Here is a 57,233-nt window from a genome sequence, read left to right on the forward strand (position 1 = left end):
GCGTGGTGCTTGGAGTGGTGCAGCTCCATGATCTTCCCCGAGATCGAGGGATCCAGCGCGCCGTAGTCGTAATCGAGATCGGGAAGCGTGTACTCCGTCATGATCAGTCCTTCCTTTCGTCGAACCCCGCCGGTCCGCCCGACGAGCAACAGCTCGACCATAGAACCTCAGGTCCGCTTGAAGGCAAACCCATGCGTCTTGCTCCGCCACCAGCGGACGCAGAGCGCCGCGCTCACGCCTCGTCGTCGTCCTCGATGACGTCCTCGAGCCGGCGGGGCCCGGCGCCGGTCGCGGCGAGCGCGTCGTCGGGGTTCAGCAGCGCGCAGGCCTTCAGCGAGAGGCAGCCGCAGCCGATGCAGCCGGTGAGCTCGTGCTCGAGCCGCTCGATCGCGCGTCGACGCTCCTCGAGGGTGCGGCGCCAGCGGCGGGAGGCCCGCTGCCATTCGGCGTGGGAGGGCGTGCGGTCCATGGGGACGTCGCCGAAGGCGGCGCCGACGTCGGCCAGCGGGATCCCGAGTCGCTTGGCGACCGAGACCAGGGAGACGCGGCGCAGCATGTGCCGGGCGTAGCGGCGCTGGTTCCCGGCGGTGCGCACGGAGGCGATGAGCCCCAGGTCCTCGTAGTAGCGCAGGGCGCTCGCGGCGACGCCGGTGCGTCGGCCCATCTCGCCGATGGTCATGAGCTCCTCGGGCTCGTGGGGCGCGTTCATGCGCATAATCTCCCTCCGCCTTGACCTCAAGTGCACTTGAGATCCTACGGTGCTGGCAGCACTGCGGGAAGAGCCCGCACCGCCCCACCGCTCCTGGGAGGACCGCATCCGATGACCTACGTGATCGCCCTGCCCTGCGTCGACGTGAAGGACCGCGCCTGCGTCGACGAGTGCCCCGTCGACTGCATCTACGAGGGCAGCCGGATGCTCTACATCCAACCTGACGAGTGCGTGGACTGCGGCGCCTGCGAACCGGTCTGCCCGGTCGAGGCGATCTTCTACGAGGACGACACCCCCGACGAGTGGGCGGAGTACTACAACGCCAACGTCGAGTTCTTCGACGAGCTCGGAGCGCCCGGCGGCGCGGCGAAAATGGGCGTCATCGAGAAGGACCACCCGCTGGTCGCGGCGCTGCCGCCGCAGGAGAACCCGCTGGAGTGAGGTCAGCGTGCCCGGCGTGGTGCCGCGGAGCGGGCCCGGCGGGGCGCTCGTCGCGCGCTCAGTGTTCGTCCTGTCGGGCCCTCGTCCTCTTGAGGTGTCGTGTGAGCTCGGCGTCGGTCGCGGCGCTCCCCGGCAGGTCCCGGAACCCGGCCTGGGCGAAGGCCCCGCCGCCATCCGCCTCGGGACGCCACCAGACCCCTGACTCCTCGAGGCGCAGCAGGGCGACCGTCCGCCTCCCGATCACGCGGCAGGTGAGGCCGCGGTCCAGGTCCGCCGTGGCCATGGTGACCGCGGCATCGCCCCCGCCGTAGTCATAGCCCTCCGGGCACCCCACCGTCCAGGGGCCGATGTCGACCTCGATCTCGTCCTCCTCGTCGACGGGCTCCTCGGCGTGTCGGACGACGACCGGAAGCTCCGCCGCGGCGTCCGAGGTGAGCGTGACGTCACCGCCCTCTCCGGCATGGCGGGCCACCTCGGCGGAGCACCGCGAGAGGATCGCTGCCGCGACGAACTCGCGGCTCGTCTCCGCATCGGGCCGTCCAACGAGGACGACCCCGGTGTCGGGCAGGCGCACACGGGGCTCTCTCCTCACCGTGGCCAGGATCTCCTGCACGACCCAGGCGACGGCAACACCTGCAACGACGAGGATCAGCATGACGAGCAGAAGAGGTGCGAGCACGATGAAGAGCACGGCGTTGTCGAGCCCGGCGAGCAGCCGCCTCACGCCAGCTCACCTGCCGCCCGCCCAGGCCGCGCACGGAACATCCACGCAGGGCGCTCCCGCACGCCGAAGGGCCAGCCCGGGCGCTCCCGGATGAGCTCGAACCCCAGCCCGCGGATCTCCTGGCGGAACCCGCGGTACTCGGCCTCCAGCTGCTTCGCGAGCTCCGGCGCGACGGGTGGAGGCTTCTCGGAGAAGTACTCGCCGTACGCACCCTCCATCTCCTCGCCCCACGCGTGGATTCGCGCGACGAGATCGGCGGGGAGCAGCTCCTCGACATCCGGCAGGTCGTCGCCCTCCGTGTCGGCCGACCAGTCCAGCAGCACTGAGTAGTCCCACACGAAGCGGAGGCGACGCGGCGCGTCCCCTTCTGCCCGTCGGAGTGCGTTCATCCCGGCTCCTGGTCGTCATCGACTCGTCCCGAGCTCGGCGCACCATGGCGCCCCGGCTCGTCCCAGCGGAGCGTACTGCCTTCGCCGCGGGCCGTGAGCACGTTGCGCGCCTGCGCGGGCACCGCCTGACGCACCTCCTCGGGTCCGAGCACCTTCGCCGTGCCCGGCAGCACTGCGCGCAGGTGCGCCACCCGGAGCAGATCGCACACTCCCCTCTACGATGCGTGCATGGACGATGCCCGTCCGCCCCGACGCGGGCGGCGCTCCCCCGGGGACCTCTCCCTCGCCCTCGGCCTGATCGCGCTGCTCTGCGCCCTGATCCCGATCATCGGCGACGTGCTCGCCATGCCGCCCGGTCTCGCCGCCGTCGTCCTGGGATACGCCGGGGTCAGCCGTCACGACCGCGGTCTCGAGCACCGCGCGCTGCCCGCCTATGCCGGCGCGGCACTCGGCGCGATCGCGCTGCTCCTCGTGGCGGTCTCGCTCATCGCCACGCACGACACCGCCTGAGGCCGACGGGACGGCTCCGACCTGCACCCGCCCCGCGAGGCGCCGGGGCGGGGGTGGGAGCGCTCGCGCGGACGGGCTCGGGGTGCTCGCGCAGCGTTCACGACCGCTTCGCATGTCCGTGCGATTCATTCTCGACGACGACTCGTCCATTCCGCGGACTGCATCTTCGTCGATACTTGCAATGCAACCGGCGGACGTGCCTCTCGAATTCTTTCCGAGCCCCCGATGACGACCGCTCCTGCCCCGTGAACAGGGCGGTCTCTCCGAGCCCCATTCCCCTCCGCCTCTCGCGGACAGCCTCCCACGCAGTTCCGACAGTCGACATCCGTCCAGGCAAACGGACCGGGAAGCCCGGACCGTCGCCCGTCGGAGCAAGCTCGCCGTCCGCGCTCTCCTGACGCACCTCCCGCCGCTGCCGCCGCGTCCGGACGGGACCACCCTCCCCACCGTTCCTCCACGCACCATGCTCTTCCACATTCTGTGCACATCTGTGGAGGGGTCTCCACAGATCTCTTCCCTCTATCCGACAGAGATGCGATACTGGTCACATGACAGAGGATCCGCAGCGACGCGACGCCACCGGGGAGGCCGACGACGGCCACCACCAGGTGCACGACGCCCCGCCCGCGGACGTACCCGTGCGTGTGGAAGAGAGAGCGGTCCTCGTCGGAGAGGTCGATGTCGCGGCGGCCCGGGCAGCCCTCATGACGCTCGGCGTGCAGGGCTCCCCGTCGCTCGACCGTCTGTCCGTGGCCGAGACCAAGGCGCTGCTGTCGAGCATCGTCGGGATCGAAGCTGCTCTGGATGCGGTGCGAGCTCGTGCGCTGGTGCGCCTCGAGGCCGCGGTGAAGGAGGACTGCCTGCAGCGCGAGGAGAGCCCGCGCCAGGCGATGCAGGTCGCCCGCTCCGAGGCGTCGCGGATGCTCAAGGAGTCGCGGTCCGTGGCCGGTCGGAGCCTGGCGACCTGCCGGCGACTGGTCCAGAGCATGCCGGGCATGCTCACCGCCCTGGCCGAGGGCACGCTGAACCCCCGCTCGGTGCACACCGTCGGCACGGCGATGGGGCCGGTGCCGCCGCATGTGCGGGAACTGGTCGACACGATGCTCACCGCGCAGCTCCCCGACCTGCAGGACTGCGGCACCCGGGAGATCTCCGACCACGTCGCGCGGATGCTCCATGCGCTGGATCCGGAGGGGGCGGCGGAGCGCCACCGTCGGGCGATGAAGGACCGGCACGTCACGATCACGCGCGAGGACCACGGCATGGCCTCCGTGCGGGCGCTGATCCCGGCGATCGACGCCGCCCGGATCCGGAAGGGGCTGTCCGTCGCGGCGGAGGGAGCCCGCGCCGCCGGCGACCGGCGCGGCCACCAGCAGATCATGGCGGACATGTTCGCCGACGCCCTGGTCGGCCGGGGCGACGGCATCGATCCGACCACCCTGGACATCGGGATCATCATCACCGACCGGTCCCTGCTCGCCCCGGCGCACGCCGATGCGGCGACGATCGAGGGATTCGGGCCGGTCCCCTACGACCACGTCCGCGAGGCGATGCTGCGGGCCGTGGACTCCGGGAACGAGGACACCGACCTCGCGCTGACGATCCGGAACCTCTACGCCGACCTCGACGTCGGCCAGCTCGTCGGTGTCGAGGCGAGGTCCAGAGCCTTCCCCGCCTCCCTGAGGCGCTTCCTCACGCTCGCCCATCAGACCTGCCGGGCACCGTTCTGCAATGCCCCGATCCGCCAGATGGACCACATCGTGCCCTGGTCGCAGGGCGGTGCGACCAGCCTCGACAACGGGAACGGCACCTGCGGCGGGGACAACCAGAAGGAGGAGTCCGGGGAGAGCGTCCGCGTCATCCACGACGAGGACGGGACGCGGCGCACGGTCGAGTGGACCACCCGCTACGGCCAGAAGTCGCGGCGGGGCGGCATCAACTTCGACCCGGTCGGCACCTACCGACGGCAGCGCCGGCGTCAGCTGGCGGAGTCCGGGAGCGCGGGCCTGCCCGCGCCTCGCGCCGCAGACTCTTCCACCTCTGCCCGCCCTGCTCTCCCCGCAGCCACCGCCGTCGACGGCGTCCCGCTGTCCGCTGCCGAGACTCCTCCCGTCGTCGAGGGCTCCCTCGTGACGGCGACCCCGCCCGTCGCATCGCCCCACGGCACCGGAGCGACCGGAGAGGAACCAGCGTTGGACGAGGGCTCGTCGGCGAAGGGATGGTCGACGATCTACCGCGCCTTCGACCGCCTGCAGCTGCGGATCACGGACCTGCCGATCATCCGGCCCCGCCCTGTCAGCGACGGCGTTCTCGTCCTGCTGGACGACATGGCGGGGGGCAGTGCTCCAAGACCGTCGCAGCCACCTGGACCGACGGACGCTCCCGAGCCCCCAGCGCACTGATCCGGAGACCGCACAGATCAGGCGAGGACGAGCTCGATCCGGGGATGGTCCGCGAACACCTCGAGCACCGTGTCGAAGTACGTCGGCCCGCCCTCCGCCTCCAGCCGATCCAGCTTCCGACGCGCGATCGCCTGATCGAAGCGTGGATCCTCGAGCTTCGCCAGCAGCTGTGCACGCGTGACCTCCACGCCGAGCGCCTCCGCGGACGCGGCGTGCTCCGCCCAGATCACCCGCGCCTCCTCCGCGTCATGCAGTGCGCCGTAGCCGCCGCGCAGCATGTCGTCCAGCGCATCGAGGCTCGGCCCGAGCCGCCAGTCCTCCCCGGCCATGAACACCCTGTTGATCTCGTCGTAGAACGAGGGGATGTCGCAGATGCGGAGGCCATCGAGGCGCAGGGTCAGCATGGGGACAGTCTCTCCCGACGGCGTCGATGCACCATGCAGCGGAGCGGGGCGTCACATCCATGTCATTTATCGCGACACGCCTCTGAACTGCACGATCTGATGCCGACTCGGACATACTGTGGCGCCATGACCGCTGTTGACACCCGTGTGAAGCCTGCTGCGAGCACCGGTGCTCCCGCACGCTTCGGCATCGGCGAGCTGTCCGCGCGCACCGGCGTGAGCGCCCGCTCGCTGCGCTACTACGAGGAGCAGGGCCTGCTGACCCCGGCCCGCACCGCCGCCGGCCACCGACGCTTCGACGCCGAGGCGATGGACCGGGTGCTGCTCGTGCAGCGGCTCTTCGCCGCCGGCCTCACGAGCACCGAGATCGCGCCGCTGCTGCCGCCGCTGCTCGGAAGGCACGACGGCGGGGCCGACGGGATCGACTCGCTGCGCACCCACCGCCGGGAGCTCGAAGGACGGATCGCCCGCCTCCGCGACACGGCGGAGATCCTCGACGAGGTGCTCGAGGAGTTCCCCGGCGCTCGCTGAGCGCGCCCGCCCCCGCCGTCACCCCCGCCGGGCGAGGCCGTACTCCCGGCTGAACCCGCTGTCCAGGTCCGTGATCCGCAGCGTCACCGCGCCTGAGGGGTGCAGCTCGTAGAGCTCCTCGATGCGGGGCCCGCCCTCGCGGCGCGTCACCTCCACCTCGGCGAGCGCCGCCTCGTCGAGCGAGCGCAGCGCCGGATCGAAGGGGAAGAGCACGTCCGCGAACGGGACCAGGTCCCCGCGCGGCTCCCCGCTCGCATCCAGCGCCGCATGCTCCACGAAGCGGAACCAGCCCAGGTCATGCGCGGCGGTGTAGCTCCGGGTCACGGTGGTGGCGCTGGTGGTCGGCAGCGGCGCGTCGGGGGTGAGGACCTGGTCGAAGGTGACCCCCTCCCCCGCTCTGACCTCGCGGAACACGCCGATGCCGCGGGAGAGCCGGTCGGCGAGGGTGACGCCGAAGTCCGGGTCCGCGGCGATCGCGAGGCCGATCGCGGTGGAGGCCGCCGGGTACGGGGAGCGGTGCACGCGGCGGCCGAAGCGCTCGCGCAGCATCCGTCCCACCAGCGGCAGACCGGACCCGCCGCCGACGAGATAGATCCCGGCGATGCCGGACTCCGTATCGAGCTCGCCCACCAGCGGGGCCATGACCTCGAGGGTCCGCTCGATCAGCGGCGCGGCCGCGGCGTAGAAGTCCTCGACCGGGAGGATCACGGGGTCGTGCTCCTCGCCGAGGTCGATCATCATCCGACGCGTCTGCGGCAGCAGACGCTCCTTCGCCGCGCGGCACTCCTCGCGCAGCGCGTCCACGGCAGGCGCCCCGAGCTCCTCCACGGTCAGCCCTGCCCGCTCCAGCACCAGCTCGAGCAGCACCTGGTCGACGTCGTCGCCGCCGAGACGGCTGACGCCGTGGCTGCCGAGCACGGCGTGCCCGCCGCCGTCGGCCTCCACCAGCGAGCTGTCGAAGGTGCCGCCGCCGAGGTCGTAGACCGCGATGCGGGTGCGTCGGGCGGTGAGGCTGCGGGACTGGTGGTGGGTGTACTCGAAGCCGGCCGCGGAGGGCTCGTTGAGCAGGGCGACCACGTCGGTGCCGGCGCGCCGGAAGGCCTCGAGCGTCATGATCCGCTGGGCGGAGTGGGCGTGGGCGGGGACCGAGGCGGCGACCTGGCCGACCGGGACCGGCAGCGCCTCCCGCACCGCGGTGAGATAGGCGGTCATGAGGTCCAGCAGCAGGTGCTCGCGCCCGCCGAGCCGGATCGTCGTGCCGGGATGGGTGCCCGCATCGCCGAGCAGGCGCTTGAAGGAGCGCAGCTGAGGGGCGCCGGCGCGGGCGGCGCGCTCCGCCTCGAAGCCGTGGACGAGCTGCCCGTCGACCTCGGCGATCACGGAGGGGAAGTGGCCGTGCTCGTCCCCGTCGGGGTCGGTGAACGGGAGGACGGGATAGTTGCCGCGGTCCACGCCCGCCGCGATGGTGCGGGTGGTGCCCATGTCGATGCCGATGCGCATGGCCTGAACATAGCCGGGTCGGCGCACGGGTGTCCGATCTGTCCGGAACGCTCGACCGAGCACCCTCCGGACCTCACCCGTGCGCCGACCCGGCGCACCGTCACCTCCTGTCCATCACCCCAGGTGGCGCTCGTACGCGCCGTTGGTGAGGAAGGCGGGGAACTCCTCGCCGAGGACCGCCTCCTTGAGCAGCTCGGCCGCCTCGGGGAGGCGGCTGCCCTGCTCGGTGTCGAGCTCGAGCACGGCCCGGTCGATGAAGTACTCGACCCTCTCCCGCGTCACCGGCATCCCCTCGTCGGTGAGCATCCCCTGGGTGATCCACTGCCACAGCTGCGAGCGGGAGATCTCCACGGTCGCGGCGTCCTCCATCAGGTGGTCGATCGCGACCGCGCCCGAGCCGCGCAGCCAGGCGTCCAGATACCGCAGGGAGACGCGGATGTTCTGCCGGATCCCCTGGGCCGTGATGGCCCCGCCCTCGACCTCGAGGTCGAGCAGGTCCTCGGCGGTCACATGCACGTCCTCGCGCAGCCGGTCCACCTGGTGCGGACGCTCGCCCAGGACCGCGTCGAACTCGGCCTGCGCGGCGGGCACCAGGTCCGGATGCGCCACCCAGGTGCCGTCGAAGCCGTCGCTCGCCTCGCGCTGCTTGTCCTCGGCGACCATGACCAGCGCCTGCCGCGTCACCTCCAGGTCCCGGCGGTCGGGGATGAAGGCGCTCATCCCGCCGATCGCGTGCGCGCCGCGGCGGTGGCAGGTCGCGACCAGCAGCTCGGTGTACGCCCGCATGAACGGCACGGTCATCGTCAGCTGCGAGCGGTCCGGGAGCACGCGGCGTCGGCCCCGGTCGCGGAACATCTTGATGATCGAGAAGAGATAGTCCCAGCGCCCCGCGTTCAGCCCCGCGCAGTGATCGCGCAGCTCGTAGAGGATCTCCTCCATCTCGAAGGCCGCGGGCAGGGTCTCGATGAGCACGGTCGCGCGGATCGTGCCGTGCTCGATCCCGAGCCGGCGCTCGGCGGTGGCGAACACCTCGTCCCACAGCCGCGCCTCGAGATGGGACTCGAGCTTGGGCAGGTAGAGGTAGGGGCCGGAGCCGCGCTCGATCAGCTCGCGCGCGTTGTGGAAGAGGTACAGCCCCGCGTCGACCAGCGAGGCGGAGGCCCGCATCGAGCGGCCGTCGGCCCGCACCCAGCGCAGATGCTGCTCGGGCAGGTGCCAGCCGCGGGGCCGGAACACGATCGTCGCCGTCTCCTCGGCCAGGCGGTACTCCTTGCCGTTCTCGCCGGTGAAGTCGATCTGCCGACGGATCGCGTCGTGCAGGTTCAGCTGCCCGTCAATGACGGCGTCCCAGGTGGGGCTCAGCGCGTCCTCGTGGTCGGCGAGCCACACCCTCGCCCCCGAGTTCAGGGCGTTGATCGTCATCTTCCGATCGGTGGGGCCGGTGATCTCGACGCGTCGGTCCTCGAGGCCGGGCCCGGGGCCGGCGACGCGCCAGCTACGGTCCTCGCGGATCGCACGGGTGGCGGGGAGGAAGTCGAACATGGCCCCGCCCGCGATGGACTCCCGGCGCAGGGTGCGGGCGGTGAGCAGCTCGGTGCGTCGGCTCGCGAAGCGGTCGTGCAGCAGGGCGAGGAAGTCGAGCGCCTCGGGGGTGAGGATCTCCTCGAAGCGGGGCCCCAGAGGGCCGACGACCTCGAGGCGTCCGCGCGGGGTGCTGCGGTCGGGGGCCGACGGGTCGGTCGAGGTGCCGGCGGCGGGGCGCTGCTCGGAGAGGGGGCGGCGGTAGTCGATGAGGGTCATGGCGAGGTCCTTCCGGGACACGTGGCTGGTCAGGATGGTCGTTGGGGTCCGGCGCGGGGTGGCGGGCCGAGGGGACGGGTCAGGTGGACGCTGGTTCTTCGCCCGGGGGCGGCGGGGTCTCCGCTCGCGGCCCCGGGGACGGGGCCGACGGCGCTCAGTGGAACTGGGCCGTCTCGGTGGAGCCCGCGAGGGCGAGCGTGGAGGAGGTGGGGTTCAGGGCGGTGGCGACCCGGTCGAAGTAGCCGGTGCCCACCTCGGCCTGGTGGCGATGGGCGGTGAAGCCGTGCTCGGCGGAGGCGAACTCGGCCTCCTGCAGCTCGACGAAGGCGCTCATCTGCCGGTCGCGGTAGCCGCTGGCCAGCTCGAACATGGCGTGGTTCAGGGAGTGGAAGCCGGCCAGGGTGATGAACTGGAATGCGTAGCCCATCGCGGCGAGCTCGCGCTGGAAGCGGGCGATCTGCGCATCGTCCAGGTGCCGCTTCCAGTTGAAGCTCGGCGAGCAGTTGTAGGCGAGCTTCTGGTCCGGGAACCGCGCATGGATCGCCTCGGCGAAACGGCGGGCGAGCTCGAGGTCCGGTGTCGAGGACTCGACCCACAGCAGGTCCGCGTACTCGGCGTAGGCGAGGCCCCGCGCGATGACGGGCTCGATCCCGGGGGTGACCTCGTAGAAGCCCTCCGCGGTGCGCTCCCCGGTGAGGAAGGGCCGGTCGCGCTCGTCGACGTCGCTGGTCAGCAGGGTCGCGGCGAGCGCATCGGTGCGCGCGATGATCACCGTCGGGGTGCCGGCGACGTCCGCGGCGAGACGAGCGGCATTCAGGGTGCGCACGTGCTGGGAGGTCGGGACGAGCACCTTCCCGCCCAGGTGGCCGCACTTCTTCTCGCTCGCCAGCTGGTCCTCCCAGTGCACGCCCGCGGCGCCCGCCTCGATCATCGAGCGCATCAGCTCATAGGCGTTCAGGGCGCCGCCGAAGCCGGCCTCGGCGTCGGCGACGATCGGCGCCTGCCAGTCGCGGCTGGTGGTGCCGGTCTCGGCGAACTCGATCTGTCCGGCGCGCAGCAGCGCGTTGTTGATCCGGCGCACGACGGAGGGGACGGAGTTGGCGGGGTAGAGCGACTGGTCGGGGTAGGTCTGGCCGGAGAGGTTGGCGTCGGCGGCGACCTGCCAGCCGGAGAGGTAGATGGCCTTCAGCCCGGCGCGGACCTGCTGGACGGCCTGGTTGCCGGTGAGCGCGCCGAGGGCGGAGATCCAGGAGCCGGGGTTCTCGTCGTTCTCGCGGATCATCTCCCAGAGGCGCTCGGCGCCGCGGCGGGCGAGGGTGTGCTCCTCGCGGACGGGGCCGGTGAGGGAGAGGACGTCCTCAGCGCTGTGGTCGCGGCGGACCCCCGACCAGCGCGGGTCGATCTCCCAGTCGCGGGCGAGCTCCTCGGCGGTCATGGTGGGGTCCCCGGGGCGGGTGGTGCTGCGCGGGGCGGAGGGGGTCGGGGTGGTCATCGTCGGCTCCTCGGGCTGCTCCGGCGGCCGGTGGGGCTGCCGTCCTCGACGAACTTCGTCGAGTGGTCACACTCTTGCCGCCCCGCAACGCCCTCAGAAGACCCGATCCGAAAGAACTTCCGCCATATTTCTGTTCTTCAGAAGTTATCTGTGTCACTCTGGTCCGCATGACCGCTCAGCCCCGCACCTCCGGCCGACGCCCCGACGACGCCGCGCGACGGCTCGCTGCCGGCGCCCCCGGCTCCGGCACGGGCGACCGCCGGCCCGTCGGCCGCCCCTCCCCCGCGGCCGGCGGGCCCGCGCCCGGCGCACCAGCACCCGGCGCGCTCGCGCCCGATCCCGACGACGACGTTGACCCGCTGCTCATCGGCCGACGGATCCGTGCCGCGCGCACCGCGAGAGGCCTCTCCCTCGCCGAGCTCGCCGCGGCCCTGGACCGCGCCCCTTCGCAGCTGTCCGTGATCGAGAACGGCAAGCGCGAGCTGCGCCTCGGGGAGCTGCGCCGCATCGCGCGCGTGCTCGAGGTGGGGGTCGAGGACCTGCTGGACCCGGAGCCCCCGTCGCGTCGGGCGGCGCTCGAGATCGCGCTCGAGAAGGCGCGGGCCGGAGCCCTGTACCAGGGGCTCGGCCTGCCGGACCTGCCCGTGCGCAAGTCCCTCTCCGACGCGGCGATCGAGACGATCCTGACCCTGCACGAGGAGCTGCGGCGCCTGCACGAACAGCGGGCGGCGACCCCCGAGGAGGCCCGGCGCGTCAACGGGCAGCTGCGCCAGGAGCAGTCCGAGGCGGGCAACTACTACCCCGCCCTCGAGGAGACGGCGAGGGACCTGCTGGCCCGGATCGGGCACAGCGGCGGCCCGCTCTCGCACCGCAAGGTCTCGCTGCTGGCCGAGGAGCTCGGCTTCTCCCTCCACTCGGTGCCGGACCTCCCTCACTCGGCCCGCTCGATCACCGATGCGTCGTCGATGCGGATCTACCTGCCGCTCGGGCGCGACGCGGCCGATCCCCGCACCACGGTGCTGCAGGCCCTGGCCGCGCACGTGCTGGGGATGGACGAGCCCGCGGACTACGGCGAGCTGCTGCGCCAGCGGGTGGAGGTGAACTACCTGGCTGCGGCGATGCTGGTGCCGGAAGCGGGGGCGAGCGAGCTCCTGCAGCGGGCGAAGGCGCAGCGGGAGCTGTCGGTCGAGGATCTGCGCGACGAGTTCGCCGTGACCTACGAGCTGGCCGCGCACCGCTTCACGAACCTCGCCACCCATCACCTCGACATCCCGGTGCACTTCCTGAAGGTGCACTCCTCGGGCGCGATCGTGAAGGCGTACCAGAACGACCACGTCCGCTTCCCGACCGATGCGCTCGGCGCGGTGGAGGGGCAGCTGGTGTGCCGCTGGTGGAGCGCGCGGCGGGTGTTCCGCTCAGAGGACCGGATGCGGCAGTACAGCCAGTACACCGACAAGCCCGGCGGCACCTACTGGTGCACCTCCCGCATCGAGTCCGGCTCCGGTGGGGAGTTCTCCATCTCGGTGGGCACCGACTTCGCGCACACGAAGTGGTTCCGGGGCCGGGAGACGAGCGTGCGTCACTCCTCGAGCTGCCCCGACCCGGACTGCTGCCGGCGCCCCGCGCCCGAGCTGGTCGAGCGCTGGCACGGCTCGGTCTGGCCGGTCGCGCGCCTGCACGCCTCGCTGCTCGCCGCGATGCCGACGGGCACCTTCACCGGGGTGGACCGGGTGGCGATGCTCGAGTTCCTCGAGCGGCACGCGCCCTCGACCGAGGGGAAGACCAGTGGGGAGCCGAAGGGCGGGGCCGGCCCCGCGTCATCGGTGCCGCCGCGAGGGTGAGGATCTCCGGGCTCGTCGGGCCGTCGCCCTGCGCCCCAGCTCCAGCCCCAGGCACCTCACCTCGGCGTCGATGAGCACGTCGCCGGCGACGCTCGCCCGGTCAGCGGGAGCATCGATGCCCGCCGCGACGAGCAGCACCGGCCCCCGCATAGGCGTTCGGCGCAGCGCACCGCGCTGCGGGGACGTGCTCGGGCCGCACCCCGCGGGGCAGGTCGCCGCTGTGACCGTCCGCGGATCACGCGGGCTTGCGCGCCATCGGACGCCTGCTCACCAGGACAGCTCGCGGCGGGGCCGGACGTGGATGTCCGTGAGCTGCACGTCCTCGCTCGCGGTGATGGCCATGACCACCGCCCTCGCGACGGAGGAGGGACGGATCAGCTCACCCCGGTCGACGTCCCCGCCGAACATCGGGGTGTCCGTGGGGCCGGGGTACACGGTCGAGACCCGCACCCCGTTCCCCTCCTCCTCGGCGCGCAGGCCGTTCGCGAGCGCCCGGAGCGCGTGCTTGCTCGCGGCGTACGGGGCGTTGCGGGGACGGGCGGCGGTGCCGGCGCCCGAGTTCACGAGCACCACGGTGCCGCGCGCGTCGCGCAGGGCGGGCAGGGCGTGCCGGACGAGCGCCGCACCGGCGGTGACGTTGAGGGCGAAGACCCGCTCCCAGTCCGCATCGGCCGTGTCCTCGACCCGGGTCGACGGGGAGATCCCGGCGGCGTGGACCAGGGCGTCCACACGGTCGGGCACGAGCGCGGCGAGGTCGCCCGTGAGCAGGTCCGCGGCGCGCGGGGTGATCAGCGCGGAGGCGTCCTCGAGCTGCGCGAGGGCCTCCCGGTCGCGGCCGACGGCGATCACCCTCGAGCCGAGCTCGGCGAGCTGCAGGGCGACTTCGCGGCCGATCCCGCTGGTCGCGCCGGTGACGAGAGCCGTGCGAGGGGTGGTGCTGTGCTGGTCGGCGGTTGTCATGCGTCCAGTCTGCTGCCGACCGGCGGCGCGGGTCTAGCCGTGCACGACCCCCATCACCAGCAGCACCGCGAGCGCGCCGTAGACGGTGCCGGCCGCGCCGTCGAGCAGGTAGCGCACGCGCGGGCGGCTGAGCACCGCGTCGCGGAAGAGCCCCGCGGCGCTGCCGATCGCGAGGTCGGTGAGCAGGCCGGTCAGCTGCAGCAGCAGGCCCAGCATGAGGATCTGCGCGAAGGGGTTCTCCCCGGAGCCGCCCGTCGTGCCCAGGAACTGGGGCAGGAAGGCGACGAAGAACAGCGCGATCTTCGGGTTGGTGATGTTGACGACGAAGCCGCGGCGGAAGACGTTCGGCACGACCGAGGCCTCCGCGAGCGGGGCGCCGGCGCGGCGCCAGGTGGTGATCGCGAGGAAGGCCAGATAGCCGGCGCCGGCCAGCCGGATCGCGTCCAGCGCGGCCGGCAGCTGGGTCAGCGCGACGCCGAGCCCCGTCGCCGCGACGAGCACCCAGATCGTCATCGCCGAGGTGACCCCGAAGGCGCCCTGGACGGCAGCGCGCCTGCCCTGGTTGATGCCGGTGGCGACCATGAACGCCATGTCCGGGCCGGGAGTCACGAGGATGACCGTGACGGCCAGCAGGAAAGCGGGCAGGACGGACACGTCGAGCACTTCTCACCACCTTGATCTCACTGCGGGAGGAGCTCCCGGAATCACGCCCTCACCTGGGCCGACAGTGACTCTAGGAGGCGGCGATGCGGCGTCGCAATGATCGAGATGCCGGGCAGAACGGCGGGAGGTCGAGCAGTCTGCTGGGCGGTATTAGGCTGTCTGCGTGCTCGACGATCTCGACTACCGCCTCATCGCCCTCCTCCGCGCGAACAGCCGCACCCCGGTGGCCGTCCTCGCCCGGGAGCTCGGGGTCAACCGCTCCACCGTCACCTCGCGGATCGACCGCCTCGTGGACAACGGCGTGATCGAGGGGTTCACGATCCGGGTCAGCGGCGACATCGAGCACGACTCGGTCCAGGGCGTGATGCTGGTCGCGACCGAGAACAGCCGCAGCCCCGAGATCGTGCGAGAGCTGCGCGGCTATCCGGAGCTCGAGCAGTTCCACTCCACCACCGGCACCTGGGACCTGGTGCTGCAGATCCGGGCACGGAACCTCGCCGAGTTCGACCTCGTGCTGGAGCGGGTCCGGGCGATCCCGGGCGTGCGCACCACGCAGACGAACCTGCTGTTCAGCTCGCTGCGGACGGTGTAGAGAGGGGATCGTGCAGGGCGGCCCTCAGGTCCCCTGCGACACTTCCGCCGCCTCGACCGTCTCCCGCTCCCGGAAGAGCGCGGCGAAGAACAGCGCGACGCCGACGGCGAGCGCCGCCGGGATGAGCCAGATGGTGCGCCAGTCGTGGGCGCCGTCGGCCGCGAGGAAGGCGTCGACGATCGGGCCGGAGATCAGGGAGCCGATCAGCAGGCCCACGCCGTAGGTCGCCAGCGAGATCAGGCCCTGGGCGGCGCTGCGCACGTGCTTGGGGGCGAAGCGGTCGGTGTAGATCTGCCCTGCGACGAAGAAGAAGTCGTAGCAGACCCCGTGCAGCACGAGGCCGATGATCACCAGCCACAGCAGGGAGCCGGCGTCCCCGAAGGCGAACAGGGCATAGCGCAGCGCCCAGGCGAGCATGCCGATCAGCAGCGTCCGCTTCACGCCGAGCTTCCTCAGCATCAGCGGCATGACCAGCAGGAACAGCGCCTCGGAGACCTGGCCGAGGGACTGCACGGCCGCGGCCGACTGCACCCCGATCTCGTTGAGGTAGAGGTTGGTGAAGTTGTAGTAGAACGCCAGCGGGATGCAGATCAGGATCGAGGCGAGGAAGAAGACCAGGTAGGAGCGGGACTTCAGCAGCGCGAGGGCGTCCAGGCCCAGCACGTCGCGGACGGTGACGCGGCCCTGGCCGGGTTCGGGCGGGGTGTGCGGGAGTGTGAAGGCGTAGACGCCCAGCAGCGCCGAGCCGATCGCGGCCATGACGAAGGTGTTCTCGAGCGCTCCCCCGGCCTCCCAGCCGAGCCAGCCGATGAGCAGCCCTGCGACGATCCAGCCGATGGTGCCGAACACGCGGATCGCCGGGAACTGCCGCTCCGGGCTGGTCAGGCGGCGGAAGGAGATCGAGTTCGCGAGCGCGAGCGTCGGCATGAACGAGATCATCGCCAGCAGCGCGAACACGAAGAACGCCCCGAACTCGCCCTGTCTGCCGGCGAGGAAGAGCATCACGGCGCTGAACAGGTGCAGGACACCGAGGATGCGCTGCGCGGCGAACCAGCGGTCCGCGATCAGGCCCACGATGAAGGGGGCGAGGATCGCGCCGAGGGACTGGGTGAGGAAGGCCAGGGCGATCTGGCTGCCGCTCGCACCGAGATCCGCGGCGAGGTACGTGCCGAGCGTGACGAACCAGGCGCCCCACACGAAGAACTCCAGGAACATCATCGTCGAGAGTCGGAGGCGGATGACGGGGTCGAGTGTCATGCCTGGAGAATCTAGCCGACCGTCCTCCGGAACGGGAGGGGGCGCGGACAGGGACTCCGCGCGACCGGGTCGCGGTCCGGCGGCGTCTCCGCGGGGCAGCCGACGGGCTGGACCCGCCGGTCGGTACACTCCCCCCTCGCGCGTCGCGGCCGTACCCTGGCCCGTATGCGCATCCCCCGCACCCTCGCGATCGTGCTCGCCGGCGGACAGGGCTCCCGGATGGGAGCGCTCACCGACGAGCAGGCCAAGCCCGCCCTCCGCGTGGGCGGCTCCTACCGGCTGATCGACATCGCCCTGTCCAATCTCGCCAACAGCCACCTCTCGGCGGTGTGGGTGGTCGAGCAGTATCTCCCGCACTCGCTGAACGAGCACCTGTCGGCCGGTCGGCCCTGGGACCTCGACCGCACCCACGACGGGCTGCGCACCCTCACCCCCTTCGAGGGCGCCGAGGGCGAGGGCTTCGCCACCGGCAACAGCGACACCCTGTGGCGGCAGAAGGAGCTCATCGCCGAGTTCGCCCCGGAGATCGTGCTGGTGCTCAGCGCCGATCACCTCTACACGATCGATCTGCTGGACGTGCTGGACACGCACGCGGCCGCCGACGCCGAGCTCACCATGGTCACCACCCGCCTCCCGCATGACGCCTCCCGCCACGGCGTGGTGCGCACCGGGGAGGGCGGCATCGTCGAGGAGTTCTGGTACAAGCCGGAGGACCCGCCCACCGATCTCGTCGCCACCGAGATCTTCTGCTTCAACGCCCCCGCGCTGCTCGAGGCCCTGAAGACTCTGCCGGAGCGGGTCGGCGAGCTGCAGGACTGGGGCGACGACCTCATCCCCCACTTCGTCGAGCGGCACCGGACCGTCGAGCACCGCCTCGAGGGGTACTGGAGGGACATCGGCACCCTCGCCTCGTACTGGGCGGCGCACATGCACCTGCTCGACGGCGACGGCGTGACCCTCGACGATCCCGACTGGCCGATCTTCTCCGCCCAGCCTCAGCTGCTGCCCGCCCGCATCCGGGACGGCGCCGCGGTGAGCACCTCCCTGCTCGCCCAGGGCAGCGACGTGGCCGGCAGCGTGACCCGCAGCGTGATCAGTCCCGGCGCGGTCGTCGAGGCCGGTGCCGAGCTGGTGGAGTGCGTCGTCCTCGACGGTGCGCACGTGGGCGCCGGAGCCCGTCTGCGCGGCTGTCTCGTGCAGGACGACGCGCAGGTCCCGCCCGAGGCCCGTCTCGGCGCCGACGACGTCGTCACGCTCGTCGGCGTCGACGGTACGGTCGCGGAGACGACGGCGCGGGAGTAGGCCGGCCCGAGTCGACGGCGGTGCGGACACGGCCGGACACGCAGAAGGCCCCTCCCGGGGGAGGGGCCTTCGTCTGTCCTGCCTGGTGGAGACTAGGGGGGTCGAACCCCTGACCTGAAGCTTGCAAAGCTACCGCTCTACCAACTGAGCTAAGTCCCCGTGGGTGGTGCCGATCGTACTCGCTGCGGCACCGGTGCGGATCAGGAGTGCTGCGTCTGCTTCCGCGCCGCCATGTCCTGCTCGACGGAGACGCGCTCCGCCTCGTTCCACAGATCGTTGCGGATCCGGTCGGACTCGACCTTCCGCCAGGTGAGGATCCCCGCGACGGCCGTGGTGAGCACGACAGCGGTGGTCGCGATGAACTTCTTCATGAGTTCCTCCGATCCTCGAAGTGGGCCTAGCTGGACTTGAACCAGCGACCTCTGTCTTATCAGGACAGCGCTCTAACCGACTGAGCTATAGGCCCGTGCTGGGTGATCTCCGAAAAGTTCCCGGGGATCTCCGCCGACGCACAACGTTACCCCGAGCCTGGTCGCCTCGTCCAACCGACCGGGGCGGTTGTTCGCGAGGTCACAGTATCGTGGCCGGCTCCACGCTTCCTGATCGTCGGGGCGCCGAGGGGCGGTCCGCCGAAGCTCAGGGCCGCGGCAGCCCGTCGCCGGCAACGAGGCCGTGCTCGCGGGCGAGGCCCCGCACCACCTCGGGGTCCGCAGCGAGACGGGCGCAGATCTCCGCCGCCGCGCCGATGAGCCGCTCGTCGCCGGTGAGGGCGTGGAGCTCGTCGAACAGCTCCTGCTGCCGGTGCCGCAGCGGGATCGGCACCCCGTCGCGGGCCAGCACGCCCCACCGTGAGGCGTAGACGTCCACGTGCGCCGGCCGCTCGCCCGTCGCGAGCGCGAGCGGGACGTCCGCGGCCTCCAGCCGCAGACGGTCGTAGTTCGGCTCAGTCCGGTCGACGACGGCCAGCTGCTCCTCGTCGAACCAGGTCGCGACCAGCTCCATCCGCTCCCCGTCGGCGCGGTACGGAGCGGCGGGCAGGTATCCGGGCGCGGCGCTGCTCGGGACATGGCCGACGGCGAGGCCGTGCACGGTGCAGCGCACGAAGGGCGTGGTCACGTCGATGTCGCGCCCCGAACGGCGGTACTTCCGGGCGATGGTCCAGGGGGTCTGGTTGGAGCCGACGGCGAGGACGAGGGTCCGCTCGGCCAGCGGCGCGGCGCCTGCGGCGGCGAGTACCTGCTCGATCGCGGCGCGGTCCACGAGCGGGGTGACCTGGTCCTCCGCCGGCTGCGCGGGGACAGCGGAGTCCTGGTGCGAGCCGGCGTCGTCGGCGCCCCCGTCCGCGCCGGGCTCGAGGTCCACCACCCCGTCGGCCAGCAGCAGCGCCGAGGTCGCCGACGGCCCGAGCCACGGGTACTCCTCGGGGGCGACGGTGCTCGGCAGGGAATCGGGAGGCGCGAGGGACATCCCTCGACCGTAGCGCGGCGCCCGCGAGCCCCCCCAGGTCTGCGCGACCGCGCTCACGTCCGCCGCCGGCACCCGACCGCGCGCCGACGACCCCGCCCGCCCTCGTGGCCGTCAGGACACCGCCCTCGGGCCCGACGGGACACGGCCCTCGGCAGCGACGGGACACGGACCACGCCACCGGCGCGCGACGTCCGGATCCACAATGACAGACATGACGCGCCCCTCCCCGCTCCCCGACGGCTACGAGTTCTCCGCCGACACCGCACGGATCGACACCGGCCGCGTGCACCGTCTGCTGGCAGAGCACACTCCCTGGGCCGAGGGTCGGACCCTCGAGGCGCAGCGGGCGATCGTCGCCGGTTCCCGGAACTACGGCCTCTACGCACGATCCCGTGAGGAGAGCGGCCGCGGTGAGCAGGTCGCCTACGCCCGGGTCGTCACCGACGGCGTCACCTTCGCCTGGCTCGCCGACGTGATCGTGGATCCCGCGCACCGGGGACGACGACTGGGCGCCGCCCTGGTCGACCGCATCCTCGAGGACCTGGACACGATGGGGCTGAAGCGGATCGTGCTGAAGGCGTCCGAGGCGGGCAGACCGCTGTACGAGCGGGCGGGCTGGACGCCGCTCGAGGGCCCCGACGACTGGATGGAGCTGCGCTCCCGGTGACTGCGCTCCCGGTGACTGCGCGCCCGGGGTCGGGGCCTACGCTGGCTCCATGAGCGAGCAGCGTGCGACCGATGCCCTGGCGGCCCTGGGTCTGCCCCACGAAATCACTCGACACGGGAGGGTCGGCTCCCTCGCGGAGGCCGCCGCGGCCCGCGGCGTCGAGCCCCGCGACATCGTCAAGACCCTCGTGGTGCGACGCGGCGAGGGCGACTACCTCTTCGTGCTGGTGCCCGGCGACCGGGAGATCTCCTGGCCGAAGCTGCGCGCGCTGCTGGGCGTGAACCGCCTGTCGATGCCGGACAAGGAGGTCGCGAAGGAGGTCACCGGCTACGAGCGCGGCACGATCACGCCCTTCGGCGCGACCACGGCCTGGCCGGTGGTGGCCGACGCGTCCCTGGCCGGGGATCCCGAGCGACGCATCTCGATGGGCGCCGGCGCGCACGGCGTCGCCGCGACCGTCCCCGCCGAGGAGACCCTCGCCCGCCTCGACGCCCAGGTCGCCGACGTCACCGAGCTCCAGCAGCCCTGACCCCGGGCTGACGGAGAGGTTCTGCGCCCCTGACGACTCATGTCGGCCCCGCTTCGGTCCTGGGGCCGCAGAAGTTGCTCGCAAGGGGCCGCGCCGACCCGAGACGTGGCTTTGTGTCGGAATGAGGGCCCATTCCGCCACAAAGCCACGTCTCGCCGGCCGGCGAGACGGGACACGGGGAGGGACGACGACGTGGGCCCGCCGAGGGTGTGCGGCGGAGCCGGGGCGGGTCCAGGCGCACGCCGACGCCACGTCGCCGGCGGAATCGTCCCGGACACGACGACGCCGCCGGCCTCGGGGAGGCGCGGCGGCGTCGGTGGGGTCATCGGTCCCCGGCGGGCGGACGGGTCCGTGCCCGGCGCGCGGGCAGCACGTGAGCCGTCCCCGCCCGCCCCGGGTTTCACTCGTCGGTGAAGGTCATCTTCAGCCCGCCCAGCAGCGCGGCGACGAGGTTGTAGAGGAAGGCGCCCAGGGTGCCGAGCGCGGTGATGATCACGACGTTCACCACCGCGACGATGGTGCCGTAGCTGGTCATCTTCGAGAAGCTGAAGAACTCCATGAAGGGCAGCGGGTTGCCGCCGTTCAGGTCGCGCCCCAGCTGGTCGACCTTGCCCCACAGGCCGATCGCCTCGACGAGGTTCCACAGCAGCACGACCGCGATCACGGTCGCGATGCCGACGGCGATCGCGACGAGGAAGGACAGCTTCATCACCGAGAACGGGTCCAGGCGGGCCAGGGTCAGGCGCACCCGGCGCGGGCCGCGGCGCTCCTTCTCCGCCCCGCCGGCCGGTGCCGACTTCTTCGGGCTGCGGCTCGCGCCGCGGGCCGCGGAGCCCTTGCCGGAGCCGAGTCCCTGCTCCGACGGCGAGGAGGCGCTGTCGAAGGCCGGGAGCTTCGAGGTGGACTCGGCGGCGTCGGTCTTCCCGGTGCCGGTCCTGGAGTCACTGGTGCTCACGGGTCACTCCTCGTTCTGGTCTGCATCGTCGGGCGAGGTCTCGGACTCGTCAGAGCCTAGAGCATCGCCCGGCCCGCCCTCGGTCGCGGAGGCGGCGGTGTCGGAGATCTCCACATCCTCCTCGCCTCCGGCCTCGTCGGGCGAGGCGGGGCTCACCGCGCTGTCCGCGGACTCCGCACCGCCGTCGCCGGCGTCCTCGAGGACCGGCTTCTCGGCCTCGTCCTCGTCGAGCTCGCTCTCCGGCCCGGTGGTGACCAGCAGGATCCGGTCGCCCTTGTCGGGCTTGGCGAAGGTGACGCCCATGGTGGTGCGGCCCTTCGGCGGCACCTCGGAGACCTTCGAGCGGACCACGCGGCCACGCTCCATCACGACCAGCAGCTCGTCGGTCTCCTCGACGACGGCGGCGCCGGCGAGGTGGCCGCGGTCGTCGGGCAGCTTCGCGACCCGGATGCCCAGGCCGCCGCGGCCCTGGAGGCGGTACTCGTCGACGCTGGTGCGCTTGGCGAAGCCGCCGTCGGTCACGGTGACCACGAAGGTGCCGGGGCGCACCACGTCCATCGCCAGCAGCTGGTCGTCATGGCGGAACTTCATGCCGGTGACGCCGCTGGTGGCGCGGCCGGTCGGGCGCAGCACGTCGTCCGCGGCGGGCATGCGCACGCTCTGGCCGTTGCGGGAGACGAGCAGCAGCTCGTCGTCGCCGTTCACCGCGCGGGCGGCGATCACGCGGTCGGGGCGTGTGCCGTCGATGCCGTCGATGTCGCGCAGGTTGATCGCGATGATGCCGCCGGTGCGGTTGGAGTCGAAGGCGGTCATCGCCGTCTTCTTGACCAGGCCCGACTCGGTGGCGAGCACGAGGTACTCGGCGTCCTCGTAGGAGTCGATCGCGAGGACGGAGGCGATGTGCTCGTCGGGCTGGAAGGCCATCAGGTTCGCGACGTGCTGGCCCTTCGCGTCCCGCGGCGCCTCGGGCAGCTCGTAGCCCTTGGCGCGGTAGACCCGGCCCTGGTTGGTGAAGAACAGCAGCCAGCGGTGGGTGGTCGTGGTGAAGAAGTGCTCGACCACGTCGTCCTCGCGCAGGGACGCGCCGCGCACGCCCTTGCCGCCGCGCTTCTGGGCCCGGTACTGGTCCTCGCGGGTGCGCTTGACGTAGCCGCCGCGGGTGATCGTGACGACCACGTCCTCCTCGGGGATGAGGTCCTCCATCGACATGTCGCCGTGGAAGGGGAGGATCTGGGTCCGACGGTCGTCGCCGTACTTGTCGACCAGCTCGCCGAGCTCCTCGGAGACGATCTGCCGCTGGCGGGCGGGATCGGCGAGGATCGCGGTGTACTCCTCGATGAGGGCCTGGAGCCGGTCGTGCTCCTCGATGATCTTCTGGCGCTCCAGGGCGGCCAGGCGCCGCAGCTGCATCGCGAGGATGGCGTTGGCCTGGATCTCGTCGATCTCGAGGAGGTCGATCAGGCCCGTGCGGGCCTGGTCGACGTCCGGGGAGCGGCGGATCAGCGCGATGACCTCGTCCAGCGCGTCCAGCGCCTTGAGGTAGCCGCGGTAGATGTGGATCTGCTCCTCGGCCTTCCTCAGGCGGAACTTCGTGCGGCGCACGATGACGTCGATCTGGTGCTTCGTCCACTCGCGCACGAAGGAGTCGATCGAGAGGGTGCGGGGCACGCCGCCGGAGAGGGCGAGCATGTTCGCGGAGAAGTTCTCCTGCAGCTGGGTGTGCTTGTAGAGGTTGTTCAGCACCACCTTCGCCACGGCGTCGCGCTTGAGGGTGATGACCAGGCGCTGGCCGGTGCGGCCGGAGGTCTCGTCGGTGATGTCGGCGATGCCCTGGATCTTGCCGAGCTTGACCATCTCCGCGATCTTGCGGGCGAGGTTGTCGGGGTTGACCTGGTAGGGCAGCTCGGTGACGACGAGCGCCATGCGGCCGTTGATCTCCTCGGTGGAGACCACGGCGCGCTGGGTGATGGAGCCGCGGCCGGTGCGATAGGCGTCCTCGATCCCGTCGGTGCCGACGATCGTGGCGCCGGAGGGGAAGTCGGGGCCCTTGATGAACCTCATGCACGCTTCGAGCAGCTCGGGCTTGGTCGCCTCGTGGTTCGTCAGGAGCCACTGGACGGCGTCGGCCACCTCGCGCAGGTTGTGCGGCGGGATGTTCGTGGCCATGCCGACGGCGATGCCGGCGGAGCCGTTGACCAGCAGGTTCGGGAAGCGGGCGGGGAGGACGGAGGGCTCGTCGACGGTGTTGTCGTAGTTGCCCTGCATGTCCACGGTGTCCTGCTCGATGTCGCGGACCAGCTCGAGGGCCAGCGGCGCCATCTTGCACTCGGTGTACCGGGGGGCGGCCGCGCCGTCGTCGCCGGCGGAGCCGAAGTTGCCCTGGCCCAGGATCAGCGGGTAGCGCATGTTCCAGGGCTGGACCAGGCGGACCATCGCGTCGTAGATCGCGGAGTCGCCGTGGGGGTGGTAGTTGCCCATGACCTCGCCGACGACCTTCGCGCACTTGGAGAAGGAGCGGTCGGGGCGGTAGCCGCCGTCGTACATGGCGTAGACGATGCGGCGGTGGACGGGCTTGAGGCCGTCGCGCACGTCCGGGAGGGCGCGCGAGACGATGACGCTCATCGCGTAGTCGAGATAGGAGCGCTGCATCTCCTGGTTGAGGTCGACCTGGGTGATGCGGTCGACCTCGTCCTCGTCGAGGGGGTCGACGAGCGTGACGGTGCGCGAGGCGGCCTCGTCGGCCGAGAGCTCGCTGGAGCCGTCGGGCATCTCCTGACCGCCGATCCCGGCGCTCTCGGCGGGGGTCGGGGTCTCGGCCGACGGCTGGTCGTCCTCGGGGCCGGTGGGGTCGTTCGGGGTGTCGCTCATGGCGGGGAGGGCCTTTCGGGTGGGGCCGGTGGGTCGTGGGGGTCCCGGGGGCGCGCGAGAGGGGTCGGCGCCGCCCCGGGGCCCCGCTCAGATGTCGAGGAAGCGGACGTCCTTGGCGTTCTCCTGGATGAAGCGACGCCGGGACTCGACGTCGTCGCCCATCAGGACGGAGAAGATGGTGTCGGCGTCGGCGGCCTCGTCGACCGTGACCTGCTTGAGGGTCCGGGTGGCGGTGTCCATGGTGGTGGACTGCAGCTCCTTCCAGTCCATCTCGCCCAGACCCTTGTAGCGCTGGATGCCGTTGTCCTTGGGCATGCGGCGCCCGGCGGACTGGCCGGCGGTGAGGCGCTCGTCGCGCTCCTCGTCGCTGAAGACGTACTCGTGCGGAGCGTTGGACCACTTCAGGCGGTACAGCGGCGGCATCGCGATGAACACGTGGCCCAGCTCGATCAGCGGGCGCATGTAGCGGAACAGCAGCGTCAGCAGCAGGGTGCAGATGTGCTGGCCGTCGACGTCCGCGTCGGCCATCAGGATGATCTTGTGGTACCGCAGCTTGGTCGCGTCGAAGTCCTCGCCGATGCCGGTGCCGAAGGCGGTGATCAGCGAGCGGACCTCCTGGTTGTCCAGCGCCCGGTCCAGCCGCGCCTTCTCCACGTTCAGGATCTTTCCGCGGATGGGGAGGATCGCCTGGGTGCGCGGGTCGCGGCCCTGCACGGCGGAGCCGCCGGCGGAGTCGCCCTCGACGATGAAGATCTCGGACTCGGCGGGGTTGCGGGAGGAGCAGTCGCGCAGCTTGCCGGGCATGCCGCCGGTCTCCAGCGGGGACTTCCGACGGGTCGCGTCGCGGGCCTTGCGGGCCGCCTCGCGGGCCATCGCCGCGGCCTGGCCCTTCATGACGATCGCCTTGGCCTCGTTCGGGTGGGACTCGAACCAGTCGGTGAGCTGGTCGGTCATCACCTTGACCATGAAGGTGCGGGCGATGGTGTTGCCGAGCTTGGTCTTGGTCTGGCCCTCGAACTGCGGCTCGCCGAGCTTCACGGAGATCACCGCGGTGAGGCCCTCGCGGATGTCCTCGCCGGTGAGGTTGGCGTCCTTCTCCTTCAGCAGGCCCTGGGCGCGGCCGTAGCGGTTCACGATCGAGGTGAGCGAGGAGCGGAAGCCCTCCTCGTGGGTGCCGCCCTCGTGGGTGTTGATCGTGTTGGCGTAGGTGTGGACGGAGTCGGTGTAGGCGCCGGTCCACTGCATCGCGACCTCGACGGAGATCTTCGCGTCGGTGTCCTCGGACTCGAAGGAGATGATGTCGGGGTGGATCACCTCGGCGCGCTTGGCCGAGTTGATGAACTCGACGAAGTCCTGCAGGCCGCGCTCGTAGAGGTAGGAGACCGTGCGGGGGCCGCCGGAGGTCTCGCCCTGCTCGGCCTTCTCGGCCTCGAGCTCGACGTCGACCTCCTCGTCCTCCGGGGCCTCGTCGGCGCGCTCGTCGGTCAGCGTGATGCGCAGGCCCTTGTTGAGGAAGGCCATCTGCTGGAACCGCTTGCGCAGCGTCTCGAAGTCGTACTCGGTCGAGTCGAAGATCTCGCCGTCGGCCCAGAAGGTGATGGTGGTGCCGGTCTCGTCGGTCTCCTCGCCCTTCTCCAGCGGGGCCTCGGGGACGCCGCGGGAGTAGGCCTGCCGCCAGACGTGGCCCTGGCGGCGGATCTCGACCTCCATGCGGATGGAGAGGGCGTTGACCACGGAGGAGCCGACGCCGTGCAGGCCGCCGGAGACGGCGTAGCCGCCGCCGCCGAACTTGCCGCCGGCGTGCAGCACGGTGAGCACCAGCTCGACGGCGGGCTTGTTCTCGGTGGGGTGCATGTCCACGGGGATGCCGCGGGCGTGGTCGACGACGCGCACGCCGCCGTCGGCGAGGAGGGTGACCTCGATGGTGTCGCCGTGGCCGGCCATCGCCTCGTCCACGGAGTTGTCGACGATCTCCTGGACCATGTGGTGCAGGCCGCGCTCACCGGTGGAGCCGATGTACATGCCGGGGCGCTTGCGGACCGCCTCGAGGCCCTCGAGGACGGTGATGTCCGAGGCCTCGTAGTGCTCGGGCGCGCGGGCCGCCTTCTCCCCCGCGGTGGTCGGCGCCGGGGCCGACGTCGCCTCGGGGGCCGGTGCTGCGCCGTCCGCTCCCGGTGACGGGTCCGAGGTGCCCTCGGGCAGGTCCTGGTCGGGCATGGGGCGGTCGCTGTCGCTCACCTGATGTGGCTCCTCGCAGTCCGGTCGTCCCTCGGTCGGACGGACCGAGGGTGGTCCGGCGGCACCGTGCGGCGGTGTCCCTGCGGCCCGACGCGTGCGGGATCCGCAGGAGCTCCTCGCGCACGCGCGCGAGCGGCACCCGCAGGCCTCGGCGATCGGGCCGACGGCATCGAGGTGACCGGGCTGCTTCGACCCCGGTCGACGTCGGCCGAACCGCCGTCATCCTATCGGAGAACGGGTGCTGGGCCTATTCGACGCCCCGTTCCTGTGGACGACGCGACGCTGGATGCGTCCCAGACGCTCCGTGACGGCCTCTTCAACGCGCTCCGGGAGCCTCGGATGGGGGCGGGTACGCCCGAGGGGGTCCGGAGGCGGCACAGGCGCGCCTGGGATGTCCGCTCTCGGGCGTACCGCACGGGGCTCAGCGGGCGACGTCCGGGAGCCCCGCGAGCACCTCGGCGGTGGCGAGCGCCGCCGCGGCCGCCTCGTGCCCCTTGTCCTCCACGGAGCCGGGAAGGCCGGCCCGATCCCGTGCCTGCTCGTCGGTGTCGCAGGTCAGGAGCCCGAAGCCGACGGGGACGCCGTGGTCGAGGGATACCCGGCTGAGCCCGTCGGTCGCCGCGGAGCAGACGTAGTCGAAGTGCGGGGTGCCGCCGCGGATCACGACGCCGAGGGCGATCACGGCCTCGTGGCTGCGGGCGAGGCGGTCCGCGACCACGGGCAGCTCGAAGGAGCCGGGCACGCGCACCAGGGTGGGATGGTCGATGCCGGCATCGGCGCAGGCGCGCAGGGCGCCGGCGACCAGGCCGTCCATCACCTCCTCGTGCCAGGACGCGGCGACGATCGCGACGCGGGCGTCGGGGCGGGCGGTGATCTGGGGGGTGGGGGCGCCGTGGCCGCTCATGAGGTTCCTCCGGGGGTCGTGACAGGGGTGGTGGTGGGATCGAGCGCGGGAAGCCCGGTCAGGTGGTGGCCCAGCCGGTCCCGCTTGGTGGTGAGATACGCGAGGTTCTCGGGGGTGGGGTGGGCCTCGAGGTCGAGGACCCGGTGCACGCGCGTGCCGCCGGCGCGCAGGGCGTCGGCCTTCTCGGGGTTGTGGGTGAGCAGGTCGATCGCGGTGACGCCGAGGTGCTCGAGGATCCGCGGGACCGCGGCGAAGCTGCGCTCGTCCACGGGCAGCCCGAGGTCGAGGTTCGCCTCGACGGTGTCGCGGCCCGCGTCCTGCAGGGCGTAGGCCCGCAGCTTCTGGACCAGGCCGATGCCGCGGCCCTCGTGCCCGCGCAGCAGCACCAGCACGCCGCGGCCGGCGGCGGAGATCCGGGCGAGGGACTCGTGCAGCTGGGGTCCGCAGTCGCAGCGCAGCGAGCCGATCACGTCGCCGGTCACGCACTCGGAGTGGACCCGCGTGAGCACGGGCTCCTCCCCGGTGACGTCCCCGGCCACGAGCACCAGGTGCTCCGCCGTGCCCTCCCGCACGGCGAGGGCGCGGAAGGCGCCGTGGGCCGAGGGCAGCGGCACCGCCTCGGTGAACTCGAGCAGGGCGGGGACCGGCCCGGCCGACGCGGCCGACGCCGGGGCGGCCGGTGCGGACGACGGCACTGCCGACGCGAGCGGCGCCGCCTCCCCGATCTCCCGCCGGTGCGCGGCGAGGTCCTCGATGGAGATCATCGCCAGGCCGTGCTCGTCGGCGAAGGCGCGCAGCGCAGGCCCGCGCTGCATGGTGCCGTCGTCGTGGACGAGCTCGACGATCATCCCGACCGCGGGCAGACCTGCCATCCGTGTGAGGTCCACAGCGGCCTCGGTGTGGCCGCGCCGCTCGAGCACCCCGCCGGCCTTCGCCCGCAGCGGCAGCACGTGCCCGGGCCGGATCAGGTCGGTCGGGACGGAGCCGGGATCGGCGAGGACGGTGAGGGTGCGGGCCCGGTCCGCTGCGGAGATGCCGGTGGTGACCCCCTCCGCCGCATCGACCGTGATCGTGTACGCGGTGCGGAAGGGGTCCGCGTTGGCGGCGACCATCAGCGGCAGCTCGAGGGCGTCGGCCCGCTCGGCGCTCATCGGCGCGCACAGCAGCCCGCTCGAGTGCCGGACCGCGAAGGCGACCTGCTCGGGGGTGGCGGTCGCGGCGGCGAGGATCAGGTCGCCCTCGTTCTCGCGGTCCTCGTCGTCCACCACCACGACGGGCCGGCCGGCGGCGATCTCCGCGATCGCGGCGGGCACGGGATCCAGGCGCAGGCCGGTCATCGTCCCTGCTCCGACCCGGTCACGGCCTCCGGGGCGCCCGCGGGCAGCAGACCGGCGGTGAGCTTCTCGACGTACTTCGCGAGCACGTCGACCTCGAGGTCCACGCCCTCGCCGACGGCGCGGGTGCCCAGCGTGGTGCGCTCGAGGGTCTCGGGGATCAGGCCGATGGTGACCTCGTCGCCATCGATCGCGGCGACGGTGAGGCTGACCCCGTCCACGGCGAGGGAGCCCTTGGGCACCACGTAGCGGGAGAGGCCGCCCGGCAGGCGCAGGCGCAGGAGGGTGGTGCCGGCCTGCTCGTCGCGGGAGAGGATCTCGCCGACGCCGTCGACGTGGCCCTGCACGATGTGCCCGTCCAGGCGGCCGTCGGCCCGCACGCAGCGCTCGAAGTTCACGCGGTCGCCGGGGCGGAGCGTGCCGAGCGTGGTCGCGGCGAGGGTGGTGGCGATGACGTCGGCGCTCCACGTCTCGCCGACGACGGCGGTGACGGTGAGGCAGCAGCCGTTCACGGCGATCGAGTCGCCGAGCGCGATGCCCTCGAGCACGCGCGGGGAGCGGATCCGCAGGGCGGCGGGGTCGGCGCCGAGGTCGAGCGCCTCGACGGTGCCGAGCTCCTCGATGATTCCGGTGAACATGGTGGTGTCCTTCCTGGTCAGGCCGGGGCGGGGGTAGTGCGGGGGTGGAGGGTGAGGCGGAGGTCCCTCGCGCCGCCCGGCGTGGGCAGCGGGGCGACGTCCGTGAGCTCGAGGTCGAGCCGCTGGGCGAGGGTGGTGATCCCGAGGTCGGCGACGCCGGGGCGGCCGGCGCCGAGCAGGGTGGGGGCGAGGTGCACGATCAGCTCGTCGACGAGCCCGGCGCGGAGGAAGGCGGCGGCGAGGGTGGGCCCGCCCTCGAGCAGCACGTGCCGGATCCCGCGGTCGAAGAGCGTCGCGAGCGCGGCCGACGGGTCGCGGGTGGGCAGGTGCAGCGCCTCCCCGGCGCCGTCGACGGCGGGCAGGTCCGGCGCCTCGGAGGTGCCCATCACGACGCGCAGCGGCTGGCGGGGGTGGAGGGTCCCGTCCGGCCGTCGGGCCGTGAGCGTGGGGCGGTCGCTGCGGGCGGTGCCGGTGCCGACGAGGACGGCGTCGCAGGTGGTGCGCAGCCGGTGCACCTCCTCGCGGGCGGCGGGGCCGGTGATCCACTGGCTGGTGCCGTCGGCCGCGGCGGCGCGTCCGTCGAGGGTGAGCGCGGTCTTCACCGTGACCAGGGGCCGGGCATGGGCGAGGCCGTGCTCCCAGCCTCGGTTCAGGGCCGCGGCGGTGGCGGCGAGCTCGGCGGGGACGTCGCCGACGACCTCGACCCCGGCCGCGCGCAGGCGGTCGATGCCGCCTGCGGCCTGCGGGTTCGGGTCGCGCCGGGCGACGACGGCACGGGCGATCCCGGCCTCGAGCAGCGCCTGGGTGCAGGGGCCGGTGCGACCGGTGTGGTCGCAGGGCTCGAGGGTGACCACGGCCGTCGCGCCGCGCAGGGCCGCGGGGGCTCCCGGCAGCTCCCGGGCACGGGCGAGGGCGTCGGCCTCGGCGTGGGCGGTGCCGGCCCCGCGGTGATGGCCCTCGGCGAGGATCGTCCCGTCGGCGGCGAGGAGCACGCAGCCGACGCGGGGGTTCGGGCCGAGCGGCACGGCGGGGTCCGCGGCGATCTCGAGCGCGCGGCGCAGCGCGGCGTTCTCCGCAGGGGTGATCCTCGCAGCGTCCTGCGTGGTGCCGGGGTCCATGGCCTCTCCTCCGTCCGCTGCTCGCGGTCCCGGAGGGAGAGGAAGTAAGGGGACGACGTCACCGGGGGCGCCGGCCGGGCCCGGAGGGGCGGCAGGGACGCCAGGCGACGTCGACCGCGTGCGCTTCCCATCCGGACTCTCACCGTCGGTCCAGGAGTTCCACCTGGTCAGCCTCGGGCCATGGGCCCTCGGGTCGCGGACTGTCACCGCCGGCTCGGAATTTCACCGACCCCAGTGCACGCGAGCATCATCAGCTCGTCGAGAGCACACCGTAGCAGGGTCGGCCGGGAGGATGACGGCGGATGAACGCCGGATCACTCGCCGGCAGGTCGATCAGGCTCCACCCACCCGCTGATCTCCTACCACTCGTCCCTCGCAGCACGTCGATCAGGCTCCACCCACCCGCTGATCTCCTACCACTCGTCCCTCGCAGCACGTCGATCAGCCATACGTATCCCGGGGTCCGCGCCAGGTCACCGTCCGTCGGCCCTTCTTCCAGCTGCGCTCGGCGGCGGCGGGGCCGGTGACCTTCAGCTCCGAGACGACGTGGGAGCCGACGTGCTCCTCGATGGTGGTGATCAGCTGCGGGGTGAGCATCCGCAGCTGCGCAGCCCACGCCGAGGAGGAGGCGCTGACCACCAGCACCCCGTCCTCGAAGGAGACCGGGCGGCAGTGCGTCGCGAGCCGCTCGCCGACGATCTCGTCCCACTCGTCCAGCACCCGTCCGGTGCTCATCCCGGCGTTCCAGCCGAGGTTCCCCAGCACCTTCTTCAGCACCAGCTCGATGCCCTGCGGGTCCCGCGGGTCCGGGCGCGAGCCGGAGTAGCCCGGCGCCCGGCCGGACCGGTCGCGCACGTCCCTGGCCTGCGTCTTCGCGGAGATCGGGAAGAGGCCACGGTCGCGGGCGGCGGCACGGGAGCGGTTGACGGTGCGGCGGGCGAGCTCGAAGGGATCCGCCGGCGCCGGCAGGTCCGGCGGATCGTAGAGCACCTGCTCCTCGCGGTCGGGATCCCCGGGGCCGACGGGCGTCGGTGCGCCGGAGCGGGACGCGACGGAGCCACGAGCCTCCTCGCCGCCCGGCCGCGCTCCGCCGCGGGCACGCTCGGCACCGTCCCCGTTCCGGGCACCGCCCCGCACGGGCACGGCAGCCGGAGCCGTCGGCGAGGTCGACTGCTCCTCGGACCCCGCCGCTGCCCCGCTCCAGGTGCCGAGCCCGTACGGGTTCGCGATCCTCGGGCGCGGAGCACCGCCGTTCATCGCAGCCCGCCCCCGCTGCGCGGGACCGCCTCGCCGAGCGTCACGTCGACCACGTGGATCTCGCCGTCGAGGGAGGCGGGGATGTCGGTGTCGTTCGCGGTCGTGATCAGCACCTGCGAGGCGTCGGTGACGATCCGGCCGAGCCGCTCGCGGCGATGGACGTCCAGCTCGCTGAAGACGTCGTCGAGGATCAGGATCGGCTCGCCGTCGCCGAGGTCGCCCTCCTCGAGGCGCAGCAGGTCGTAGCTGGCCAGGCGCAGGGCGAGCGCGAGGGACCAGGACTCGCCGTGGCTCGCGTAGCCCTTCGCGGGGAAGTCGTGCAGGCGGATCTCGAGGTCGTCGCGGTGCGGGCCGGTGAGGTTCGTGCCGCGGTCGATCTCCTCGTCGTGCCGTGCGGAGACCAGGGCGAGCAGGGCGTCGTGGATCTCGCGGGTGCCGGGAAGCTCCCCGGGCGCGGCGCCGAGCTCGTCGAGCACGTCGGAGCGGTAGCGGACGTCCGCCGGGGAGGCGACCTCGCCGCGCTGGTCAGGGGGCAGGTCGAGCGCCTGCTCGGCCCCCTCGTCGGTCGAGACCCGCAGGTAGGAGTAGCCCAGGTGGGGGCTCAGACGGTTCACGAGGTGGAGCCGGGCGCGCAGCAGCTCGGCGCCGTGACGGGCGAGCTGCTGGTCCCAGACCTCGAGCGTGGAGGCCGCCGACTCGGCCGGGTCCAGCCCGCCGACGCTGCGTCCCGAGCCGCCGCGCCGCATCGAGCGCATCTGCTTGAGCAGGTTGCCGCGCTGCTTGAGGACCCGGTCGTAGTCGGCCTTGATCGAGGCGAAGCGGGGCGCGATCTCGAACAGGAGCTCGTCGAGGAAGCGGCGCCTGCCCTCGGGATCGGCCTTGACCAGTCCCAGGTCCTCCGGGGCGAAGAGCACCGCCCGCACCTCGCCGAGCAGGTCGCGCAGCCGGGAGACGTTCTGCCCCTGGAGCCGAGCGCGGTTCGCCTTGCCGGGGGTGATCTCGAGGTCGATCTGCAGCGGCCGGCCGGCGCGTTCGAAGCTCGCGCGGACGATCGCGGTGGACTCGCCGCGGTGCACGAGCGCGGCGTCGTGGGGGACGCGATGGCTCGAGAGCGTCGCGAGGTACCACAGCGCCTCGACGATATTGGTCTTGCCCTGCCCGTTCGGGCCCACCATGACGGTGATGCCGGGACGGACGGGCAGGCTCAGCTGCCGGTAGGAGCGGAAGTCGGTGAGTTCGAGCGCGGTCAGGTGCACGGAGGGAGCTCGCCCTCCCTCAGATCCGCATCGGCATGATGAGGTACCGGTAGGAGTTGTCGGGCTCGCCCTCGAGCGAGTCCTGCCCGGTCATCACCGAAGGCTTGATCGAGTCGGTGAAGGTCAGGCGGGCGAACTCGCTGCCGAGCGCGCCGAGGCCGTCGAGCAGGAAGCCCGAGTTGAAGCCGACGACGAGGTCCTCGCCCTCGAGCTGCGCCTCGAGCACCTCGCTGGCCTGGGCGTCGTCGCCGGCGCCGGCCTCGAGCGCCACCTGGCCCTCGGAGAAGGACAGGCGCACGGGAGTGTTCCGCTCGGCGACCAGGGAGACGCGCTTGACCGCGTCGATCAGCGCGCCGGTGGAGACGACGGCGGTGATCGCGGTGGTCTCGGGGAACAGGCGTCGCACCGGCGGGTAGTCGCCGTCGACGAGGGTGGAGGTGGTGCGGCGGCCGCCGGCCTCGAAGCCGATCAGGTTCGCGGAGTCCTCGTCGGACAGCGCGATCTCGACGCCGCCGCCGGTCGCGAGCGAGCGGGCGACCTCGTGGAGGGTGCGGCCGCGGACCAGGGCGGTGAGCTCGGCGCCGGGCGACGAGGGGTTCCAGGTCAGCTCGCGCAGCGCCAGGCGGTAGCGGTCGGTGGCCATCAGGGTCATGGTCTCGCCGCTGATCTCGACCTTCACGCCGGTCAGCAGCGGGAGGGTGTCGTCCTTCGAGGCCGCGACGGTGACCTGGGAGATCGCCTCGGAGAACACGTCGGCCGCGACGGTGCCGGCGACCGGGGGCATGGTCGGCAGCTGCGGGTACTCCTCGACCGGGAGGGTCGCGAGCGCGAAACGGGCGCTGCCGCAGCGGACCTGGAGCTTCGTGCCCTCGAGGGCGACGCTGACGTCCTTGTTCGGCAGGGCGCGGACGATGTCCGAGAGCATCCGCCCCTGGACCAGCACCTCGCCCGGCTGCTCGATCTCCGCCTCGAGACGGATCTGGGCGCTGACCTCGTAGTCGAAGGTCGAGAGCTGCAGCTCGCCGCCCGCATCGGCGACGATGCGCACGCCCTGCAGGATCGGCATCGCCGGACGGACAGGGAGGGTGCGGGTGGCCCAGGAGACGGCGTCACCGAGGACGCCGCGGTCGAGGTGGAACTTCACCGTTGCCACTCCTTCGCAGTGGTCGAAAGCCGGATCGTGATCGAACGGTGGACAGCGTATCGGTTCCCGGAGCCCTTCGACGACACACCGCCGCAGATCCTTGACTTCCGCCCCTGCTCCTCCGCGCTCCTCGGCCGCTGCTGCCGACCCCCGCCCTCCACATCCACGACGAGCAACAAACTACAGACCTCATCATCACGGCTGTGGATCTCGTGGATAAACGACATGTCTGCAGGCCACAGCCGACACTGTGGACGTGGACGACTCGTCGACAATCACAGGAAGCTCGTGCACGGTCTGTGCACGGATCCCTGCCCTCGTCAGATTCCTGTCATTCCTCCGTGCACATCGGCTCCTGCGCAGATGCTCGTCGTTCCACACTGTCCACAGAGTTATCCACAATTGGGGAGAACGTCGGTCTGACCTGGGATGACATTCTCCGGCGACCTCAGGCGGTCGGCTGAGTCACTCCCGCGTCACTGCCGGGCCGAGGAGCTCGAGCTCTTGATCCTCGCCGTGAGCTCCGTGACCTGGTTGAAGATCGCCCGACGCTCCTTCATCAGCTCGCTGATCTTCTTGTTCGCGTGCATGACGGTGGTGTGGTCGCGGCCGCCGAACTCCTCGCCGATGCGGATCAGCGGCATGTCCGTCAGCTCCCGGCACAGGTACATGCCGATCTGCCGCGCGGAGACCAGGCGCCGGCTGCGGCCGGTGCCCACGATCTCCTCCACCGACAGCCCGAAGTAGGTCGCGGTCTGGGCGATGATCGTCGAGGCGGTGATCTGCGCGCCGTCGTCGTGGGAGAGCAGATCCTTCAGCACGGACTCGGCGAGGGTGACGTCCATCGGCTGGCGGGAGAGGGAGTGCAGCGCCTGCACGCGGATCAGCGCGCCCTCGAGCTCGCGGATGTTCGTGGCGATGTGGCTGGCGATGTACTCCAGCACCTCGTGCGGCACCTCGCCGGTGTTCTCCTGGGCGACCTTCTTGCGCAGGATCGCGATGCGGGTCTCGAGGTCCGGCGGCTGCACGTCCGTCATCAGCCCCATCTCGAAGCGGGAGCGCATCCGGTCCTCGAAGCCGCCGAGCTCCTTCGGCGGCAGGTCCGAGGTGATCACGATCTGCTTGTCCGAGTTGTAGAGCGTGTTGAAGGTGTGGAAGAACGCCTCCATCGTCTCCGGCGCCCGCTGCAGGAACTGGATGTCGTCGATCAGCAGGATGTCGATGTCCCGATAGCGGCGCTGGAACTCCTGCGCCTTGCCGAACTGGCCGGACTGCACCGAGTTGATGAACTCGTTGGTGAACTCCTCGGAGTTCACGTAGCGCACCACCACGTCGGGGTAGAGGCTCTGTGCGTAGTGGCCCACCGCGTGCAGCAGGTGGGTCTTGCCCAGACCGGATCCGCCGTAGATGAACAGCGGGTTGTACGCCTTCGCGGGCGTCTCCGCCACAGCCGACGCGGCCGCCTGCGCGAAGCGGTTCGAGGAGCCGATCACGAAGGTGTCGAAGGTGTACTTGCTGTTCAGGCGCGAGTCCTCGCCGAGGGTCGAGGCGCCGCCGGCGGGGGCGGGGCGGCGCGGCGCCGGACCCGGGGAGGGGGCGGAGGCGCCGCTGAGGGCGGACATCCCCGCATAGGCGCTGGGATCGTCGGCCGCGGAGCCGTGGAACTCGTCCTCCCCGCGGCCGAAGCGCGAAGCGGCGGAGGCGACCGAGTCCGGGGTGCTGCTCGAGGGCAGCGCGGGCCGGCCGGAGGCGGGCTCGGAGGGGAGCACGGAGCCCCGTCCACGACGGAAGGGCGGGGTGTGGACATCCCCCGTGGAACTGTCCACATCGTTGTCCACAGGATGTGCACTGCGGGCGGTGGAGGAGGAGGTCAGCGGCGGTGCAGGGGCCTCGTCCTCGTCGTCCCCCTCCAGCAGCAGCGACTCGTCGACCGTCACGGCGAAGCGGAGGTCCTTGCCGGTGGCCTCGCTGAGGGCGGCCTTCAGGGAACCCGCGATCCGGTTCTCGATCAGCTCCTTCGCCGAGGTGGAGGGCACGGCGAGCAGGGCGGTGTCCGCGACCACGGCCATCAGGCGGGAGAGGGTGAGCAGGGCCATCACACGCTGGGAGACGGTGTCGTCGCGGCGCAGGATGCTCAGCGTGCTGTCCCAGATCGCGTCGGCGTTCGCCTCCGGCATCAGGTGTCCCCCTCAGGTCTCGGGCGCGGGTCGCCACAGTTTTCCACATTATCCTCACCGCTGTGGATCGCCGATGTGGACAACAGGTCGGGGAGCCGCCTCCGACGTGACCGGGACGACCGTGACGATGTGAGCGGCGCCGCCCCGTCGGGCGTCGCTGGGTCGGAGGGACAGGACCCGAAGGGCACGACGGGCCCTCGGGGCCGTCACGACACGCCCCCGGAAGTGAGAATCGGGCCACAACCGGCCCTCAGCGGGGCTCCTCCGTTGACCCCGTGCACCCCCGCGCCTAAAATCGTGCAGTCAGCGCTGCGCGCCGCCCGACGGCACCGTCCCGATGTGGGACACGGCAGCCGCCCCGCCCCGGCGGGTGCGCCCGGACATCCGTTCGCGCAGCAGACCACACGCCACCGCGAGGGGCACGCCCGTGCCCACGATCGAGGAGAACCATGAGCAAGCGCACGTTCCAGCCGAACAACCGCCGCCGCGCCAAGAAGCACGGCTTCCGCGCCCGCATGCGCACCCGCGCCGGCCGCAGCATCCTGAACGCCCGTCGCGCCAAGGGCCGCGCCGAGCTCTCCGCCTGAGACGACGGTGACCAGGGCCGAGGCGTCACGTCGTCGTGTACTGGTCTAGTCGCCGGCTCCACAGCGGCGACGAGTTCCGTGCGGTCACCCGCGGTGGCGCGCGCAGCGCTCGATCCCACGTGGTCGTGCACCTGACCCTGCTCACGCAGGAGGAGGAGGCACCCCGCGTGGGATTCGTCGTGTCCAAGAAGATCGGCAACGCCGTGGTGCGCAACCGCGTCACCCGGCGCCTGCGCGAGATCGTGCGCCCGCATCTCGAGACCCTCCCCGCCGGCAGCGCGATCGTGCTGCGGGCGCTGCCGGGCATCGAGGCTCAGCCCTTCGCCGAGCTCCGCGAGGACGTGGACTCGGCGCTCGCCTCCGCCTCCCGCAAGCTCGCCCGCCGCGAGGAGCGGTCGCGGTGAGCGGCGTCCCGCCGGAGCGCGCGCGAGGTCGCGAGGGCGCGCTGCGGCGCCTGGGCCGCCTGCCGCGCCGGCTGCTGATGCTGCCGGTGCGCGGCTACCAGGTGGGCATCTCGCCGTACACCCCGCCCGCCTGCCGGTACGACCCCGTCTGCTCGCAGTACGGCATGGACGCCCTGCGCACGCACGGGGCCGTCAAGGGGATCCTGCTCACCACCTGGCGGATCCTCCGCTGCAACCCCCTGACCCGCGGGGGGCTCGATCCGGTCCCGGCGCCGGGCATGTGGAGCAATCCACGCCGACTGCGGCGCCCGGCCCCCTAGGGCCTACCCTTGTCCGAGACTCCCGACCACAGCCGGCACCTCGCATGAACGACATGCGCATCCGTGCGGCAGGAAGACCAGGCCGATGAATCCCCTGTATCCGATCGAGTGGGCCGTCGCATGGCTCATGGTGAAGTTCCATGCGGTGCTGTCGCTGTTCATGGATCCGAACTCGGGCATCACCTGGGTGCTGTCCATCGTCGGGCTCACCGCCGTGGTCCGCACCCTGATCATCCCGCTGTTCGTGCGCCAGATCCGCGCCTCGCGCGCGATGCAGATGGTCTCGCCCGAGCTGCAGGCGGTGCAGAAGAAGTACAAGGGCAAGACCGACCAGGAGTCCCGGCAGAAGATGGCCGAGGAGACCATGGCGGTCTACAAGGAGGCCGGCGCCAGCCCGTTCTCTTCCTGCCTGCCGGTGCTGCTCCAGATGCCGATCTTCTTCGGCCTGTTCCGGGTGCTGTTCAACAAGCTGCCCGAGGCCGCCGGCGGTGAGGCCTTCGGCCCGCTGACCACGCCGCTGGCCCAGAGCGCCAGCAACTCGACCATCCTCGGCAACGTCACCATCGCCGACAGCTTCCTGAACTCCGGCGACGGCGGGGCCACCACCAAGATCGTCGCCGGCATCATCATCGCGGCGATGTGCGCGGTCACCTTCTTCACCCAGAAGTCGCTGACCATGAAGAACATGCCCAAGGCCGCCCTCGAGGGCCCCATGGCCAGCACCCAGAAGATGATGCTGTACATGCTCCCGTTCATCTACGTGATCACGGGGCCGGGCATGCCGATCGGTGTGCTCATCTACTGGCTGACCACCAACGTGTGGACCTTCGTCCAGCAGTACATCGTCATCCGCGCGACCCCCACCCCCGGCTCCGACGCGGAGAAGGAGCGCCACGAGCGCATCAACGCCAAGCGCGAGAAGAAGGGTCTGGAGCCGCTGGACTTCACCCCGCCGAAGAAGGTCGCCGAGCCCGATCCGGAGCCCGAGCGGAACATCCGCGTACAGCCCACCTCCAAGAACAAGGGCGGCAAGAAGCTCTCCGACGAGGAGAAGCTGCAGCGCGCCCGCGAGGCCCGCGCCAAGGCCGCCGAGGAGCGGCGCAGGGCGCAGGAGGAGTCCGGTGACTTCCCGGTGCCCCCGCCGAAGAGCTCCCCCCTGGACAAGGGCAAGAAGAAGCGGAAGAAGTGACCTCACGGCCCGGGAGCACGGTCGCTCCCGGGTCGTCCATCCCTGCATTCCCGGAGGACCCTGAATGAACGAGACCATCACCGATCCGTCGTCGGCCGACGAGACCGCCGCCCGGCAGGCGCACGAGGGCACGGATGCCCCGGCCGCCGAGGCCGCGGAGACCGCCGCCCCCGCGGACTCCGCCGGCTCCGCCGAGGCCGCCGAGACGCAGGACGCGGTCGAGAGCGAGTCCGATGACGAGTCCGACGGCGAGTCCGACGAGGAGCGCCTGCGCCGCCTCGAGGAGGAGGGCGACATCGCCGCCGACTACCTCGAGGAGCTGCTGGACATCGCGGACCTCGACGGCGACATCGACATCGACGTGGACGGCGACCGCGCCTCCGTGGAGATCCGCGGCGCGGACCGTCTCGCGGAGCTGAACCGCCCCAAGGGCGAGCTGCTGGACGCGCTGCAGGAGCTCGCGCGCCTCGCGGTCCAGACCCGCACCGGCGCCCGGTCGCGCCTGATGCTGGACATCGGCGGCTTCCGCGCCGAGCACAAGGGCGGACTCGAGGAGCTTGCCGCCTCCGCGATCGCCGAGGCGAAGGAGTCCGGGCAGCCGGTCCCGATGCGGCCGATGAACCCCTTCGAGCGCAAGGTCGTCCATGACGTCGCCAAGCGCGAGGGGCTGCGCTCCGAGTCCGACGGCGACGGCAAGGGCCGTCACGTCGTGATCTACCCGACGTCCTGAGGCCTGCCGTGACGACGCTCCCCGCATCGCTCCGACCCCTGGCCGAGCGCCTCTTCGGCGACCGGCTCGAGCTCGCCGAGCGCTTCGCCGCCCTGCTCGCCGAGCAGGGTCCCGAGCGCGGTCTGATCGGACCGCGCGAGGTGGAGCGGCTCTGGGAGCGCCACCTGCTCAACTGCGCGCTGATGGCCGACGCCATCGACCCGTCGGTCAGGACCCTGGCCGACGTCGGCTCCGGGGCCGGGCTGCCCGGCGTCGTGATCGCGATCGCCCGCCCTGAGCTGCAGGTGACGCTGATCGAGACGATGCAGCGTCGCACCACCTGGCTGGAGGAGGTCGATGCCGAGCTCGGCCTCGGCCTCGAGGTCGTCCGCGCCCGTGCCGAGGAGCTGCACGGCGAGCGGGAGTTCGAGGTGGTCACCGCCCGGGCCGTCGCGGCGCTGGACAAGCTGGCCCGCTGGACCCTCCCGCTGGTGGAGGAGGAGGGGCTGCTGCTGGCGATGAAGGGCTCCTCGGCCGCCGACGAGATCGAGAGGGCCCAGAAGGTGCTCACGAAGCTCGGCGGGATCGACCCCACCATCACCCGGTACGGGATGGGCGAGGTCGAGGTTCCCACTACAGTGGTCCAAGTGCGTCGCCGGCCGAAGGCGAGCAGGAAGGGAGATGCGCGTGGCTGAGAAGCGCGAGGGCTCCTCCCAGGGGGCGGGGTCGATGGACGACACCCCGCTGATGCGCGAGCTCACCCGGGACCACGCCCGCCGCCGGCAGCTGGAGGAGGTCGAGTTCACCTCCCCCGAGCAGACCAGGATCGTGACCATCGCGAACCAGAAGGGCGGGGTGGGGAAGACCTCCACCACCGTGAACCTCGCGGCCGCGCTGACCATGGGCGGCCTGCACGTGCTCGTGATCGACGCCGACCCGCAGGGCAACACCTCCACGGCGCTGAACATCGAGCACCATGCCGAGGTGCCCAGCATGTACGAGGTGCTGGTCGAGTCCGCGCCGCTGTCCGAGGTGGTCCAGGACGTCCCGGACATGGAGCGCCTGCAGTGCGCCCCCGCGACGATCAATCTCTCCGGCGCCGAGATCGAGCTGGTCTCCCTCGTCGCCCGCGAGAACCGGCTGCGCAACGCCATCCGCGAGCACCTCGAGGAGCGGGAGGCCCAGGGCCTGCCCCGCCTGGACTACGTGCTCGTCGACTGCCCGCCCTCCCTCGGCCTGCTCACGGTCAACGCGCTGGTCGCGGCCCGTGAGGTGATGATCCCGATCCAGGCCGAGTACTACGCGCTCGAGGGCCTGACGCTGCTGCTGAACAACATCGACCTGATCCGGCAGCACCTGAACCCGGATCTCGTGGTCTCCACGATCCTGCTGACCATGTACGACGCGCGCACGCGCCTCGCCGCACAGGTCGCCCAGGACGTGCGGGACCACTTCCCCGACCAGACCCTCGAGACCACGATCCCGCGATCGGTGAGGATCTCCGAGGCGCCGAGCTACGGCCAGACCGTGCTCACCTACGATCCCGGCTCCAGCGGGGCGCTCGCCTACCGGGCGGCGGCCTTCGAGCTGAACTCCCGGCCCGCTCCCTGACCTCGACCTCCCCTCACCGCGCGATGTCGCGCCCGGCACGGAGGTCACCCCCACGGTGACGACATTTCTCGGAAGGACAACGGCCATGACGCAGAAGCGAGGACTCGGCAGAGGTCTCGGCGCCCTGATCCCGGGGGCAGGCTCCTCGCCCGCTCCTGAGCAGGAGCTGCGCACGCGCACCCGTCCGCAGGAGGAGGGCAGCTCCGCCGCGTCGAGCACGCGCCCGGTGGACATGTTCTTCTCCGGCGAGAAGGTCTCCTCCGAGGACGCCCCCCAGCGGGGCGGCGCCCGTGACCTGGCGACCGGCATGGCGCGCGCCGCCGCCGAGCGACGCGGCCGCGCCGCGGGCCGCTCCGGCAGCTCGTCGACCGCGAAGCGCTCCGGAGCCGGGAACTCCTCCGGTGGCGCGGACGCGAGCGGTTCCGGCGCCGGGACGGCCGCCGAAGCCTCGACGACCTCCAAGGGCACGGCGGCACAGCGCGGCACGTCGAGCTCGGCGGGCACCGGCTCCCGCTCGACCTCGTCCAAGGGCACCGCGTCCAAGGACTCCGGCACCGCCTCGAAGGGCACCACGTCGAAGAGCACCGCCTCGAAGGGCACGACGACGAAGAGCACTGCGTCGAAGAGCACTGCGTCGAAGGGCACCGCCTCGAAGAGCACCTCGGCGACGTCCGCGCCGTCGACGACCGCGAAGAGCTCGGGAGCCGCGAAGAGCACCGGGACTGTCAAGAGCACCTCCTCGTCCAGGACCTCCTCGCCCGCGAGGAGCACCTCCAGCTCGAAGGGCGCCTCCTCCCCGGCGAAGCGATCCACCGGCGCGAAGAGCGCGGCCGTGCCCACGGCTGCCGCCGACTCGACCGGCACCGCGGAGGGCACCGCCGCCTCGAAGGACGCGAGCGCGACCGCTCGGCCCACCTCGGCGCCGACCACTCCCACCCCCGCCCCCGCGACGGGCGGAGCAGTCGACGAGACCGCTCCGGTCAGGACCGACGAGGTCCCGACCGTCGCCTCCTCGTCGGCCGAGCAGGAGCAGGCTTCTTCGCAGGCCGCTCCTGCCGCCGCAGAGAACGAGGCGACGGCCCCGGCGTCGAGCGCGCAGGATGCGCAGTCCGAGACCGATGACGCGCCGGAGGAGGCCCCGCAGGCCGGCTCCGCGGAGTCGGAGGCCCCCCTGCGCGGCGAGGACAGCCCGATCGTCGACGTCGAGGCGGTCGAGTACACCCGAGTGCGCGACACCGCCCCGTCGGAGGACGCCGAGCCGGCAGCGCCTGCCGAGCCCTCCACGACCGAGCTGCCTGCTGCCGCCCCTCAGGAAGCCCCTGCTGCTCAGAACAGCTCCGCGCCGGCCGACGAGCACCCTGCGACCGACGAGCCCGCTGAGACGGACTCCGAGCACGCAGCTGCGGTCGGTCCCGATGGGGATGCGCGCGATGACGCCGGGGAAGCGCATTCCGGCGCTGCCGGACAGTCCGATGCCGGCTCGGAGCGAGCTCCTCTCGAGAGCCAGGGCCTCGTCAGCGTCCCTGGCGCGGAGTTCGCGGAGATCCCGATCCACGAGGTCCGGGAGAACCCCCGCAACCCGCGCACCATGTTCGACGAGGAGGAGCTCGACGAGCTCGCGTACTCGCTGCGCGAGGTCGGCGTGCTGCAGCCCGTCGTGGTGCGCCCGATCCCGGTCACCGAGGACGGGGAGTCCTTCGAGCTCGTCATGGGCGAGCGCCGGTGGCGCGCCGCCCGCCGTGCCGGTCTCACCGCCATCCCCGCGATCATCCGCGAGACTAGCGACGACGACCTCCTGCGCGACGCGCTCCTCGAGAACCTGCACCGCACCCAGCTGAACCCGCTGGAGGAGGCGAACGCCTACCAGCAGCTGCTCGACGATTTCGGGTGCACGCAGGACGAGCTGGGAGAGCGCATCGGGCGCTCTCGCCCCCAGATCACGAACACGCTCCGCCTGCTGCGGCTCCCCGCCCTCGTGCAGCGCCGTCTCGCCAGCGGAGCGATCAGCGCCGGCCACGCCCGTGCGCTGCTGTCCCTGGACGATCCGACCCTCATGGAGGAGCTCGCCCAGCGGATCGTGAGCGAGGGGCTCTCCGTGCGCGCCGTAGAGCGCCTGGTGGCACGCGGCGGGCAGCAGCAGGCTCCCCGCACCGTTCGCCGCAGCACCTACGATCCGCACGTCGTGGACCTGACGAGCCGGCTGTCGAACCGCCTCGAGGCGCCCGTGCGCATCGACGTGGGCAAGCGCAAGGGCAAGATCACCCTCGAGTTCACGAACCTCGAGGATCTCGAGCGCCTCATGGAGAACATGGGCCTGGAGCTCCCGGCCCCGGAGTGACTCGGGGAGTGCGGGGTCCGTTCCGCACCCGCTCGCTGCAGCGCTGACGTGCTGCGGCGTGGAACGTGCGCCATGCCGTCGTCCCGATGACGAGCGCGCTCCTCTTCTGACCGACGAGAGCGTGCTCGTCCCGTCCCCCTCCCGCCGGCCGAACTCCGCGTTCGCCCGCGAGGAGCACCAGCACCCCGAGGGGGCCCTTCAGTGAAAGGGTCCTTCCTCTAGTGTGAGTGGTGTCACAGTACACACGGATCTGCCATGGACGGTATGTGTGTCAGCTCCGCCCGGTGCACGCGGTGTGGACGCACCTGTCTTCGTCTTCCCTCCGCAGCCTCCTCCGCAGCCCCGCGTCGCCCTCGTACCGGGGGATGATCCCGTGCCATCGATGCAGGCCAGAGTGCAGAACGGAGCTTGTCCACCGTTGTGTACAACTCTGTGGACTGCACTTCTCCAACGGAGAGTGGTTGTCCACGGATGTGTGCACCCTTGTGGAAGCGGAGTCCGTACGTGCCTCGGTCCCTCGTGGTTTCTCGGGAAACATGTGGCTCGCCGCTGCAGATTGCGAGGGCCGCAGGTGTCGGCACTGAGATGCTCCGGTCTCCTGAGGATGCCTGCGCGAGCATCTGATGCCATTCATGCAACGCCGGCCTCGGCTGACTCGCTCCCCTGGGGAGTTCCACGGGAAACCGAGTCGCCTGGTCCTGGGACGTGCGTTCCAGGGCTCGCGGTGCACGATCCTCGAAGGAGGAGAGTCCGCGGCATCCGGGGGACGAGCTGCCCCGCCTCTGCCGGGCCGGTGGTACCCACGTGGAAGATGTCCGTCGCGGGGAACAGTGCCGTATCCGTCGCAGTGATCCCGTCATGTCAACTTGCCCAGTGCACTGTTTCACGCGAAACGCTGGCCAAAGTCCGCCGACCAGGGCTTTCGGACCGCTCTTATGATTATGTTGCTTCGCGCGACGCCTGGTGAGTCATAGGCAGAGTTCCGGTGTCGGGAGTGTCGTCAAAGCCGTGGCGCGGAGTGGTTTTCACGTGAGCCGTCACAGGGTCGCCCCTCCCCGGAGTGTCAACGGCGTTCACTCCATGAACTTCGATCGACGTATGCGCAGCGAGGGAAAGCCCGTCCCTGAGGAGCACACAACTCTCGGGCCACCGATGTTTCCCGTGAATCGCACGTGTCCGGACACGAGCGGTGCCGTCGTCGCGGATGACCGAGTCGGCGGTGTGGAGATCGTGAGTTCGGGGATCCACGTGAAACGAGCCGACGCGCCCGCTCCTCCCGTGCGCGCAGCAGCATCTAGACCGGGCCGAGTAGGACGCGATCACTCTCCCGCTCACCGTGAGTGTCTGGCGTGACACGCATCAGAAATGGACGGGTAATGTCCCTGATCCTTGTTTCGCGTGAAACATCGGCTTGGCAGGCGCAGCCGATCGCGACGACTGTGTGGCGAGTCTGTCCGCCTGCATCCGAGCAACTGCCGGGTGCGCCGGTGGACCCCGGCCCTTGAGGTTTCGAGTGGAACTGCTGTTCGTGACGGTGATGCTGTATAGCTCCGCTTCCGTCTGCATCAAGCCCCAATGAAGCGCCGTGTCTTGGGCTGGAGGCTTCGCGTGCTCATCCCATGTTGCCGGTTGCATTCTTGGGATGGCGAGCTCTCAACCGCCACTCCTACGACAGCGTTTGCCGTGAAACATGGTGCTGGAACCTCCCAGCGGCGACTGTGAGGGCCCTTCTCGGTGGATGCACGTCGGATCGCGCGAATCCAAGGACGAGCTGACGATCTCGTGCCGCGACTCGCCTCCAGTGGGGAGTGGAAGCGTTCCCCGTGAAACGCCGATGAGTGCAGAACTCCGCATTGCGAGCCCCTGTCCAGAGCTGTGCGTTCCGCTGCCCCCCGGGACTGAGCCTGCTTCACGTCAAACCCGCACTACGGCAGGGCATCGAGGCGTCCCCCTGCACTCGTAGCAGGCCCATCGGTTTCCCGTGAAACGGCAGGTGGGCACTGCTGGTCGTCAGTTGCGCTGCTCTGCTTCACCTTCCCCATACCGTGCTGTCGACCGTGGGGCTCCGTCTCATCAGAAGGGCTCTTCCCTGACGTGGCGGGAGAGGCGTCACGCCGTACATGCTCAGCACGCTGCGCGCTCTCGGCCCCGTTCGTTGCACGTGGAACCGCTGTATGGATCATCCAGCCGAGTGGAGGGACCGCCGGGGCGGTGGCATCTCCGGTACCTCATGACCAACGACTAACGCGTTGCCCACGTGGCGTGGAGGCTTCCTCCGTCGGCCCTGAGCGCATGCGTATTCCGTCCAAGGGAGCGTGTCTCCGGCGAGACGCCGTTTGTCGTGAAACCCCTCTACCAGTGCACGGGCGCGCCCGGGGAATCGCTGAGGGGACAACCCCGCGGGCGGCGGAGGCCTACCTCAACAGATCAGGAGAGTTTCACAGCGAACATGGCGCTGTAATGGTCGACGGGCCAGTGGAGCCTGTCCGAGCGAGCCGCACGTGACCTGCTCACACTCCTCCCACCGCCGACCCCTGTGCTGTTCGAGCCGGCGCGGCTCCTGTGGATCGGGCACAGAGCGTCGCTTCTGGTGTACGGGGAGAGACATCGGCCTCCCGCGCGGAGCGAGTGCGGCACGGAGGCCGGAGGTGCTGTTCGGAGTCTCGATGTCTGCACGAAGGAGGCGGACGCCCACGTGGGCGGCGCGGTACGGCGCGCCCGCTCCCGCCGCTCGCCTTGTGATTCACGTGCACCTTCTATGGTCATGCACAGTGTGCAGAACCCTGTGGACAACCTCTTCGGGCCAACTGTCCAGAATGTGACCTGCGATACAACAGCTTCCCGTAGCACATCCCCGGGCCGACGTCAGCAGGACTCGGAGATCATCTGAAGCCGCAGGTCAGGGGCACTTCTGTGACGAAGGTCGTGGTCAGAGAGGTTCCACCGTCATCCACAGCCAGTTGTGGATAACCTTGTGGAAAGACGAGGAGAGGTCTGTGGATACTCATGTGGATAGCGATGTGGATGCACCGTCCATGCACGTCAGCGCGGGCGGTTGCACCTAGGTTGACACGACGTGGAGGACGCCTCGCATGACACGCTCCGTCGGGCGCAGCGCGAGTCCGTCGCGTTGGCCGCGGCGTCGACCTCGCGAGGGCGCGGCCAGATGCGGACGCGGAACCATGTCGTCGGGACGTCGCCCCCTGACAGATCGTTCCGCGCGCGGTCGCGACGACCACGACTGGATCGTGAACACGGCGTGGCTGCTGAGCTCGTCCTGCCCGCGGGCGCGACAGCCCGGTCTCGAGGGACCGGTGCGGCCGCCGGCGATCCCACGGCCGTAGAGGCTCCCCTCAACCGGCTTCGGGTCCGAGCTCCGCGTCCACGACGTGCTTGGGCAGCGCTCCGCTGCGCCGGTGCGTGAGCCGCCACGGGCCGCCCAGGACGAGCTCCTCTCCCCCGGGGGTGAGGCCGTGCAGCTCGCTCTGCTCCCCGTCTACGTCGTCGGTGACGAAGCGGAGCCAGGTGGGCAGGTGCTCGATACCCCAGCGGTCCAGGAAGGCGTCCTCAGGGTCCTCGATGAGGAGGCACTGCATGGAGGTCCCCCAGCGCCGGGAGATCTCCCTGAGCAGCGTGGGGGCGGGCCGGGACGGCGCCGCCCAGTCCGCGCTCACCAGCACGAGCACCGGCACCCGCTCCGCGTCCCGCGATGCGTCAGGCGGGCCGTTGCCGTGGGCGCGCTGCTGCGCGGGCAGGACGACGTCCGCCCTCCCCGCGCTCCCCCGGGAGGGGCCGAGAGGAGGGCGGACGGGGGACTCAGGCTCGGGCACTGCCGGCTCGGGCACCGCCGGGACGGTCACTGCGAGACGGCCTCCACCACGGGCTGCTCGGCGTCGGTCGCGGCGTCGATGCCGGCGGCGCGGTCGGCGAGCCAGCGCTCGGCGTCCAGCGCGGCCTGGCAGCCCGTGCCTGCGGCGGTGATGGCCTGGCGGTAGGTGTGGTCCACGACGTCGCCGGCGGCGAAGACGCCGGGCACGGAGGTGTACGTGCTGCGACCCTGGCAGACGATGTAGCCCTCGTCGTCCAGCTCGAGCTTGCCGCGCACCAGGTCGGTGCGGGGCAGGTGGCCGATCGCCTCGAACACGGCGGAGGTCACGAGGTCGCGCTCCTCGCCGGTGACGGTGTCGCGCAGGGTCACGGACTCGACCTTGTCGCGGCCGTTGATCCGCACGATCTCGCTGTTCCACGCGAAGGTGAGCTTCGGATCGGCCTCGGCGCGGCGCGCCATGATCTTCGAGGCGCGCAGCTCGTCGCGGCGGTGCACGAGGGTGACGGACTTGCCGAAGCGGGTGAGGAAGGTGGCCTCCTCGACGGCGCTGTCGCCGCCGCCGACCACGACGATGTCCTGGTCCTTGAAGAAGAAGCCGTCGCAGGTCGCGCACCAGCTGACGCCCTTGCCGGAGAGGTCCGCCTCGCCGTCGATGCCGAGCTTGCGATAGGCGGAGCCGGTCGTGATGATCAGCGACTTCGCGCGGTACACGGTGCCGTCCTCGAGGGTCACCTTCTTCACGTCGCCGTCGAGCTGCAGATCCACGGCGTCCTCGTAGACGACCTCGGCGCCGAAGCGCTCGGCCTGCTCCTGGAAGGAGGCCATCAGCTCGGGGCCCTGCACGCCCTCGGGGAAGCCGGGGAAGTTCTCGACGTCGGTGGTGGTCATGAGCGCGCCGCCCGCGTCGAGTGCGCCCGCGATGACGATCGGCTTCATCTCGGCGCGCGCCGTGTAGATCGCGGCGGTGTAGCCGGCCGGGCCGGAGCCGACGATGACGACCTCGTGCACGGTGCCGTCGTCGTCCGCGACGGGCTGCACGAGCGGCTGCGCGGCCGGCGCGGGGCCGCCGAGGATGTTGAGGGCCTGGATCGGCTGGGTCATGAGGGTGTCCTTCCGTGGAATGGGGCGGAGGCGGTCGGCGGGAGGACCGTCGTCCAGTATGGGGGCTCGGGAGGGGCCGACGGGGTCAGAGCGGGCCGATCATCACATGGCCGGCCCAGAGACGGTCCTGGCCGGGGTCCTCGTCGTGCGCTCCGGTCCCGCAGGTGGGAAGCACGACCGTCGCGGAGATGATGCCGCCGTTCGCGCGCAGCGTCTCGCGGTCCACGGGACCGTGGACGAGCAGCCAGCCGGTGGTGTCCTCCCCGCCCCATGAGACCTCCTCCATGATCAGGATCGACTCGGTGATGCCCTGCTCCTGCTGGCACTGCGCGGCGTCGAAGCTCGTCATCGGCTGGATCGTGCCGGTGTCGACGAGCCGCTGGACCTCGGTGCCGAGGCTCGCCTCCGTGACAACGGTCAGACCGGCAGAATTCTTCCCGGTGCCGGAGCCGGAGTCGACGGAGGCACCGGTCATGTGGGAGGCGCTGGTGGTGGACTGCTCCAGCGCGGTGGCGAGCTGCACGCCGAGCAGGGCCGCGATGATCAGGGCGAGGATCATCATCGGCAGCGGGATGCCGAGCACCGAGCGGATGCGCGGCCTGCGGGTGTCCGCACGTCGTGCGGGCCCCCGGCGCACATCGCGGGGGGTCATCCGACCTGGATCTCCGCGATGCGGGCGCGGTAGCGGCCCTGCTCGTTGCTGTCCGGGGGCAGCTCCGGGATCCACAGCGCGACCTCGTCGGCCTCGACGGGCTCCGGGGTCTCGAGCAGCACCTCGCCGTCGCCGGCGAGCTCGCCGCTGGCGAGCACGTCGCCGAGGGAGCCGTCGTCGTGCACGGCCCGCAGCTCGATCAGCCCGCCGCTGTTGCGCGCGGTGGTGACCTTGACGGTCCTGAGCGTGGACTGCTCGGCGAAGGTCAGGCGCACGCCCGCCCCCTCCTTGAGGCCGCCGTAGTCGGCGCTCTGGTAGTGCTTGGTCGACCAGAAGGTCCCCGGGTCACCGTCGGTCATTCGGTCCTGCTGATCGGCGTTGTCGGGCTCGAGGTCGGTGCCCTGGGTGAACACTTCGACGCCGGTGAGCTCGGGGGCGGGCAGCTCCGGCTCCTCCGTGTCCGTCGGGGTCGGCTCGGCGGGCGCCTCGCCGGTGTCCTCCTCGACGGGGGCGGTGGTCTGGGGCGTGGCGGTCGCCAGCGGGTCGGCGATGATCTCGCGGAGGTCGCGGGTGATGGCGGTGACCGCGAGGACCAGTGCGAACATCACCACGATGACGCCGCCGACGACGATCCACTGCGACTGCAGGGAGCGCTTCTCACGATCCCTGGGGCCGAGGGCGAAGGTGTCCGGATCGTCGGCGTCGACGGCGACGCCGACCACGTCGCGCAGCAGGGAGCCGCGCGAGTGCGGGACCGTCGTCTCCTCGGGGGTCTCGTCCAGGTAGGAGCTGCGACGGCCCTGGACCACGATCGGACCGGTCTCGTGCACGGCGGGTCCTGCGGCGGCGCCGACGGCGGGCATCGCCGCGGTGGGCTCGTCCTCGCCCGCGGTCCCGCTCTGCTCCGCTTCGCTGGACTGCTGGGGAGCGACCGACGGGGTGGGGGCGGCATGGTCCGCCGTCGGCGCGATCGCGCCGACCCCCGGCTGCTCGGCGCGCCCATCGCTGCCCGCGGGCGAACCGGCGGGGCTCAGCGGCCAGTGCGTCCCCGAGGTGCGCGAGGGGATCTGCTGCGTCGCCTCGGGCTCGGCCGACGGGGACTGTCCTGCCGACGGGGACTGCTGGGTCGACGGGGACTGCTGGGTCGACGGGGACTGCGCCGCGGCGGCGCCTGCGGCTCCCGCCGCGCCGGCGGCTCCGGCGAGGCCCGCCGCGGCCACCGCACCGGTTCCCGACACGGCGGAGTCCTGCGCCGCGTCGGTCGTCCGAGCGGCCTCCGCCTGGGGCCGACGGAGCTGGGTGATGTCGAGGTGGCCCGGGAAGGGGCTGGTGTCCCGCTTCTCGTCGAGATGCAGGTCCTTCACGAGGGTCGCGGCCGCCGCGGAGTGGTCCTCCCGCGGCGCCGCAGGGGTCTCCCCGGAGGTCTCCGCAGGCGTCTCCTCGCCGGCAGGGGCGTCCTGGCTCGAGGAGGAGCCGTCCTCCGCCGACAGGTCCTCGCCGATCGTGGCTGCGCTCGCAGCGGGAACCGAAGCGGTCTCGCTCGCCGCGGCCTGCGTCTCGTCCACTCGAGCGTCTTCCGACCGCTCGTCGACGACCTGATCCTCGCCTGTGCCCACCGCGGCGTCGTCGATGGCCGGCAGGGCCGCCGTCCTCTCGGCGGCGTCGCCGGGCTCGTCGTCGACGGGCTCGGCGTCGTCAGGGCCGTTCTCGGCCCGGGCAGCATCAGCCGAGGTGGCATCGGCCGACGCGGCGCCGACGGCGTGATCAGCAGCGTCGGAGCCGGCATCGCCGGTGCCGTCCGCATCCGGGCGGGAGCCGGCGTCGTCACCGGTCACCCCCGCGCCCGCGACCACGGCGGCACCTGTCACCGCACCGGCAGCGCCGGCACCGGCAGCGCCGGCCCCGACGGCCGGACCGGCGGCGCCCCGCTCCGCGTCCTCCCGCGTGTCCCGGGCACCGGACTCGCCGCCGACCGCCCCTGGGGTCTCCGCAGCGGCCTCCGAGCCATGACCATCGCTCGGCGTCGCACCGTCGCCCGACGCAGCTCGGGCCCCCGACACCCCGCCGGCGGCGCCGCGCGGATACGCCTCGAAGGTCACCGGGATGGACTGCCACGGCTCGAGCGCCTCGATCAGCCCGCGGGTGGTCTCGGGGATGTCGTCGGCGGACTCGTTGAGCACCAGGTCGCACAGCAGGTCGAGGTCCGCGGGGATGTCGGTGTCCACGAGCGTCGAGGGCCGCGGCACGGTGCCAGTGCCGTCGTGCTGGGGGGTGCGTCCCGTGAGCGCCCGGTAGAGCAGCGCGACCAGCGCCGCGGTGTCCTGGAAGGAGGCGACCTCCCGGGAGCGGTCCAGACCGGGGTGCGAGGCGGCCTCGACGCCGATGCCGAGGATGTGCACGCCGCCGGAGCGCGTGTCGACGAAGACGCGGTTGGAGTCGAGGAACTGATGGCGCACGCCGCGGCGCCTCGCGGCCTCGAGACCGGTCGCCGCCTCGCCGATGATCGCGCGCGCCGTCTCGGGGTGCATCGGACCATCGGTCAGCAGCGCCGCGAGCGGCGGGGCGGGAGGCATCGGGTACTCCACGACCGTCGTCGGCCCGTCCTCGGGTGCACCGGTCGAGGTGGTGTCGGACTCCTCCCGGGGGTCGTCGAGCACGACGATCTCCCGGACGGGCAGCAGACGGGGCTCCTCGACGAGATAGGCGCGGCGCACCGCATCGGCCGCCTCGAGCGCGGCCTCGCCGCGGACGATGAACAGCACCACGGACTCGCCGGTCGCGACGGAGCGGGCGCGGCGCCAGACGGCGCCGTCGGCCACACCGGACAGCGGGATCCTGCCCTCGAGGGTCCACCTCGCGTGCAGTGCATCCTGCTCGGGGTTCGTGCTCACGGACCCTCCCTCTCCTCGTCCGGCGGGTCGATGCCCGTCATCTGCGTCGACCATGCTACGAGGTCGCCCCCGCTCCGCGACGGCGCAGCCTCAGGACCAGGCGTCGCGTCGTGCCGACCAGCTGGCGCACCTCCGGCACGCGCAGCACGTGCCCCGCCGCCGTGAACACCACGATCATCACCGCGCCGATCACCATGCCGAGCACCACCGCGAGCGCGCGGTGCTGCCAGATCAGGCCGTCGAGCAGGGCCACGAGGCCCGTGCCGGCCGCCCAGCTCACCGCGCCGGCGGCGATCAGCCTCCCGAGCAGCAGCGCCTCGGCGCGCAGGCTCGGCGGCGCCACCTCGTGCCGTGCGGCATGACGTCGCAGCTGCCACAGCCCGAACAGCCAGGCCAGCAGGTTGCCGAGGCTGGTCGCGCCCGCGGCGCTCATCGCCGCGTACTGCGGATCCACGAGCGTGAGGATCACCGGCACGGAGATCAGCGTGACCGCGGCGATCGGGATCTGCGCGAGGAACGGGGTGCGCGCGTCCTCGTAGGCGTAGAACAGCCGCTTGATCAGGTACAGGGACGCGAAGGGCATGAGCCCCAGCATGTAGGCCACCAGCACGCTGCCGTTGGCGCGGGCGCCGATCTCGCCGGTGCCGCCGCCGATCACCCACATGATCGGCCCGGACAGCGCGACGAACACTGCCGTGCACAGCACCATCGGCACCGACAGCATCCGGTTGGTGTCCGTGTAGCGGGCCAGCGCCCCGGCATGGTCCTCCGCGGCGGCGCTGCGGGAGATGGACGGGAACGCGGCGGTGACCAGGGTGACCGCGATGATGCCCTGCGGGATCATGAACGCGAGATACGCCCATTCCAGCGTCAGCAGCGCCGGATAGCGGGCCGCGAGCTCGGGCTGGCCCTGCAGCTGCTCGGTCATCCGCACCGCGCCGCCGGTCGCCCAGCGGGACGCCCAGATGCCCAGCTGCCCGAGCCCCAGCATCGCCAGCGACCACAGCCCGATCCGGGAGAGCTTGCCGAGCCCGAGGCCGCGCAGCCCCCACTTCGGGCGCAGGCGCAGGTCGAGCTTCTTGACGTACCAGAACAGGAACACGACCTGCGCCGCGGAGCCGCCGACGTTGATCAGCGCCATCGCCGCGATCATCGGGATCGTCCACTGCGCGGGATCGCCGACGGTGCCCCACAGACCCAGGAACAGCGCCGCCCCGACGATGCCGACGAGGTTGTTGAGCACCGGCGCCCACTGGTACGGGCCGAAGGAGTCGTGGGCGTTCAGCAGCTGCCCGCACATCACGTACAGGGCCGAGAAGAAGATCTGCGGCATCATCCAGTAGCCCAGCTGGACCGCGAGCGCATAGGTCGCCGGCGGCAGCACGCCGCTGGTGAGGGTGAGCAGCAGCGGCACCGCCACCATGCACACGACGGTCACGCCGAGGGACAGCACCGCGACCAGGGTCATCAGGCGCGAGATGTAGTCGCTGCCGCGATCGGGCCGTTTCACGGCGCGCACGATCGCGGGCACCAGGATCGCGTTCAGGGTGCCGCCGCCCACGAGCAGCCAGATGGTGTTGGGCAGGGTGTTCGCGGCGGAGAAGGCGTTGGCCGCCGAGGACATGGAGCCGCCGAGGATCGCGCCGAACAGGAAGTTCCGCACGAAGCCGAGCAGGCGGGAGACCATCGAGCCCGAGGCCATGAGCACGCTCGCCTGCAGCAGCCGCGAGCGGCTGGAGGGGCTGCCGTGGCGGCGATGGCGGGGTATGTGATGAACCCTGCGGACCCGGCGGGTGGTGCTCATCGGGGGTCCTCCTCGGGGGTGTCGTCGGGGTCGTGGTCAGGGGCGTCGTCGGGATCGGGGGCCGTCGCGGGCCCGTCGGCCGCGTCCCCGCCGCGGTGCCTCGCCCGTTCGGTCCAGGTCCGCTCCGGCACCGAGGTGTCCAGCGTGGAGCGTCCCGTGCGGGCGAGCTCCTCCGGGTCCTCGGGGCCCCGGATCGCGGGGGCGCGGCTGCTGGAGCCGGTGCGGCGCGCGCGGGCGACGCCGACGACGACCAGCAGGCCCATCGCGATGACGAGCAGGAGCGTGGTCCAGTTCTCCCACGACGGGTTCACCGTCAGCGGCACGTCGACGGGGTCGGTCAGCTGCCGGTCGTCCTCGGTGGTAAGGGTGGTGGTGAGGGTGACGGAGCCGTTGGCGACCGCCTCCACGTCCACGCTCGCGTTGGTCTGGCCGTGCGCCGGGACGGTGACCACCGCGGGCTCCCCGACCTGGACCAGGGGCCGGTCGGAGGTGACCGTGACCTTCACCGTGATCGGGGTGTCCATGCCGTTGGTGATCGTGATGGGCACGGCGGCGGTGTCGGAGACGACGTTGTAGCCGGAGGCGGGGACCACCTGGATCCGGTCCTGCAGGGCGTCGGCCCGCTCGGCGGCGTCCTGCGCCCGGGAGGCCGGGGTCCCGGGGTCCCCGCGCCAGGCGAGGGAGGTCGCGGAGAGGATCTCGCGGCGCGCGGCGTCCAGCGGGGCGTCGTCCTCCATCGCCGCGCCGAGCGCGTCGAGCCGGCGCCAGGTGCCCTCGAGGTCCTCGAGGACCGCCGGGTCCAGCAGCTGCGCCTCGGTCGTCTCCTCGAGCACCCGCCAGCTCCCGTCGGACGGGCCGGAGGGGTGCACGTCCTCGGCCTGCAGCCGGCCGAGGGCGTACGGCTCCTCGCCGTCGGCACCCGGGTCGGTGGTCCAGGACTGCTGGTCCGCGGTGTCCAGCAGCGTCGAGGTGCGGCCCGACTCGATCCAGGGCGCCTCGGCGAAGGCGTCGAGCACCGCACCGGCGGCCGCGGGGTCCAGGTCCGCCGCGGCCGACGGGGAGATCAGCAGGTGGCGGGGCGCGCTGGAGTACTCGGAGGCGATCGTGGCGGTCTCGGCGAGCAGCCGCTGACGGGTCTGCTCCGCGTCCGAGTCCCCGGTCAGCAGCGAGAACTCCTCGGAGAGCACGGGATCGGGGGCGAGCACGGACAGCTGCGCGCCTTCGGTGCGGGAGGACTCGTACACGCCCACCGAGCTCGGGGTCACCGTGGAGCTCGGGTCGGGGCGCAGCGAGCTGGAGGGCACCACGGCGGCGGTCGCGCCGACCTCGATCATGTCCTCGAGGGCCTCGGCATCCGCCTCCGCGCCGGGGACGCCGAGGACCTGGGCGCGGGGCGAGATGCCGCGGGTCTCCCACACCCCGTCGGCCGCGTCCCGAGCGGCGCCCTCGAGCAGCATCGCCCCGGACTCCCGCAGGCTCACCAGATCGGCGCCCGCGTAGGGGGCGGCGAGCACGGTGCGCTCGCCGACGGCGGCGTCGAGCTCGTCGGCGATCGCGGTGGACGCCGGGTCGGGGCGCAGGGATGGCGCGGCCGAGGAGCCCTCCGCCTCCTCGCCGCCCGCGGCCTCGGGCTCGGGCTCGGGCAGGGTCGGCGGATCCATCAGCGCGGGATCCAGCCACCAGTCGACGTCCTCGCGGGCGGCGAGGGCGCGCAGAGCGGCGAGCCGCCCCTGCTCCGCGGAGGCCGCGTGCTCCTCCGGGGCGAGCACCGCGGAGGCGGCGTCGGCCTCGGACACCGGCAGCAGCGTGGACTGGGTGATGGTCTCCTCGGCGCCGTCGGGCCGCCACACCGCGAAGGTGCGCAGGCCCGCGAGCGGCTCGTCGTCCGCGGCGACGGTGAGGGAGATGCGGCGGGTCCCCCAGTAGTAGGTCTCCTCCGAGTAGCCGAGCTCCTCCGCGGTGGCCTCGACGACGAGGGTGGTGCTCTCCCCGGGCGCGAGGCTCGCGGGCGGGGTCCCGGAGGCGGTGGCCAGCGCCGGCCCTTCGACGTCGGGCCCGGCCTCCGCCTGCCAGCTCGCGAGGGCCCCCCGGTCGGTGACCCGGGAGGTGCGGGTGCGCAGCTCGAGGTCGAGGTCGGTCAGCGGCGCGGAGGAGGCGTTGGTCACCTCGACCTCGGCCCGGAGCGTGCCGCCGGGGGCGAGGGAGGTGGGGGTCAGTGAGACGAGGTCCATGGTCACCGGCGCGTCGTCGTCCGGGACGGGCGGGGCCGACGGGCTCTCCGCGGGCGCGGCCTGCGCGCCCGGGAGCGCGGTCGCCGGGCCGCTGACCAGCACTGATGAGGCGATGACCAGTGCCGCCAGCAGTGCCGCGAGCACCGGGCGCACGGCAGGTTGGGACGACGGCATGGGGACACTGTAAGCGGCCGCTACCGTAGAGGCGCCGAGGAGGCGCGCCCGCCTCCACGACATCTCCATCCCCTCCTCCCCTGGACAGGACCGCCCGTGACCGAACCTGCCGACGAGACCGCCGAGCGCCTCGCGACCGCCCGCACCCGTGCCGCCTCGATGTTCCGGGCCCTGCCCAAGGAGGTCCACGAGCTGGGGAGGCTGTTCGAGGCCGCCGGCCACGAGCTCGCCCTGGTGGGCGGGCCGGTGCGGGACGCGGTGCTGGGCCGCTCGAGCGCCGACCTCGACTTCACCACCTCCGCCCGGCCCGAGCAGACCGAGGCGATCCTCCGCTCCTGGACGCGGGACGGGGCGATCTGGGACATGGGGCGCGACTTCGGCACCCTCGGCGGGGTGCGCGACGGGGTGAAGGTCGAGATCACGACCTATCGCACCGAGTCCTACGACCCGGCCTCGCGCAAGCCGCAGGTCGAGTACGGCGACACCCTCGAGGGCGATCTCTCCCGTCGCGACTTCACCGTCAACGCGATGGCGGTGCGCCTGCCCTCCCTCGAGCTGGTCGACCCCTTCGACGGGCTCGCCGACCTCGCCCGCACCCTGCTGCGCACCCCCGTCGCGCCCGTGCAGTCCTTCGACGACGACCCGCTGCGGATGATGCGGGCGGTCCGCTTCGTCGCCCAGCTCGGCTTCCGGATCGAGGACGCCACGGCCGACGCGATCGAGCAGCTCGCCGAGCGGATCACGATCGTCTCCGCCGAGCGGGTGCGGGAGGAGCTCGTGAGGCTCATGCTCGGCGCCCACCCCCGCGGCGGCCTCGAGCTGATGACCGAGCTGGGCCTGGCCGCGCACGTGCTGCCCGAGCTGCCGGCCCTGCAGCTCGAGATCGACGAGCACCACCACCACAAGGACGTCTACGAGCACACCCTCACCGTTCTCGACCAGGCGATCGACCTCGAGAGCCCGGCCGGCTCGGGCGGGCCGTGCGAGGGCCCCGACCTGGTGCTGCGCCTCGCCGCGCTGATGCACGACGTGGGCAAGCCCGCCACGCGCCGCTTCGAGGACGGCGGCGCGGTGACCTTCCGCTTCCACGAGACCGTCGGCGCGAAGATGACCGCGAAGCGGATGAAGGCCCTGACCTTCGACAAGGACACCACCAAGAAGGTGGCGCGGCTGGTGGAGCTGCATCTGCGCTTCCACGGCTATGTCGACTCGCCGTGGACCGACTCGGCGGTGCGCCGCTACGTCACCGACGCCGGCGACCTGCTCCAGCACCTCCATCGCCTCACCCGCGCCGACGTCACCACCCGCAACCGGCGCAAGGCCC

General features: G+C 71.9%; 47 protein-coding genes, 2 tRNA genes, 1 pseudogene and 1 riboswitch (1 of these 51 running past the window's edge). Of the genes and pseudogenes, 18 read left to right on the forward strand and 32 right to left on the reverse strand.

The window, feature by feature from the left end; all coding sequences use genetic code 11:
* Together DEU31_RS00005 and soxR are read right to left on the reverse strand one after the other, a co-directional pair.
* Positions 1–101: pseudogene (locus DEU31_RS00005) on the reverse strand (superoxide dismutase); the annotation flags it as partial.
* A gap of 131 nt (positions 102–232) precedes the next feature.
* On the reverse strand, positions 233–709 hold the full coding sequence (gene soxR, locus DEU31_RS00010) for a redox-sensitive transcriptional activator SoxR (protein ID WP_029360893.1): 477 nt from the start codon (positions 707–709) through the stop codon (positions 233–235).
* 111 nt (positions 710–820) lie between these two features.
* Here soxR and fdxA point away from each other — a divergent pair, with 111 nt between their 5' ends.
* Complete coding sequence (gene fdxA / locus DEU31_RS00015; RefSeq protein WP_010551989.1) at positions 821–1,150, forward strand: ferredoxin; 330 nt, start codon at positions 821–823, stop codon at positions 1,148–1,150.
* A gap of 58 nt (positions 1,151–1,208) precedes the next feature.
* Here fdxA and DEU31_RS00020 read toward each other — a convergent pair whose 3' ends face one another.
* Complete coding sequence (locus DEU31_RS00020; protein WP_133674892.1) at positions 1,209–1,874, reverse strand: hypothetical protein; 666 nt, start codon at positions 1,872–1,874, stop codon at positions 1,209–1,211.
* Entirely contained in the window at positions 1,871–2,263 is a 393-nt protein-coding gene (locus DEU31_RS00025) for a hypothetical protein (protein WP_010551991.1), read from the reverse strand. The genes DEU31_RS00020 and DEU31_RS00025 overlap by 4 nt, the downstream gene beginning before the upstream one ends.
* A 228-nt stretch (positions 2,264–2,491) precedes the next feature.
* On the opposite strand from DEU31_RS00025, the gene DEU31_RS00030 reads away from it, so the two are divergent.
* A complete protein-coding gene (locus DEU31_RS00030) occupies positions 2,492–2,773 on the forward strand; it encodes a hypothetical protein (RefSeq protein ID WP_010551993.1) in 282 nt (93 codons plus the stop codon).
* Between the two features lie 548 nt (positions 2,774–3,321).
* A complete protein-coding gene (locus DEU31_RS00035) occupies positions 3,322–5,175 on the forward strand; it encodes a DUF222 domain-containing protein (protein ID WP_133674894.1) in 1,854 nt (617 codons plus the stop codon).
* A 17-nt stretch (positions 5,176–5,192) separates the two neighbouring features.
* Here DEU31_RS00035 and DEU31_RS00040 read toward each other — a convergent pair whose 3' ends face one another.
* The gene (locus DEU31_RS00040) at positions 5,193–5,579 is read right to left on the reverse strand and encodes a barstar family protein (protein ID WP_010551995.1); all 387 of its coding nucleotides are present in this window, start codon (positions 5,577–5,579) and stop codon (positions 5,193–5,195) included.
* A gap of 126 nt (positions 5,580–5,705) precedes the next feature.
* Between DEU31_RS00040 and DEU31_RS00045 the strand changes: the two genes are divergently transcribed.
* Positions 5,706–6,110 carry a MerR family transcriptional regulator gene (locus DEU31_RS00045; RefSeq protein ID WP_133674896.1) on the forward strand — a complete coding sequence of 135 codons (405 nt, stop codon included), beginning with the start codon at positions 5,706–5,708 and terminating at the stop codon, positions 6,108–6,110.
* A gap of 18 nt (positions 6,111–6,128) precedes the next feature.
* Here DEU31_RS00045 and DEU31_RS00050 read toward each other — a convergent pair whose 3' ends face one another.
* From DEU31_RS00050 to aceA, 3 genes are all read right to left on the reverse strand, one after another.
* On the reverse strand, positions 6,129–7,610 hold the full coding sequence (locus tag DEU31_RS00050; protein ID WP_133674898.1) for an Hsp70 family protein: 1,482 nt from the start codon (positions 7,608–7,610) through the stop codon (positions 6,129–6,131).
* Between the two features lie 114 nt (positions 7,611–7,724).
* Positions 7,725–9,410, reverse strand: a complete 1,686-nt coding sequence (gene aceB, locus DEU31_RS00055; protein ID WP_133674900.1) for a malate synthase A — start codon at positions 9,408–9,410, stop codon at positions 7,725–7,727.
* A 154-nt stretch (positions 9,411–9,564) separates the two neighbouring features.
* A complete protein-coding gene (gene aceA / locus DEU31_RS00060) occupies positions 9,565–10,902 on the reverse strand; it encodes an isocitrate lyase (protein ID WP_133674902.1) in 1,338 nt (445 codons plus the stop codon).
* Positions 10,903–11,069: 167 nt separating this feature from the next.
* Between aceA and DEU31_RS00065 the strand changes: the two genes are divergently transcribed.
* Entirely contained in the window at positions 11,070–12,743 is a 1,674-nt protein-coding gene (locus DEU31_RS00065) for a helix-turn-helix domain-containing protein (RefSeq protein ID WP_133674904.1), read from the forward strand.
* 267 nt (positions 12,744–13,010) lie between these two features.
* On the opposite strand, the gene DEU31_RS00070 is transcribed toward DEU31_RS00065, so the two are convergent.
* Positions 13,011–13,703, reverse strand: coding sequence for an SDR family NAD(P)-dependent oxidoreductase (locus DEU31_RS00070; protein ID WP_133674907.1), 693 nt, complete (start codon positions 13,701–13,703; stop codon positions 13,011–13,013).
* Between the two features lie 33 nt (positions 13,704–13,736).
* The gene (locus DEU31_RS00075; RefSeq protein ID WP_133674909.1) at positions 13,737–14,366 is read right to left on the reverse strand and encodes a LysE family translocator; all 630 of its coding nucleotides are present in this window, start codon (positions 14,364–14,366) and stop codon (positions 13,737–13,739) included.
* 163 nt (positions 14,367–14,529) lie between these two features.
* Here DEU31_RS00075 and DEU31_RS00080 point away from each other — a divergent pair, with 163 nt between their 5' ends.
* Positions 14,530–14,958 (forward strand): Lrp/AsnC family transcriptional regulator, encoded by a 429-nt coding sequence (locus DEU31_RS00080; RefSeq protein WP_053918947.1) that lies wholly within the window; start codon positions 14,530–14,532, stop codon positions 14,956–14,958.
* A 24-nt stretch (positions 14,959–14,982) separates the two neighbouring features.
* Here the strand turns inward: DEU31_RS00080 and DEU31_RS00085 are convergent, their stop codons facing one another.
* Complete coding sequence (locus DEU31_RS00085; RefSeq protein WP_133674911.1) at positions 14,983–16,215, reverse strand: nucleoside permease; 1,233 nt, start codon at positions 16,213–16,215, stop codon at positions 14,983–14,985.
* A gap of 165 nt (positions 16,216–16,380) precedes the next feature.
* On the opposite strand from DEU31_RS00085, the gene DEU31_RS00090 reads away from it, so the two are divergent.
* A complete protein-coding gene (locus DEU31_RS00090; protein ID WP_133674913.1) occupies positions 16,381–17,517 on the forward strand; it encodes a sugar phosphate nucleotidyltransferase in 1,137 nt (378 codons plus the stop codon).
* 83 nt (positions 17,518–17,600) lie between these two features.
* On the opposite strand, the gene DEU31_RS00095 is transcribed toward DEU31_RS00090, so the two are convergent.
* From DEU31_RS00095 to DEU31_RS00110, 4 genes are all read right to left on the reverse strand, one after another.
* Positions 17,601–17,676 (reverse strand) — tRNA-Ala (locus DEU31_RS00095).
* Between the two features lie 41 nt (positions 17,677–17,717).
* Positions 17,718–17,888, reverse strand: coding sequence for a DLW-39 family protein (locus DEU31_RS00100; protein WP_133674915.1), 171 nt, complete (start codon positions 17,886–17,888; stop codon positions 17,718–17,720).
* 21 nt (positions 17,889–17,909) lie between these two features.
* Positions 17,910–17,983, reverse strand: a tRNA-Ile gene (locus DEU31_RS00105).
* A 170-nt stretch (positions 17,984–18,153) separates the two neighbouring features.
* The gene (locus DEU31_RS00110; RefSeq protein ID WP_133674917.1) at positions 18,154–18,984 is read right to left on the reverse strand and encodes a hypothetical protein; all 831 of its coding nucleotides are present in this window, start codon (positions 18,982–18,984) and stop codon (positions 18,154–18,156) included.
* Between the two features lie 211 nt (positions 18,985–19,195).
* Here DEU31_RS00110 and DEU31_RS00115 point away from each other — a divergent pair, with 211 nt between their 5' ends.
* Both DEU31_RS00115 and DEU31_RS00120 read left to right on the forward strand, forming a co-directional pair.
* A complete protein-coding gene (locus DEU31_RS00115; protein ID WP_133674919.1) occupies positions 19,196–19,651 on the forward strand; it encodes a GNAT family N-acetyltransferase in 456 nt (151 codons plus the stop codon).
* A 49-nt stretch (positions 19,652–19,700) separates the two neighbouring features.
* Positions 19,701–20,180, forward strand: a complete 480-nt coding sequence (locus tag DEU31_RS00120) for a YbaK/EbsC family protein (protein WP_133674920.1) — start codon at positions 19,701–19,703, stop codon at positions 20,178–20,180.
* 400 nt (positions 20,181–20,580) lie between these two features.
* Here DEU31_RS00120 and DEU31_RS00125 read toward each other — a convergent pair whose 3' ends face one another.
* The 11 genes from DEU31_RS00125 to dnaA all read right to left on the reverse strand — a co-directional run bounded on the left by DEU31_RS00125 (position 20,581) and on the right by dnaA (position 36,069).
* Positions 20,581–21,135, reverse strand: a complete 555-nt coding sequence (locus tag DEU31_RS00125; RefSeq protein ID WP_010552009.1) for a DUF3566 domain-containing protein — start codon at positions 21,133–21,135, stop codon at positions 20,581–20,583.
* 3 nt (positions 21,136–21,138) lie between these two features.
* On the reverse strand, positions 21,139–23,904 hold the full coding sequence (gene gyrA / locus DEU31_RS00130) for a DNA gyrase subunit A (RefSeq protein ID WP_166649395.1): 2,766 nt from the start codon (positions 23,902–23,904) through the stop codon (positions 21,139–21,141).
* 186 nt (positions 23,905–24,090) lie between these two features.
* Positions 24,091–26,220, reverse strand: a complete 2,130-nt coding sequence (gene gyrB, locus DEU31_RS00135) for a DNA topoisomerase (ATP-hydrolyzing) subunit B (RefSeq protein ID WP_166649396.1) — start codon at positions 26,218–26,220, stop codon at positions 24,091–24,093.
* 442 nt (positions 26,221–26,662) lie between these two features.
* Positions 26,663–27,145, reverse strand: coding sequence for a 6,7-dimethyl-8-ribityllumazine synthase (gene ribH / locus DEU31_RS00140; protein WP_010552012.1), 483 nt, complete (start codon positions 27,143–27,145; stop codon positions 26,663–26,665).
* Entirely contained in the window at positions 27,142–28,482 is a 1,341-nt protein-coding gene (gene ribB / locus DEU31_RS00145; RefSeq protein WP_010552013.1) for a 3,4-dihydroxy-2-butanone-4-phosphate synthase, read from the reverse strand. The genes ribH and ribB overlap by 4 nt, the downstream gene beginning before the upstream one ends.
* Complete coding sequence (locus DEU31_RS00150) at positions 28,479–29,117, reverse strand: riboflavin synthase (protein ID WP_133674924.1); 639 nt, start codon at positions 29,115–29,117, stop codon at positions 28,479–28,481. Before DEU31_RS00150 ends, ribB begins: the two co-directional genes overlap by 4 nt.
* 17 nt (positions 29,118–29,134) lie before the next feature.
* Positions 29,135–30,235: a bifunctional diaminohydroxyphosphoribosylaminopyrimidine deaminase/5-amino-6-(5-phosphoribosylamino)uracil reductase RibD gene (gene ribD, locus DEU31_RS00155; protein WP_133674926.1), complete on the reverse strand. Its 1,101-nt coding sequence runs from the start codon at positions 30,233–30,235 to the stop codon at positions 29,135–29,137.
* Between the two features lie 114 nt (positions 30,236–30,349).
* Positions 30,350–30,479, reverse strand: a riboswitch (FMN riboswitch).
* A gap of 197 nt (positions 30,480–30,676) precedes the next feature.
* Complete coding sequence (locus tag DEU31_RS00160; RefSeq protein WP_234695663.1) at positions 30,677–31,225, reverse strand: DciA family protein; 549 nt, start codon at positions 31,223–31,225, stop codon at positions 30,677–30,679.
* A gap of 263 nt (positions 31,226–31,488) precedes the next feature.
* Positions 31,489–32,748: a DNA replication/repair protein RecF gene (gene recF / locus DEU31_RS00165; RefSeq protein WP_010552017.1), complete on the reverse strand. Its 1,260-nt coding sequence runs from the start codon at positions 32,746–32,748 to the stop codon at positions 31,489–31,491.
* Positions 32,749–32,767: 19 nt separating this feature from the next.
* Positions 32,768–33,892, reverse strand: coding sequence for a DNA polymerase III subunit beta (gene dnaN, locus DEU31_RS00170; RefSeq protein WP_133674928.1), 1,125 nt, complete (start codon positions 33,890–33,892; stop codon positions 32,768–32,770).
* Between the two features lie 476 nt (positions 33,893–34,368).
* The gene (dnaA, locus tag DEU31_RS00175) at positions 34,369–36,069 is read right to left on the reverse strand and encodes a chromosomal replication initiator protein DnaA (RefSeq protein WP_010552020.1); all 1,701 of its coding nucleotides are present in this window, start codon (positions 36,067–36,069) and stop codon (positions 34,369–34,371) included.
* Positions 36,070–36,518: 449 nt separating this feature from the next.
* Between dnaA and rpmH the strand changes: the two genes are divergently transcribed.
* The 8 genes from rpmH (at position 36,519) to DEU31_RS00215 (ending at position 43,227) form a co-directional block, all read left to right on the forward strand.
* A complete protein-coding gene (gene rpmH, locus DEU31_RS00180; RefSeq protein ID WP_010552021.1) occupies positions 36,519–36,656 on the forward strand; it encodes a 50S ribosomal protein L34 in 138 nt (45 codons plus the stop codon).
* A gap of 35 nt (positions 36,657–36,691) precedes the next feature.
* The gene (rnpA, locus tag DEU31_RS00185; protein WP_029360897.1) at positions 36,692–37,060 is read left to right on the forward strand and encodes a ribonuclease P protein component; all 369 of its coding nucleotides are present in this window, start codon (positions 36,692–36,694) and stop codon (positions 37,058–37,060) included.
* On the forward strand, positions 37,057–37,380 hold the full coding sequence (gene yidD, locus DEU31_RS00190) for a membrane protein insertion efficiency factor YidD (protein ID WP_010552023.1): 324 nt from the start codon (positions 37,057–37,059) through the stop codon (positions 37,378–37,380). Before rnpA ends, yidD begins: the two co-directional genes overlap by 4 nt.
* 85 nt (positions 37,381–37,465) lie before the next feature.
* Positions 37,466–38,569: a membrane protein insertase YidC gene (gene yidC / locus DEU31_RS00195; protein ID WP_133674931.1), complete on the forward strand. Its 1,104-nt coding sequence runs from the start codon at positions 37,466–37,468 to the stop codon at positions 38,567–38,569.
* A gap of 64 nt (positions 38,570–38,633) precedes the next feature.
* Complete coding sequence (locus DEU31_RS00200; protein ID WP_010552025.1) at positions 38,634–39,299, forward strand: R3H domain-containing nucleic acid-binding protein; 666 nt, start codon at positions 38,634–38,636, stop codon at positions 39,297–39,299.
* An 8-nt stretch (positions 39,300–39,307) separates the two neighbouring features.
* Entirely contained in the window at positions 39,308–39,973 is a 666-nt protein-coding gene (gene rsmG, locus DEU31_RS00205; protein WP_010552026.1) for a 16S rRNA (guanine(527)-N(7))-methyltransferase RsmG, read from the forward strand.
* Positions 39,960–40,889, forward strand: coding sequence for a ParA family protein (locus DEU31_RS00210; protein WP_243733652.1), 930 nt, complete (start codon positions 39,960–39,962; stop codon positions 40,887–40,889). The genes rsmG and DEU31_RS00210 overlap by 14 nt, the downstream gene beginning before the upstream one ends.
* An 85-nt stretch (positions 40,890–40,974) precedes the next feature.
* The gene (locus tag DEU31_RS00215) at positions 40,975–43,227 is read left to right on the forward strand and encodes a ParB/RepB/Spo0J family partition protein (protein WP_133674933.1); all 2,253 of its coding nucleotides are present in this window, start codon (positions 40,975–40,977) and stop codon (positions 43,225–43,227) included.
* 3,353 nt (positions 43,228–46,580) lie between these two features.
* On the opposite strand, the gene DEU31_RS00220 is transcribed toward DEU31_RS00215, so the two are convergent.
* From DEU31_RS00220 to DEU31_RS00245, 6 genes are all read right to left on the reverse strand, one after another.
* Positions 46,581–47,072 carry a hypothetical protein gene (locus tag DEU31_RS00220; RefSeq protein ID WP_133674935.1) on the reverse strand — a complete coding sequence of 164 codons (492 nt, stop codon included), beginning with the start codon at positions 47,070–47,072 and terminating at the stop codon, positions 46,581–46,583.
* Between the two features lie 11 nt (positions 47,073–47,083).
* Positions 47,084–48,157: a thioredoxin-disulfide reductase gene (gene trxB / locus DEU31_RS00225; protein WP_010552030.1), complete on the reverse strand. Its 1,074-nt coding sequence runs from the start codon at positions 48,155–48,157 to the stop codon at positions 47,084–47,086.
* Between the two features lie 85 nt (positions 48,158–48,242).
* Entirely contained in the window at positions 48,243–48,809 is a 567-nt protein-coding gene (locus DEU31_RS00230) for a hypothetical protein (RefSeq protein ID WP_010552031.1), read from the reverse strand.
* On the reverse strand, positions 48,806–51,700 hold the full coding sequence (locus DEU31_RS00235) for a hypothetical protein (protein ID WP_133674938.1): 2,895 nt from the start codon (positions 51,698–51,700) through the stop codon (positions 48,806–48,808). Before DEU31_RS00235 ends, DEU31_RS00230 begins: the two co-directional genes overlap by 4 nt.
* Positions 51,701–51,755: 55 nt before the next feature.
* Positions 51,756–53,504: a lipid II flippase MurJ gene (locus tag DEU31_RS00240; protein ID WP_133674940.1), complete on the reverse strand. Its 1,749-nt coding sequence runs from the start codon at positions 53,502–53,504 to the stop codon at positions 51,756–51,758.
* Positions 53,501–55,909 (reverse strand): DUF6049 family protein, encoded by a 2,409-nt coding sequence (locus DEU31_RS00245; protein WP_243733653.1) that lies wholly within the window; start codon positions 55,907–55,909, stop codon positions 53,501–53,503. The genes DEU31_RS00240 and DEU31_RS00245 overlap by 4 nt, the downstream gene beginning before the upstream one ends.
* Positions 55,910–56,068: 159 nt before the next feature.
* Here DEU31_RS00245 and DEU31_RS00250 point away from each other — a divergent pair, with 159 nt between their 5' ends.
* Positions 56,069–57,233, forward strand: partial view of a CCA tRNA nucleotidyltransferase gene (locus DEU31_RS00250; RefSeq protein ID WP_133676245.1) — the 5' portion only. It continues 251 nt past the right edge of the window; only the first 1,165 of its 1,416 coding nucleotides appear in the window; it begins with the start codon at positions 56,069–56,071; its stop codon lies beyond the right edge, outside the window.

Origin of the sequence: Brachybacterium sp. AG952 (assembly GCF_004362645.1) — a bacterium.
Classification (GTDB): Bacteria; Actinomycetota; Actinomycetes; order Actinomycetales; family Dermabacteraceae; genus Brachybacterium; species Brachybacterium conglomeratum.

Coding starts and splice junctions, on each gene's coding strand:
- soxR (WP_029360893.1), bottom strand. CDS start 709: ATGAACGCGCCCCACGAGCCCGAGGAGCTCATGACCATCGGCGAGATG.
- fdxA (WP_010551989.1), top strand. CDS start 821: ATGACCTACGTGATCGCCCTGCCCTGCGTCGACGTGAAGGACCGCGCC.
- DEU31_RS00025 (WP_010551991.1), bottom strand. CDS start 2,263: ATGAACGCACTCCGACGGGCAGAAGGGGACGCGCCGCGTCGCCTCCGC.
- DEU31_RS00030 (WP_010551993.1), top strand. CDS start 2,492: ATGGACGATGCCCGTCCGCCCCGACGCGGGCGGCGCTCCCCCGGGGAC.
- DEU31_RS00035 (WP_133674894.1), top strand. CDS start 3,322: ATGACAGAGGATCCGCAGCGACGCGACGCCACCGGGGAGGCCGACGAC.
- DEU31_RS00040 (WP_010551995.1), bottom strand. CDS start 5,579: ATGCTGACCCTGCGCCTCGATGGCCTCCGCATCTGCGACATCCCCTCG.
- DEU31_RS00045 (WP_133674896.1), top strand. CDS start 5,706: ATGACCGCTGTTGACACCCGTGTGAAGCCTGCTGCGAGCACCGGTGCT.
- DEU31_RS00050 (WP_133674898.1), bottom strand. CDS start 7,610: ATGCGCATCGGCATCGACATGGGCACCACCCGCACCATCGCGGCGGGC.
- aceB (WP_133674900.1), bottom strand. CDS start 9,410: ATGACCCTCATCGACTACCGCCGCCCCCTCTCCGAGCAGCGCCCCGCC.
- aceA (WP_133674902.1), bottom strand. CDS start 10,902: ATGACCACCCCGACCCCCTCCGCCCCGCGCAGCACCACCCGCCCCGGG.
- DEU31_RS00065 (WP_133674904.1), top strand. CDS start 11,070: ATGACCGCTCAGCCCCGCACCTCCGGCCGACGCCCCGACGACGCCGCG.
- DEU31_RS00070 (WP_133674907.1), bottom strand. CDS start 13,703: ATGACAACCGCCGACCAGCACAGCACCACCCCTCGCACGGCTCTCGTC.
- DEU31_RS00085 (WP_133674911.1), bottom strand. CDS start 16,215: ATGACACTCGACCCCGTCATCCGCCTCCGACTCTCGACGATGATGTTC.
- DEU31_RS00090 (WP_133674913.1), top strand. CDS start 16,381: ATGCGCATCCCCCGCACCCTCGCGATCGTGCTCGCCGGCGGACAGGGC.
- DEU31_RS00100 (WP_133674915.1), bottom strand. CDS start 17,888: ATGAAGAAGTTCATCGCGACCACCGCTGTCGTGCTCACCACGGCCGTC.
- DEU31_RS00110 (WP_133674917.1), bottom strand. CDS start 18,984: ATGTCCCTCGCGCCTCCCGATTCCCTGCCGAGCACCGTCGCCCCCGAG.
- DEU31_RS00115 (WP_133674919.1), top strand. CDS start 19,196: ATGACGCGCCCCTCCCCGCTCCCCGACGGCTACGAGTTCTCCGCCGAC.
- DEU31_RS00120 (WP_133674920.1), top strand. CDS start 19,701: ATGAGCGAGCAGCGTGCGACCGATGCCCTGGCGGCCCTGGGTCTGCCC.
- gyrA (WP_166649395.1), bottom strand. CDS start 23,904: ATGCCCGACGGCTCCAGCGAGCTCTCGGCCGACGAGGCCGCCTCGCGC.
- gyrB (WP_166649396.1), bottom strand. CDS start 26,220: ATGCCCGACCAGGACCTGCCCGAGGGCACCTCGGACCCGTCACCGGGA.
- ribH (WP_010552012.1), bottom strand. CDS start 27,145: ATGAGCGGCCACGGCGCCCCCACCCCCCAGATCACCGCCCGCCCCGAC.
- ribB (WP_010552013.1), bottom strand. CDS start 28,482: ATGACCGGCCTGCGCCTGGATCCCGTGCCCGCCGCGATCGCGGAGATC.
- DEU31_RS00150 (WP_133674924.1), bottom strand. CDS start 29,117: ATGTTCACCGGAATCATCGAGGAGCTCGGCACCGTCGAGGCGCTCGAC.
- ribD (WP_133674926.1), bottom strand. CDS start 30,235: ATGGACCCCGGCACCACGCAGGACGCTGCGAGGATCACCCCTGCGGAG.
- dnaA (WP_010552020.1), bottom strand. CDS start 36,069: ATGCCGGAGGCGAACGCCGACGCGATCTGGGACAGCACGCTGAGCATC.
- rpmH (WP_010552021.1), top strand. CDS start 36,519: ATGAGCAAGCGCACGTTCCAGCCGAACAACCGCCGCCGCGCCAAGAAG.
- yidC (WP_133674931.1), top strand. CDS start 37,466: ATGAATCCCCTGTATCCGATCGAGTGGGCCGTCGCATGGCTCATGGTG.
- DEU31_RS00200 (WP_010552025.1), top strand. CDS start 38,634: ATGAACGAGACCATCACCGATCCGTCGTCGGCCGACGAGACCGCCGCC.
- DEU31_RS00210 (WP_243733652.1), top strand. CDS start 39,960: ATGCGCGTGGCTGAGAAGCGCGAGGGCTCCTCCCAGGGGGCGGGGTCG.
- DEU31_RS00215 (WP_133674933.1), top strand. CDS start 40,975: ATGACGCAGAAGCGAGGACTCGGCAGAGGTCTCGGCGCCCTGATCCCG.
- trxB (WP_010552030.1), bottom strand. CDS start 48,157: ATGACCCAGCCGATCCAGGCCCTCAACATCCTCGGCGGCCCCGCGCCG.
- DEU31_RS00230 (WP_010552031.1), bottom strand. CDS start 48,809: ATGACCCCCCGCGATGTGCGCCGGGGGCCCGCACGACGTGCGGACACC.
- DEU31_RS00240 (WP_133674940.1), bottom strand. CDS start 53,504: ATGAGCACCACCCGCCGGGTCCGCAGGGTTCATCACATACCCCGCCAT.
- DEU31_RS00245 (WP_243733653.1), bottom strand. CDS start 55,909: ATGCCGTCGTCCCAACCTGCCGTGCGCCCGGTGCTCGCGGCACTGCTG.